Origin of the sequence: Shewanella insulae (genome assembly GCF_009831655.1) — a bacterium.
Lineage (GTDB): Bacteria > Pseudomonadota > Gammaproteobacteria > Enterobacterales > Shewanellaceae > Shewanella > Shewanella insulae.
The window spans coordinates 115,343-173,013 of the sequence record NZ_WRPA01000008.1; the positions used below are offsets into that span (position 1 = coordinate 115,343).

A 57,671-nucleotide genomic window follows, 5' to 3' on the forward strand; every position below is an offset into this window, starting at 1 on the left:
TCAGGTGTGCCTTGCCGGCCGAACGGGTGAGCAAGGTGAGTTGGTGTTTCTCTTCTAAGGCCTTCACCAAGGCCTTGCCGATAAATCCAGTACCGCCCGTGATCAGAATTCGCATGCTCACTCCAAATTTTTAGGGGATATCAAAAATATACACCATAGCCAGGGATTCGGATCACTTTTGACGAGCTAAGATCGCCTGAAGGTCATTTAGGCTTTTTGGTAGCAGAGCTGCATGGAAACCGAATCGGCAAATCTCAGGGCGTGGGGCTTGTCTATCTCGACCGATGCGAAATCGACCCATTCATGATCACTGGCGATGCTCAGTACCTGATCCGTGAGGTGCTCGAGTAGCGAAAAGCGATTGTTTTCAACTAAAGCAATGATTTTTTTCGTTATCGTGCGATAATTCAGGGCGTCTTGCATATTATCACTGTTGCGGGCCTTGGCGGCGCAGTAATGGATTTCTGCGTTGATGGTGACGTCCTGTTTGTTGTTGATCTCATCTTCCTTGATGCCGATGTAAGTGCGAAGACGGAGATTTTTAATTCGAATGATGGCAATTTCTGGTTTCATGGGCGTAATTTTTCTTGTGTCAGATTTAAGTTAAGCCTATCAATATTATGGGTAATTCAGAAGGACTTTATTTAGATGACTCGATTTGATAATCAGGGGGTCGCGTTCAAAGGCTTTGCCATCATGGCGTTTATCGTCGTGATTTTGGCAGGGATAAAAGCCGCCAGCCCTATCGTGGTTCCCTTTGTGTTGTCGGCCTTTATCGCGGTGATTTGTAACCCGGCGATCAATGGCATGACCCGCCTCAAACTGCCCCGCGCATTAGCTGTGGCCATCATGATGGTGTTTATCGTGCTGATGGGGCTCTGGCTGGCTTCCCTAGTGGGAAGCTCCATTAACGAATTCTCCCGTCAGTTGCCGCTTTATCGAGATCAGCTGGTGGAACAATTTGCCTGGGTGCTGACCAAGCTACAGGCGTTGAATATCGAAGTCTCCAAGGAACAGATCTTGGCCTATTTCGATCCGGGAATAGCCCTATCGATGACCACCAATATGTTGTCCAGTGTCGGCGGCGTGATGGCTAACCTGTTTCTTATCATACTGACAGTCGTGTTTATGTTGTTCGAGGCCCAGGATTTGCCCAAGAAGCTGCATTTCGCGCTTGACGATCCCGACATGCGTATCAAGCAGATAGACAAGTTTCTACAGTCGGTAAACCAGTACATGGTGATCAAGACGCTGGTGAGCGTGGGAACTGGCGTGGTGGTCGGGACAGGCTTGGCGCTGATGGGGGTCGATTACGCCTTGCTCTGGGCCGTCGTCGCCTTCCTGTTCAACTATATCCCTAACATAGGCTCTATCATCGCCGCGATTCCGCCTGTGTTACTGGCCTTTATTCAACTCGGCCCAGCGGGAGCGGGAGGCACGGCGCTGCTTTACCTGGCCACTAATACCGTGATGGGTAATATCGTCGAGCCTAAATATATGGGGCGTGGGCTGGGGCTTTCGACCCTGGTGGTGTTCCTCTCCTTGATCTTCTGGGGCTGGCTGCTGGGCTCTGTAGGTATGTTGCTTTCAGTGCCCCTAACCATGATCGTTAAAATTGCACTTGAGTCGAGCCAGAGCGGTGGTTGGCTGGCCATCTTACTGGCCGATCGCGTCGACGAGACCCTGGTTAAGGTCGAAGTGGAGGGGAGCGCCGAGTCCCAAGTTAACGCCGACGCAGAGAAGTAGTTCATTATTCATTAAAACAGACAGTATTAGTAATAGGTAAATAGCGTTAGATGGAGTCATTTAAGCAAGCATTACAACAGGTGCAATTCTCTGAAGAGGCCGAGCGGCTGTTTCATGGCCGTGGTGGTCGTTATGAGGGCGCCGAGCATCTGTGCCTCGACTGGTTTCCACCTGTACTGCTCCTCACCAGCTTCAAGGAGATAGATGAGGCGGCGCTCGAGGAGCTGACCCAGGCGATCCGGGCGCGCTGGAAGGCGGAGAAGGGAGAGCAGGACTTTAATCTGGTATTCCAGCACAGATGTGCGGGACAGACCCAGACCCATATGCTACATGGCGAGGTGCCCGAGCCACATCTGGTGAGTGAGAACGGCGCGCGCTTTCAGATCCATCTACTGCGCGGTCAAAACCATGGCTTGTTTCTCGATATGCGCGCCGGACGTGCCTGGGTGAAGGCCAATGCGGCCCAGGCCAACGTACTCAACCTGTTTGCCTATACCTGTGGCTTCTCCGTGATGGCGCTGCAGGGCGGCGCGGATCAGGTTGTTAATATCGACATGAGCAAGGGGGCGTTAGCCATAGGCAAGCAGAACCATCTGCTCAACGAGTTACCCCATGGTGCACGCTTCCTGGGGCACGATATCTTCAAGTCTTGGGGCAAGCTAACCAAGATGGGACCTTATGATCTCATCATCGCCGATCCGCCGAGCAATCAGCGGGGTAGCTTTGTGGCGACTAAGGATTATGCGAGGCTTCTACGCCGCCTGCCTCAGCTGTTGGCGCCACAGGGTGAAGTCTTGCTGTGTCTCAATGCCCCCGAACTGGGTATCGATTTTCTCAAGCAGCAGGTGGTAGAGCAGAGCCCGACGCTGGAGTTTGTCGAGCAGCTGGCTAATCCCGAGGTGTTCTTGGATAGTAACCCAGATAAGGCATTAAAGGTGTTGCGCTACCGCCAGCGGGAGCGGGCATAGCGCAACTGGGCTCATGGCATGGCCATGAGCCGCTTAAATCAGTAGCGATAGAGTTCTTGAATCAAGGACTGACCGTGTGACTCTATGACCTGGGCTATCTGTTGGTGGTCCAGGTTTTTTAATGCCGAAATTTCGTTAAACAATTTTTCTTGTACGTCGAAGGGCATGGACATGGAGTCCATGAACATGTGGATAGATAAGGTGTCTCCCTGCGTAAACAGGTCGGCTAACCTTTGAGCCTCAAATTCGATCAGCGTGTTCATTGCATTACCTCATTCCTGCCTGCGCAAACCATTCGCTATTAATTAATTGATAGCAGTTCTCATTTGAGTCATTAGATCGTTTTATTGTAAAGAAAATGTTTTTTAGTTTTAGTAGCAGTAAAAAAATGAAAGACTTTCACCTTGCCCATTGAATATTGACACTTTTAGGCTTTTTTTTGCTAAATGCGGCCACAATACTGAAAGTTTTCTGTAAGTCGTGGTTTTTTAGTGTTAGACTAGCGCCCATGAGTTAGCAGATAGTTGCAGCTTATACCCAAGGCAAAATGCACCAATAAAAAAGCATGCCTGTACCCTACACAAAAATCTGGAGTCTTTATGGAAGCCCGTGAATACGAGAACGCCTATTACCAAGTGCAAGATGAAGTAATTGAGTCATTACCCGTTGAGATGGATGACGAAGCGTTTTTGGATTAAGGAAATATCCACACTGAATTTTCACTGTTCCGTTGAGCCTGTCTTAGCGTGTTGAGTTGAAAGCCTTCAGACGAAAAGAGCAGCCCTCGGGCTGCTCTTTTTTGTATTGCTTAGCTGGTCTTCTTGCTGAGGGCTGAGCTCTTGCCAGGCTCAGTTTAGATTTCCCTTCTCTGGCAGTATCTCGACGATCACCCAACGATTATTCACCTTGTGCAGGCGTATGGTGCGATCGTCTATCCAAGGTTGTCCACCCTTGAGTCCCTTCATCTTGACGATAACAGTGACATCCTTGGTAAATTTTCGGAAGAAGTCGATATCTATCTCTTCGATCTCCAGGGTGACGTCGCGCATAGAGAGGTTTAATACGTGGCGCTGTACCGAGGCGGCGATATAGTAATGGGACAACACCTGCTTCATTGGTTCATCGACAAACTGCTTAGCCTTCTCGACATCTCTGTCGACATAGATGGCACGAAAGAATCCTAATGAGACCTGCTCAGGTGTCATGACGCCCGACATGGTTTCCGAGTCGGGACTACAGGCAGATAAGAGAAAAACGAAGATAAAGAGTAATTTTTTCATAGGGTTTAATCGATAGGCTTTGGCCTAGTATCGCGATTCTCGAAAGTATTGGCAAGGGGCGTGCGTCAGTCAAAAGTACTTGACTCTTAGGCGTTGGGCTGGCATATCTGAATGAACAAATTGTTACGGTTATCCACAGAATCTGTGGACAAGTATGTTGAAGAGTCGATGCATAACTCTTAAGTGACTGAACTTAATTGGTAAATTCGTGTGGTCATTTTTTGACGCATTGTGCATCTATGAATATTTTTTAATCTTTCTAAGCCGTTCAAGTATAAAAAAAGCCTGTCTCGTGACAGGCTTTTTCGATCTTATGGCGAGTACAGATTAGTTCTGTGAGGCTTGAATCGCCGTCAGGGCGATGGTGTAGACGATGTCGTCTACCAGGGCGCCACGAGACAGATCGTTAACCGGCTTGCGCATACCTTGCAGCATAGGGCCGATGCTGATTAGATCTGCACTACGCTGAACCGCCTTGTAGGTGGTGTTACCCGTATTAAGGTCTGGGAAGACGAACACGGTTGCCTGGCCGGCCACTGGGCTGTTAGGCGCCTTAGACTGGGCCACGTTTGGCATCACGGCGGCGTCATATTGCAGCGGGCCGTCGATCACCAGCTCTGGACGTTTCTCCTTGGCGATGCGAGTGGCTTCACGCACCTTATCTACATCCGACCCTGTGCCTGAGCTACCGGTTGAATAGCTGATCATGGCAACCTTAGGCTCAATACCGAAGGCGGCGGCACTATCGGCCGACTGGATGGCGATATCTGCAAGCTGCTCGGCGTTTGGATCTGGGTTGATGGCACAGTCACCATAAACCAATACCTGATCCGGCATCAGCATGAAGAAGATAGAGGAGACCAGGCTAGAACCCGGCGCCGTCTTGATCAGCTGTAGTGGTGGACGTATGGTGTTGGCCGTGGTGTTTACCGCACCCGAGACGATACCGTCGACCTCACCCTGGGCCAGCATCATGGTGCCCAGCACCATGTTGTCTTCCAGTTGCTCGCGGGCAACCACTTCTGTCATGCCTTTGTGGCGACGCAGTTCAACCATAGGGTCGACATAGCGCTCACGTGCGGCTTCAGGCTCGATGATTTCAACCCCTTCGCCTAAGGTGACACCCTGTTGGCCAGCGATACGCAGGATCTCTTCACGGTTACCGATAAGCACACAGCGCGCGATACCGCGATCGGCGCAGATGGCTGCGGCTTCGATAGTTCTTGGCTCGTCGCCCTCTGGCAGTACCACTGTCTTGCCTGCGGCGCGGGCCAGCTCGGTAAGCTTGTAGCGGAAGGCCGGTGGTGACAGTCTGTGCTCACGTGGTGAGTTCATGGTGATGCTTTCTACCCAGCTCTGATCGATATGGCTGGCGACATACTCCTGCACCTCTTCGATACGCACGGCATCATCCACAGGCACTTCATGGTCGAAGCGCTGGATGTTGAGCGAGGTCTGCCAGGTGTTGGTGTCGATCAAGAATACAGGTAAACCTGTCTCGAAGGCTTGTTCACACAGGGCCATGATCTCAGGCTCTGGCTCATAGCTACCAGTTAGCAGCAGTGCACCCACCTTGACGCCGTTCATCGCCGCCAGACAGGCTGAGACGATCACATCGGAGCGGTCGCCCGAGGTGACCAGCAGGGAGTCTGTCTTGATGTGGGTGACCATGTTAGGAATACTGCGGGCGCAGAAGGTGACCTTGCGCAGACGACGGGTATTCATCTCGCCGGCATTGATGATGCGGGCACGCAAGTGCTTGGCCAGGTCCGAGGCGCGTGGCGCGACCAGATCCAGGTTATATGGCACGCTACCTAAGATGCGCAGCTTGCTCTTACCGGGCAGCTGGAACATGCTGGCGGCATCGGGACGCTGCACGTCCTGGTGATCAAATACCTCAGATAGATCCGGGCGGGCACGACCTTCGTCGTCCACCGGTGCACCAATCTTGTTGATGATGGCGCCGATAAGGCGTTTGTTTTTGCTACCGCCCCAGGCGTTGTGGGCGATCTCGAGACGGTTCATCAAGGCGGTCGGGGTTTCGTTACCCGGCGCGGCGACGAAGATGATATCGGCATCGAGCGCCTTGGCGATCTCGTAGTTGATGTCATCCGAGAAGGGGTGGTTGCGGGTCTGCACCAGACCTTCGACGATCAGGGTTTCGCTAGGATCGGCACATTCGGTGGCGCGGGCGATGATCTGCTCCATCAAGACATCGGTCTGATCTGTGCGGATCAAGTGCTCGGCGTGAACCATGTCGAAGGGCTCGAGCGGGTTAACCGTCGGCGACTTGCTTAGGATGGTGGTCGAACGCTCAGGGCCCTTATCGGTTGGGCGCTGCTGGGCGATAGGCTTGAAGAATCTCACCTTTACCCCGTGGCGTTCCAGCGCACGTACCATACCTAGACTGATAGATGTCAGGCCGACGCCGGTGCCATTGGGGATGAGCATAATATTGCGAGACATAGTTACCTCTTATGCCCCGGCCTGTCTATCGGCCGGGTCTTGACAAAATTCGTTGCGGCGCATGGCGCCGCGATAGCATTTACTGCTTCGATAACATTACTTTAGCAGTGAAACCGCGTCTTCGGCGATCACCCACTCTTCGTTGGTTGGGATCACCATGGCAACTGGGCCATTGTCTGTGGTGATCTGACCCTGGTTACCAAAGCGCGCCGCCTGGTTGCGTGCAGGGTCCACTTCGAAGTTGAAGATCGCAAGCAGGTTAAGTACCTTCTCACGGATAAGATCTGAGTTCTCACCGATACCACCTGTGAAGACCAAGGCGTCCAGGCGGCCCAGTGGCACTGTGTAAGAGGCGATATACTTGGCCAGACGGTAGCAGAAGATCTCAAGTGCTAGCGTCGCGCCCTTGTGGCCTTCGGCATAACCTTCTTCGATGCCGCGGCAATCGTTAGTCAGCTCGGAGATCCCCAGCAGACCGCTCTGCTTGTTCATCAGGTTGTTCACTTCATCTAAGGTGTAACCCAGACGATCCACCAGGTGGTAGATGATAGAAGGGTCGATGTCACCACAGCGGGTACCCATGACCAGGCCTTCCAGCGGTGTCAGACCCATAGAGGTATCGACACTCTTACCGCCTTTCACGGCTGTGACTGACGCGCCATTACCCAAGTGGGCACAGATGACGTTGGTGTCGGCTAATTCTTTACCCAGTGCCTTGGCGGCTTCGCGGCTCACAAACAGGTGGCTGGTGCCGTGCATGCCGTAGCGACGGATGCCGTGCTCGCGATAGAGCTTGTAGGGCAGGGCATAGACGAAGGCATGTTCTGGCATGCTTTGGTGGAAAGCGGTGTCAAACACGGCGATCTGTGGCAGGCCAGGGAAAGAGGCCTGGGCGGCACGGATACCGATAAGGTGCGCAGGGTTGTGCAGTGGCGCCAGGGCGGCACAATCTTCGATACCCGCGATCACGCTGTCGTCGATCACCACAGAATGGGTGAACTTCTCACCGCCATGTACCACACGGTGACCGATAGCCTGGATCTGGGCGGCGACTTCAGGATACTGGCCCAGAATGTCTTTAACGATAAACTCGATCGCCTCGCGGTGAGCCGTAAAGGCACCCAGCTTAGACTCGAATTTATTGCCATCGACTTTCCACTTGATGCGTGAATCTTCCAGACCAAAGCACTCTGCTAGACCTGAGATCTGGTCGTCACCCGTAAGTGCGTCGATAATGGCGAACTTCAGTGATGAGCTGCCGCAGTTTAGTACCAAAACCAGTTTGTTTGACATGTTTAAAACCTTTTGCAAAGTGGGTGAATGACTGGCATCCACTTAAATTAAATGACGTCGACGTCTGGGGTCGATGTCGCTTTAAATTCTCGTTCCTGAGATTAAGAGTGGGTCTTCGCCGAAGCGATGCCCCTTGGGGCTGACGCTTGCCTTGTGCTATGGTAAAGACAGTCTCTTAAGTGTTAGGTGTCATCATTGACTGTTCAAGTCTTAAAAACCTTAGGGGTCGGTCGACGCTATATGAAGACTTGGCCTATGGTTCGACAACTTAGTTTTTATTTTCCAGAGTATCGCGTGATCCGCGCGACGGCTCTGGCGATTCGCTTGATGCCGCTGCTGGCCCTGTTGGCCGGTGGCAGTCAACTCTATCTGTATGGCTGGGCCTGGTTACCTCAGGCCATCACCATCGCCTTGTTCTTTATCAGCTTGCCTATTCAAGGCTTGCTCTGGCTCGGTTGGCGAGCCAAACATCCGCTGCCACTTTCTCTGCTGGATTGGGGCAATAATCTGTCCGCCAAGCTCCAGGGGATGGGGGTGGCTTGTCCCCCTTTAGGTGCCAGTGCCTGTTATCTGGACATGGCTGTCATCTTGAAGATGGCCTTCGAGCGTCTCGATAAGCAATACTGGGAAGCACTCTAAAGCGAGTTAGTACATGGCGTTGATGCCAGCTTCCACAAACACCTGTTTAATTTGCTCCATGGTTTCGCGCGACGGGGGAGAGATTTCCTTGAGGGGATACTCTTCGCCCATGGCTTCCCATTTGTGTTTGCCTAGCTCGTGGTAGGGAAGGAGTTCTACCTTCTCTACGTTGGTCATAGGTTTAATAAATTCTGCCAACCCTTTTGCCGAGGCAATATCATCGGTATAACCGCCCACGACCACATAGCGTATCCACACTTTTTGTTGGCGTTTTTGGAGATACTGGGCGAATTGCAGCGTGCGATGATTGCTGACATGGGTTAAGGCGATGTGTTGGTCGTCGTCGATATGCTTGATATCGAGCAGAACCAAGTCTGTGTTATCGAGGAGTTCATCGATAACCGGTGTGTATTTACGTACGAAGCCGTTGGTGTCCAGGCAGGTGTGTATGCCTTGCTGTTTGCAGGCCTTGAACAGGGCTGCGACAAATTCGGCTTGAAGTATGGCCTCGCCGCCACTGGCGGTGACGCCTCCGCCGCTGGACTCGAGAAAAGGCCGATAACTGATGATCTGCTCCATCAGCTCGTCGACCTCGATTTCACGTCCACCGTGAAGATCCCAGGTATCACGATTGTGGCAGTATTGGCAGCGCATCAAGCAGCCTTGCATAAAGGTGATAAACCGAATGCCGGGACCGTCGACTGTGCCAAAGGATTCCAGTGAGTGAATCCGCCCTTTTACTGTCATTGTGACTCCGAAAACTTCAATTAAAGTAGGCTGTGCTAAATTAGTGCACAGCCTAGCTTATATTCACCAAAAATCTAGCGTTTGACCGCTCGATTGACGGAATTTACATCCCTTTGGTGAAAGTACGTGTAATGACGTCCTGTTGCTGCTCTGGTGTCAGTGCGTTGAAGCGCACGGCGTAACCAGAAACACGGATTGTCAGCTGTGGATACTTGTCTGGGTTAACCACGGCATCTTCCAGCATTTCGCGGTTCATCACGTTCACGTTAAGGTGCTGACCACCTTCACGAGTCTCGTTATGAGCGAAGTAACCGTCCATCAGTGCAGCCAGGTTAGCGCGGCGACCGTCTTCATCTTTACCCAGTGCGTTTGGCACGATAGAGAAGGTATAAGAGATACCATCTTGTGCGTGAGCAAACGGCAGCTTGGCAACCGAGGTCAGTGACGCGATAGCGCCTTTCTCGTCGCGGCCATGCATTGGGTTCGCACCCGGCGCAAATGGTGCGCCGGCAGGGCGACCGTCTGGCGTAGTACCCGTCTTCTTACCATAAACCACGTTTGAGGTGATGGTGAGGATTGACTGAGTCGGGATCGCGTTACGGTACATCTTCTTGTGACGGATCTTAGCCATGAAGCGCTCAACCAGCTCGGTGGCTAAATCGTCGACGCGTGCATCGTTGTTACCAAACTTAGGATATTCACCCTCGATGTCGAAATCGACGGCGATGCCGTTTTCGTCACGAATTGGCTTAACCTTGGCAAACTTGATGGCAGACAGGGAGTCGGCAGCGATAGACAAACCGGCGATACCACAAGCCATTGTGCGACGTACGTCTCTGTCGTGCAGCGCCATCAGGGCCGCTTCGTAAGAGTACTTGTCGTGCATGTAGTGGATAGCGTTCAGCGCAGACACATATTGGGTGGCTAGCCACTCCATCATGTTGTCTAGGCGGCCCATCACATCGTCAAAGTCCAGTACTTCATCTGTGATTGGCTCAAACTTAGGACCGATCTGAGTCTTAAGCTTCTCATCCACGCCGCCGTTGATGGCGTAAAGCATGGTCTTGGCCAGGTTGGCGCGCGCTCCGAAGAACTGCATGTGCTTACCAACAACCATAGGGCTCACACAACAGGCGATGGCGTAGTCGTCAGAGTCGAAATCTGGACGCATCAGGTCATCGTTTTCGTACTGAATAGAGCTGGTGTCGATAGACACCTTAGCGCAGTACTTCTTGAAGTTCAGCGGTAGCTTCTCAGACCAAAGCACTGTGATATTTGGCTCTGGGCTTGGACCCATGTTGTATAGGGTGTGCAGGAAGCGGAAGCTAGATTTAGTTACCAGAGTGCGGCCGTCAAGACCCATACCCGCGATAGACTCGGTCGCCCAGATTGGGTCGCCAGAGAATAGCTCGTCGTACTCAGGGGTACGTAGGAAACGCACCATACGTAGCTTCATCACGAAATGGTCGACCATCTCCTGGGCTTGCTGCTCGGTCAGGACACCATTCTTGATGTCGCGCTCGATGTAGATATCCAGGAAGCTAGAGGTACGGCCAAGTGACATGGCGGCGCCGTTTTGGCTCTTCACTGCGGCCAGATAGCCGAAGTAGGTCCACTGAATCGCTTCTTTAGCGTTGGTTGCAGGACCTGAGATGTCACAGCCGTAGCTGGCAGCCATCTGCTTCATCTGACCCAGGGCTTTGTGCTGCTCGGCGATCTCTTCGCGTAGCTGCATGGTGGCAGAAAGATCTTCGCCTGCTTCAAACTGCGCTTGCAGTGAGCTGAACTGGGCAAATTTTTCCTGCATCAGGTAGTCGATACCGTACAGGGCGATACGACGGTAGTCACCAATGATACGACCACGGCCGTACGCATCTGGCAGACCAGTCAATACGCCAGACTTACGGCAGCGCATGATCTCTGGGGTGTAGATATCGAACACGCCCTGGTTGTGTGTCTTGCGCAGCTCAGAGTAGACATACTTGATGTTTGGATCCAGTTCACGACCATAGGCAGCGCATGAACCTTCGACCATACGGATACCGCCATTGGGTAACATGGCACGCTTAAGTGGCGCGTCTGTTTGTAGACCGACAATGGTTTCAAGATTTTGGTCGATGTAACCTGCTTCATGAGAGGTAATGGTAGAGACTTTGTCGGTATCGAAATCAACCGGCGCGTGAGTGCGGTTTTCTTGCTTGATACCTTCCATCACTTTGTCCCAAAGCGCGCTGGTCGCTTCGGTGGCGCCGGCTAGGAAAGATTCGTCTCCTTCATAGGGCGTGTAGTTCTTTTGAATAAAGTCGCGTACATTTACTTCAGACTTCCAATCACCAGGAGTAAAACCTTCCCACGCTTTGGTGAACAGCTCAGTTTTTTCGGTCATCGTACTAATACCTTCTGTTTGAGATAAAGGTTATTGGTTATCGAGTGGCTGTCACTTAAGACGTTGCGATACACCAATAGCTATTCTTCGCAGCTCCCTTCAATGTATTACCCGGATGATGGGAACTGATTATCGAAACGGTAAACCGTGTCGATTTAAATCTGTTTTACGCGATATCCGAAGCCGTTCGATACTCATTGTTTAGAAGGATTCGGTTATCGTTAAATTGGTAAGACCAATTAACCATATGAATAGTACCATATCTCCCTAGGTGCTGCATCAGAATCGGTCTGCTTTAGCCCGAGTTAATGCCAAAATTGCTATCGGGTTATCATTTTTGGGGCAAAATTTCGTTTGCATCTCACCTAAGAGTCGGTTATTTGCGCGAGGTAACTCTCACTTTCACCGGGAGGTTCATGGCAATTAGGAGAACGTGGATTCCTTGGTGTTATGCGGGCCATGCCTATAGGGCATATTGATGCCTGTTATCAGCAAGTTTGATGTAAGTATAGGGGAGAAAAAAACGAAGAGGGCCTAAGCCCTCTTCGTTATCGGTTTTGAGACTAAAGGAGCGCCGGGATCCCTTGAATCATCCCCACTGCCAGCATGGCGGCCAGACAGATAATAAAGGCCATGCCAGGAATGATCAGCCTGTCGGCCAGACTCAGGCTGGCGGCACGTTCTTTGTCGCCGATCAGGCCATTGTTATCTAACAACATGGTCAGTGCCCAGGCCAGTACAGGGTTGGCAACGAATGAGGCGAAGATACAGATACCTGCCGCCTGGCTGCTTTGGGTATCTTTCACCATCTGCATGCCAGCTTCCAGTAGTGGCAGGAATACGCCAACCAGCAACGCAATTGACATCACGGGACGCCATACGGTGACATCCATAGGGTAACCCAGTACAGCGACTATGATACACAGGCTACCCAGCAAGATGGCGCCGGCAGGAATAGGACGCTTAGCGATTGCCGCCGGGATCATATAGGTACCCCAAGAAGAGGTGATGTTACCGCCACCCACGGCCGTACCGACGATTTGACGCAGCGAACAGGTGGTCATGGTGTCATCCACGTCCATCAGTACTTTCTCTGTGCCCTTAGGGTAGTTCAGTTCCTGGAAGATACGGTGTCCGAGGAAATCTGGTGACCACATGGCCACCGCTAGGATGGCAAAAGGCAGCGAAGCGATGAAGTGCTCGAAGTTAGGTAAGCCTAGCTGCCAGCCGTGTTCGGTAGAGCCCCACCAGTAAACCGGATTCAGGTTAGGGATACCAGGCGCGGTTACAAACTGCAGATCTAACCCGGCGCCTAAGGCGAAGGCCAGGGCAATTGCGGCAATAGAACAAAGCGGGATCGCCAGCCAGCGTTTACCTACCTTGGCCAGATAGGCGTAGAGCACGACATTCACCAAGAGGATGAAGAAGGCCACATAGCCCAGGCTATAGTCCAGCGCGTGTTTGGCCTGTAGGCCGCCGGCCCAGTCAAACAGCGAGGTGATCTGGCTCTTGGCGCCCATGAATCCCAGGAACACCAACAGGCCCCCGGCGACGCCGCTGGAGGTGAGGTTCACCAACCTGGAGCCCCCCTTAAAGTAACTGAGCAGCAGACCAAAGATACCCAAGAGGATCGCAAGCGCTAATGGGTGAGCGCCTGCGAGGGCGATGGCACCAATAAGCGGGATCATGGGACCGTGGTTGCCGCCTAGGTTGGCGCGGGGGTTGATAAATCCAGAACTGATGATACAGAAGAGCAGGGCGGGGATGAGCATTTCGACGCGAACCACCTGAATGGCGAATTCGGCGCCCAGGTTGATGTGATCCCAGCGCTCACTCAGGCCCGATGCCCAGGCGGCCATTACGGCGGAATACATCACCGTGATGCCGATAGTACCTGCGATGGCGGGCACTAGGTCTTCCCACTCGAAGCGGAAATCGCGTCCCGGCAGGTTGAGGCCCCAACGTCTGGGCTTCATGATCTGTAATTCGTGATCTAAATATTCTTCACGAGTGGCAAACTCGCTGGCAGGACGGTGAAGCGCCTTGTAAGTCAGCTCAGAGGCTTCCATCTCTTCTTTTTTGACTGTTTCTGACATAATTTCTCATTCTCCGAAAAGAACTTATTGACTCATCAATTCGATGAAGACTTAGAGGTAATCCTTGCAAGTCAGCGAGTGTCGTTTGTCGAAAGACCCCCAGGTGCCACTCGAGTAACTTGTCCGCCCCCAAGAATGGATTAAACACCCTAAATCCGGTGAGCAGTTGCATCCCTAACGCTGTTTAAAATTGGTCTGACCAATTTACCTCGTAAATCTTAACATAGTGAAAATCACCTGACATTAACTATCAATAAACTTGAAACTGGCGATTAGATGATTTGGGAGCTAGTTAACATCTTGTATCGCTATTTCCGCTCCCTTTTTACATTAGGCATATATATTGCGTTTGGATAGAGATCGCGCCTTCTGTCACTTTTGGGAGCCACTCCCCCCATTCTGAGTAAATTGGAGGTGTCTCTCATGGCTCACATTTTTAGGTGGGTTAGACTTCACAAAAAGCGCGCGCATTGTGCACGCTGTCTCGCAAATGCTTGTCTTCGCCTCTCGCTTCGTCTCCAGCTTGCCCAGACAAAGTACCCGCTAAGTATGTTAATCAAGTTGCCTTATAGCTTAGGCAATAGGTGGTTAGTTGCCAGTGTGCCATGTAAGCCCCTTTGACTGTGGGAGTTGTTCACTCTCTCCGTTATCTTGAGCTGAGCAACATTTAGAGTGCTATAAGGCATTGAATTATATTTTAATTATTGCAAAATGTTGTCGGTTTAACATGCTGTTTACTTGGGTGTCCGGCTATCAAATTTACTGATTGTCTCATTCATTAATATCAAATTTTATTTCTACTTATTAGTGGCTAATCTCGGCATCAGAGAGTGAGGCAATGAGCTAACTCTTTGTAAAAACATTTATTAATCAATAGCCGTCTTTCGGGACTTGGCACATGGGAGACGATGTAAATGAAATTTCACCCCTGTTATACGCTTGGCTGGAGATGGATACACAATGTCTATAGCTAACCTAGTACCACTTCTCAGCGAGCCACGCCATTCGATACCAGTTGCAGAGATGAGTCTATGTCAGCGCGCTGCGGTATATGGCCAGGAGAAGGTGACTAAGGCGGCGATGCAGTCTATCGGTCAGGCGATGTTTGCCGGTGCCTTTATCGCGCTCGCCTTCGTGTTTTATCTCACAGTCACCACAGGCGCATCGGGCGATTGGGGCATGGTGCGCCTCGTTGGGGGCTTAGCCTTTAGCTTGGGGTTGATGCTGGTAGTGATCTGTGGCGGTGAGCTTTTTACCAGTAGCGTGCTGAGCAGTGTCGCCTGGGCGCAAAAGCGTGTCAGTACACGGGCCTTGCTGGCCTGTTGGGGACGTGTCTATCTGGGTAACTTTTGCGGCGCCATGATCATGTTGGTATTGATCCTCAGTGCCAAGATGTACCTGTTAGACGCTGGCTTGTGGGGCCTCAATGCCTTGAAGGTTGCCCAACATAAGCTGCATCACTCCTGGGGTCAGGCGTTCGCCCTGGGCATCCTATGTAACATGCTGGTTTGTTTAGGGGTTTGGATGACTTTCGCCAGTAAGGAGGCGCTGACTAAGGCCATCCTGTTGATGCTGCCTGTGGCGATGTTTGTCAGCAGCGGCTTCGAGCACAGCATCGCCAACCTCTTTATGGTGCCGCTGGGGATTGCCATCAAGCAGCTGGCCATCTGGGACTGGTATCAGATCCCTGGGTTTACCGCTCAGCAATTTAGCGATCTGACGCTGCTCCATTTTCTGACCAATAACCTCATTCCCGTGACCGCGGGCAACATCGTGGGTGGCGGCATAGTGGTGGGCCTGGGTTACTGGTGGATCGATTCAAGTAAGGCTCGCAGCGCCCCATTAGCCCAGGTGACATCGATGGCGGTGCACCTCGAATCGGCAATAGGCCGTGACGAACGGCTAGATCATCAGGTTAGTCCCATAGGCTCGCCGACAGACTCAAATTCAACCTTATCTACGAAAGCTAGCAGCGGAGATTCCCAAATGCCTAAATCAATTCAAAAACTAAACATTAGCTCACTGATGGAGCAGACCCCCTTTACCTTATCACCTGAGCTATCCGTATATGAGGGGCTCAAGCGGCTCAATGGGGCCCAACTTCGTGGCGCGCCCGTGGTAGACAGCCAGCACCGCCTGCTGGGATTTGTCTCCCAGCAAGATCTGCTACGAAGCCTATGGTCAGAAGAGTTTGTGCGTGGCATCGCCTATAAGGTGGCCGATCTGATGCAGACTCGGGTGCTGACGGTGGGCCCAGACGATGCGGTGGCCGATCTGATAGAGGTGATGGTGGTGGATCGTGACAAGCTGTTCCCCGTGAGCGACATGGGAGTCTTAACCGGGCATACCTATGCCAGCTACGAGGAGCGACTACGCCATGCCAGCGCCAGTAAGCCGAGTAGTTTTCCCGTGGTTAGTGAAGGCAAACTCGTGGGAGTGATCACCCGAGAGGCGATCGTGGCCAAGGTATGTGCTATCTATGGGTAGGAGGAGCCCTGAACCTTGGTGATGTGTTGGCGATTATTATTCGACTAGGGCTTAGTTGACTTAGCGAGGTAGAGATAAAAAGGGGCTAAAGCCCCTTTTTGTTGTCTGCAACTTATCTATAGCTGGCTATAGACGCATTTATCTACTGGCCTTGGTGTGCTGGCGATGTTTGCTCAGGCGTCTGGCTTCGGTGATCACACAGTCGCGCAGCGGGTTTTCACCTGAATCACAACGCCAGACGAAGGAGAGGTGTCGCTGCATATTGAGCTGCGGGGTCGGTAAGATAACCAGTTCACCGGCGGCCACCTCTTTCTCCACATCCAGGAAAGGCAGGCTACTGAGGTAGGGACCGTTCTTCACCAGGGCCTTGAGCAGGGAGACATGTTCATACTCCTTCCAGACGTTGAGTTTTTCGATGACACCGTGGATGGCCCCCTCGAAGATGCGGCGAGTCCCCGCGCCTTGCTCGCGCAGCACCCATCTTGCCTGCTCAAGCTGTGCCAGGCTGATGTTGGTCTGCTTGGCGTAGGGATGATGCGGCGAAGCCACCACCACCAAGTGGTCGTCTAGCCACTGCTCCTGATACAGACGGCTGTCGTCGTTGCGGCCTTCTATGATGCCAAAGTCATATTCGTAGTTAAGCAGGCCCTCGACCACGTTCTCGGTATTTTCCACTGTGAGCTCGATCCTAAGTTCGGGAAAATCGGTATCGATTTTACTGATGAGCTCGGGCAGCAGATGCTCGGCGGCCGTTTGACTTGAGCATAAACGAAAACGACCGCTTATAAGATGTTGTTCGTGAAGGCCTAATTCGATCTGTTGTGCATCTTGCAACAGGCGTCTCGCCCTTGGGCGCAACCAGTTTCCCCAGTGGCTGAGGGTGAGGCGGTTGCCTTGTCTGATGAAGAGGGGGCGCCCGAGCAGATTTTCCAGCTGGCCAAGAGACATGCTAACTGCAGACTGAGTCATCGACAGTTTTCGCGCCGCCGCACTCACACTTTCCAGGCTGGCTACGGCGTCGAACACCATGATTTGTTTTAGTGAGTACTTCATTGACCTTGTGGCGTCCTAACTGATTTAAACAATAAAGAAAACTATCAATAAAATTGATGCTTGTGTGATATTGATTGTATGAGCGCCCGAGTGCTTTCACAAGTAAAGCGTTGATTTTATCTAAGTTACTCGACACGTCTCACTTTTTGGCGGCGTCTTGTGCGCCCGCTGTCATTTCTTGTCAATACGTGAATCCTATCGGGAGGTGACTGAGCCATTATGACCGTGAGGTCTGGGTGATATCTATGCTACGCGGGTGATTCTTGTGCAGTGAAGGAGGAATTGGTTTATATTGGCGGGCAATAACTTAGATTCCAAGAATAACCATGGAAAAACAATGGCAAATCAAGCGCCTTCCCCGGCGGCGAACCCGCAAAATAAAGTTCCCTTACCCGATACCTTAGTGATCATCTTCTTCGTGGCCCTGGCTGCCATGCTACTGACCTATCTGGTGCCTGTGGGGTCTTTCGAGACCCAGGAGATCCATTATCTTGCCGACGGCGTCGAGAAACAGCGCAGTGTGGTCGATCCTAGTTCATTTCGTTATAGCCTGGATGAGGCCGGTGAGCATCTTAAGCAACCGGTCGCCCTGTTTGAGGGAGGCGGGGGCATAGGTTTCTTTAACTTTGCCTTCGAGGGATTAACCTCGGGTTCCAAGTGGGGCACGGCCATCGGAGTGATCATGTTTATGCTGGTGATAGGCGGTGCCTTTGGCATAGTGATGGAAACCGGCACCATAGATAACGGCATCATGAGACTTATTGATAAGACCCAGGGAAACGAGCGACTCTTCATTCCCGTACTCTTTATCCTGTTCTCCCTCGGTGGCGCCGTGTTTGGGATGGGGGAGGAGGCGATCGCCTTTGCCATCATCATCTGCCCACTCATGATACGTTTAGGGTTCGATGGCATCACCACTGTGATGGTGACCTATGTGGCGACTCAGGTGGGCTTTGCCAGCTCCTGGATGAACCCCTTCAGTGTGGCGATTGCCCAGGGCATCGCAGGCATTCCCGTGCTTTCGGGAGCCGGTGTGCGTGGCCTCATGTGGGCGGGCTTCACCCTGATGGGGGTGATCTTTACCATGCGCTACGGCGCCAGGATCCAGGCCAATCCTCAAAGCTCGCTCTGCTACGAGTCTGACCGGTATTTTCGTGAGCATCATGAGACAAACAAGTTACAGAGCCGTTTTAACCTCGGCGATATCCTGGTGCTGCTCGCCATCTTGCTAACGGTTATCTGGGTGATCTGGGGCGTTGTTGCTAATGCCTGGTTTATTCCTGAGATCGCCAGCCAGTTCTTTGCCATGGGGATAGTTGTAGGGATGATAGCGGTGATCTTCAGGCTCAATGGTATGACGCTTAATCGTATGGCGACCAGCTTCAAACAAGGTGCCGGCACCATGCTCGAGCCCGCCTTGTTGGTTGGTTGCGCCTCGGGGATCTTGCTGCTTCTTGGCGGCGGTAAGCCGGATGAGCCCAGCGTTCTCAACACCTTACTCAATAGCGCCGGTAGCCTGATAGGTCAGTTGCCAGCGGTCGCTTCGGCCTGGTTTATGTTGTTGTTTCAGTCGGTATTCAACTTCTTTGTCACCTCGGGGTCGGGCCAAGCGGCATTGACTATGCCCTTGATGGCGCCTCTTGCCGATATCGTCGGCGTGTCACGTCAGGTGGCTGTGTTGGCCTTTCAGTTGGGGGATGGTTTTACTAATGTGCTGGTGCCGACGTCGGCGTCATTGATGGCGACCTTAGGCGTTTGCCGCGTAGACTGGGGCGTGTGGCTCAAGTTTATCTGGCGTTTCATATTGGTGCTGTTTCTGGTATCGAGCCTTGTGGTGGTTGGCGCTCACTATCTTGGTTTTGCCTAGGCGGTTCTGTAGAGTAGACAATAAAAAACGGCATCCTAGGATGCCGTTTTTTCGTTGAAGCTCGGTAAGATTAGAACTTCACTTCACCTTCTAGGAACCACTCACGACCACGTGCGTTGTATACTGAACGCTGGTAGTGAGGCCATGAAGTTGCTGTTGGGTCGAAGTTTGGACCTGCATCGAACAGGTTAACTACGCCCGCTTTCACCTTGATTGCATCTGTGATGTTGTAGCCAGCAGTCAGGTTCCACTTAGTCTGTGATGCTACTTCGTGTGCACTTTCGTCGAAGTCTTCGCCACCAGATGCTTTGAATGACTTGTACTGCATACCGTGCATACGCGCAGTATGGTAAGCACCTAAGGTCGCTTCGAAGTCATCGATGTACCAACCCAATACTAGGTTAGCGCGGTACTGTGGCAGACCACCGTTATCGATATCATCTTCAACTGGATCCGTTGGAGCTAGTTGATATTCAGACAACAGGATGTAAGTACCGTTGAAGTTAAGCTTCAGGTCACCCATGTTGTCCATATCCCAAGTGTAACCAGCAGTGATATCTAAACCACGTACTTTCTGGAATGCCAGGTTCTGCGCAACGGCGTTCACGTGAGTGATGGTGCCTTCTGCATCACGAGTCAGCATGTTTTCATACTGTTCGTACTCACGAGCGGCCTTGCTAGCGCTGATGTCGCTAACCATGTCATCCAGTTTCCACTCCCAAAGGTCGAACGACGCGTTGAGTGAATCACCGCCCCATACTGCACCAATGTTAGCCGTGTAACCGGTTTCGGCTTCCAGATCTTTGTTGGCACCGGTAGTGCTGTCGATGTGAAGCTCGTTACAGATCTCGTTGATACGTGGATCAGCATTTGGCTCACTTGGTGTGCCACCCAGCGCTTGACACTGTTTGAAGTCGATAACAGTTGCGAAGCCCTTAGTCGCATCGCCATATACGCGGTGCATGTCTGGCGCACGGAATACTGAGCTGATAGAACCACGAACCAATAGCTCGTTCAGTGGACGGTATTCTACAGTCAGCTGTGGAGACAGGTTGCCACCGAAATCTTCGTAGCGGTCATAACGAAGTGCCGCATCAACGGTCAATACATCAAGTACTGGTAGGCTGATTTCGGCATAGGTTGCCCAGTAAGAACGCTCACCGGCACCCGAAGAACCACCTGTGGTCAGGATGGCACCTTTCTTAGATTCCGAGTCAGTGTTTGTTTCATAGTCTTGCTCTGTGTACTCGGCACCAAATGCAAACTGTGCATCGCCAGCTGGCATCTCGAACGCCATACCAGAGATGTTAGCCTGAACGTTTTTCTGTGTTGATTGCGCACGCTCAAATGGAGAGTAGGCTACAGATTCAACGTCTTCTGCAGTCATGTTCTTCAGCAGAGAGTTACCGTTTTCACCCGCTGTGATGTAGTCGAACATGCCACCAACGGTTGCGTAACCGCTGCGGAATACGTCTACATTGGTACGGCCGTAGTTAACTGAAGCATCCCAGCTGTACTCATCAGCCAGTGTGCCTTCAAGACCTGCGGTGAAGAAGTAGTTACGTGTCTTGGTCTCGCCAGCGCGGTTACCAAACTCGTGTAGACGACGTACATAGTAGTACTCACCATCGGTCGCATTGGCGAAGTCGCCACCTAGGGCTGTAGCCTTGTTGGTGAAGGTCTTGCTGAGGTCACCAGCAGATACAGTGACATTGCTACCATCGACTGTAACATCGTAGTCATTGATTGCCATTGGCTCGATGTTAGTGGTTGATTTTGCTTCGGCAAAGTCAAGACGACCAACCAGGCTAATGTTATCAGACAGCTCATAGTTGAAGTTAGTCGAGCTGATGAAGCGAGAGTTAGCAGGCTGTAGATCGCGCCACTCTGAACGGTCGAAACCACAGATGCTACGAGCAGCGTCCCAGAAGAAGCCGCCAGCGGTACACTCTTCAGCTGTTAAAACGCGAGCGCCTGAGCCATTACCTGCGATGCGAGCACCGTATGAACTGTACTGTGAATAAGGGCTGTAAGGCACTTTGTCAGTGTGCAGACCGAAGTTTTCACGATCCGTTGCCTTAAGCTGTTGGTTGTCGGTAAATTCGATGAAAGTCGAGACGTTACCGCGATCAGATGAGGCACCTAAAGAAAGCGCGATACGGTCGCTTCCGCCGCCACCGTTAGTGGTATCACCGTGACGGTACTTAAGTGCAACACCTTCGAAGTCTTTCTTCAGGATAATGTTGATCACACCACCTACGGCATCGGCACCATAGATTGCTGAACCACCAGACTGCAGTACTTCGATACGTTGTACTGCTTCCATTGGTAGGTTTGCGGTATCAACGAAGTTATCGGTGCCACCAGACGGCTTAGGGTACTGGTTTAGACGCTTGCCATTGATCAGTGTCAGTGTACGGTTTGCCCCCGCACCACGTAGGCTGATAGAAGAGGCGGCAGGTGTGAAACCATGAACCGATTGAGTTGTCATCGCACTCGTGGTTGAAGTAAGACTTTCTAACGCGTCTTGAATGTTAGTGAAGCCCTGCTTAGCCATGTCTTCTGCGCTCATGACGGTAACAGGTGTAGCCGTTTCCATATCGGTACGTTTAATACGTGAACCTGTTACTTGAATACGTTCTACGCTGTCTTCGTCTGCTGCATAAACGGCTGGTGCGCTTAATGCTGCCGTAGCGGCACCACTAATTAATGCGAAACGGACAGCTTTAGCCAATATAGAATTAGGCTGCATTGTGTTTCTCCCTGAGACTTATTTTAATTTTTGATTTACACACTTATAGGTTGATCGCTTTATATTCGATCTAAGTGTCGATCTTTATTTAGTAAAAACTTTTCAAATATTTACTTATATTGATAAATCTTTACCTCGTGCTCGATATAATCATAGAGAGATAACAACTGCAACATGGCAGCTACAGCCGATACGCTTGCTTAAGTATTTGGTGTTTTATCCTTTTATTAACAATTAATGCACAACTAATGGTGTTGCTTGGTGGTATTTTGAGCTGTTTATTTCAAATCGCTTTCAGTTGTTATACATTTGGGTTGATTGTGTTTATTTTGTTGTTTTATATGGGTACCTTTGTTTTCGCGCTATTTCTAAAAATGATTTGAATTGTTTTTTAGTTGTGTTGTTTGTTATTTGAAAAAAATACAAAAAATATGAAAAATATTGTGGAAATGATTTGTTTGTGACCAAAATCACTTTTGATTTAACCTGGCTCTATGTTGTCTAATTGTTAATTTGCCTGGCGTTTACACCAAATATCTAATACAAAGGTGTGGTGTTTTATAAATTCATGCTCTGTTATTGGCCAGTTTTAACTCTTACATATTAAGTTAGAGTATCTCGTTTGTTATATCTGTGTTGCATCAACTTGATGTGAAGCGTTTAAAATCGCAATGTCGAAGGTGAACTGGAAATGCTTGGCGGCTTGGTTGATCTGTGACTATTGGTTGGCAAGCTGCCTATCTCCTTAAGCAGAGACTTATTCCTTTCCCCTTAGCGTGCTTAAGGCATCTGTACATGAGCAGTGGCATTCAATTGAGGGAAAAGCGCAGGCTACATAGCTGAGTAGCCTGCAGAGAGACAGGTATTCGCAGGTTTAAGGGGCGTTATATGTAGCGGTTTGGTTTAGGGCTTGCGACGACAGCGCAGCAGGGTATGTCCTAAGCCTATGTCATCAATATCCTCATCCACATAGAGTCCTGCCGATGAGATGAGTTTAAGCAGGTCTTTGGAGTGATACATACGGCTATTACCGTTGGCCATGGCGGTGAAGTAGAGCGAGGTGGCATTGACGCAATAGGCGCCTGCTTCACAAGGTTGCCTGTCCCAGAAGGTCTCTAAGATACAGAGTTCGCTATGAGGTGCCATGTTGGCGGCGGCCAGTTTTAGAATGGTCAGTATCTGATCCTGGGAGAAACAATCTAAGAACTGACTCATCCAGTAAAGGTCACCCCCCTCATAGAAAGGCGTATCAGTCTTTAATAGGTCGCATTCGAAGCCATGGATACGTTCACTCAAACCATTGGCTCTGGCATTTTCCATGGCTACCTCGAGTTGACCGGGTAGATCCATAATGGTGACCTGTACATCGGCATCGTAGCGGGTACAGGCGAGCGCCCATTTTCCCGTGTTGCCGCCGATATCCACCAGCGTTTTCGGCTCGGCCTTAAAGATCAGTGGCAGCACAGTGCCAAAGGCGTGATCCGAATAGAAGTGATCGAACTCGAACCAGCTCTGCTTGGCAGCCGGTGGCAGCTGGCTTAAACCGGGATAGATGGTTTGCCAATCGCCAAACACCTTAAGTCCACTGGCTTCGCCACTCTCCAACGCCTTGTCGAGTTCGAACATCCCTTGATAACAAACGTCATGATTGAAGTTCAGGTTGACTCTGGACATCTCATCGTGAAGCAAGAAGTGACCTATCTTGTCCAGATGATAGCCTTGGCTATCTTGCCAGACGAGCCCCATACTGAGCGCCATATCTAGCAGGACGCCGACGCCATAGTCTGAAATCTGTCCTTGGTTGGTTAGCTGCGCTCGGCTCACCCCTGGTTCAGCTTCAATTTGAGCCAGTAGATCGAACTTCAGCAGACAACGGGCAACTTGAAAGGTTATAGGGGCAAAAGCGATTTTTTGTGCTTCAAATTTGGCATCAAATGCCGAGATCTGTTTCGGCGATTGGTAAAAGTCCATCCGAGTCCTGGAGCTGGTGTGATTGAAATGCCTGTCACTTTAGCCCGATCCCACACTGAGAACATCAAGTCTGTGTCGAATTATCGACTTGGCTCGCGAAAACAACCAAAGGCTAGCTGAAAATATCTAGGATACAAGGCGTTAATAACTGTCTTGGGGCTTGCGTCGATAAGACTCCACATTAGGTCGCGAGCGAGTCAGGTGTTAACATGGCCTGAGTGCAGTAGCCGATGGCCTGGATCGAAAAGGATAGATAAATGCAGCAACCTCTTAGTTACGTTGGACGTATCACCCACAGGGCCGATGGCGAGGCGCGACGTGTGGCTATCTTAGAGGCAACCCTAAGGCTGATAGTTAAAGAGGGGGTGCGTGGGGTTCGTCATCGCGCCGTAGCCACAGAGGCGCAGGTACCGCTTGCCTCGACAACCTATTACTTTAAAGATATCAAAGATCTGATCAGCGATGCCTTAACTTATTTTGCCGAGAAGACCCTGTGGATGAACAATACGCTCGAGCAGAAGAGTTTCCAGCTGCTCGAGATGCTAGAGGCTGACAGCGAGTTAATCGTCCCGGACAAGGTGGCGGCTCACCTGACAGATTTTCTCTGCGAGCATATTCAGACCCAGGTGAATCACAGAGACGATCGCATTCTAGAGGTGGCGTTTCATGAAGAGGCGCTGCGTAACCCAGCGCTCGCCGAGGCGATTCAGCTACTGGACAATGGTTTTATTCAGACTATCGAGCAGTTTTTCGTGGCCTTAGGCTCAAATACGGCCAATGCCGACGCCCATCAACTCTTAGGGCTCATTCGTTGGGTGGAGTATCAGAGTGTAATAAGCGGTGAGCTGGACAGCGACTTTTTGCAACAGACGGTTGGTGCCTGTATCGACAAGATCCTACGCGTCATAAAATAAGCCCCGATAGCTAGCAAAAACTATCGGGGGCTTGAGTCAGTTAACGCGCCGGATGAGGGCGAGTCTTACTGTACGTTTTCCGCGTCGCCAAATTGCCCTTGGAAGAGCACAGAAGATAGGTAACGCTCTGCTGCTGATGGCAGTATCACTACAATATTCTTGCCTTCAAACTCTGGCAGCTCGGCGATACGATTTGCCGCAACAACTGCCGCACCCGAAGAGATCCCCACCAGGATACCTTCCTCTTTCATCAGGCGCTGGGCCATCTCGATCGATTCTTCGTTGGTCACGGCTTCTACGCGGTCGACCACTTCGAGATCCAGGTTACCCGGGATAAAGCCTGCGCCGATACCTTGGATCTTATGTGGACCTGGCTGTACGGGTTGACCGGCAAGGGTCTGGCCAATGACAGGAGAGTCTGCAGGTTCAACGGCTACCGAGGTGATCGCCTTGCCCTGGGTCTGCTTGATGTAACGGCTCACACCTGTAATGGTGCCGCCTGTGCCCACACCGGCAACAACCACATCGACTTCACCGTCTGTGTCGTTCCAGATCTCAGGACCTGTGGTCTTCTCGTGGATCTCTGGGTTTGCTGGATTATCGAATTGACCCAAGATCAGGTATTTTTCTGGCGCAGATTGACGCAGCTCTTCTGCCTTATCGATGGCGCCCTTCATGCCCTTGGCACCCTCGGTCAGCACAAGATTTGCTCCCAAAGCCTTAAGTAGCTTGCGACGCTCGAGGCTCATGGTATTCGGCATGGTCAGGGTTAACTTATAACCACGGGCCGCCGCGACATAGGCCAGTGCGATACCTGTGTTGCCGGAAGTCGGTTCGATGAGTTCTTTGTCTTTAGTGAGCAAGCCCTTCTTTTCGGCGTCCCAAATCATATTCGCGCCGATACGACACTTTACACTAAAGCTAGGGTTACGAGCCTCAACCTTGGCGAGCACATTTCCCTTGCTGACGCGATTTAGACGAACAAGAGGTGTATTACCTATGGTATATGAATTGTCTTCGAAAATTTTACTCATGGATTACTTGCTCCTTTATGTATACAGCTAAATCATAGTGTGGTTTGGACGCATTAGAAATGATAGTTTCATCTTCGTTATTCTTTTCTGTTATAAAAGCTGTCACTTATATCATAATTACATCGCTAAGGGGGCTGGTCTAATGGGGATCCTATTGATAACTTAGCAAAATGTATCAAACCCGCTAGCAAAAATAATCAGAATAATTCGCAGGGAGCAGATGTGTGAGCAGCATTAACGATAGGATAGGGGACTCGGTGAATGTGCCGAGCACAGAGCATCAATCTGCGAACCCTAAATCATCTGAAAAAACGCAGGAATCTAAGAGCCAATCGGCTAATACCAAAGGCTCAAAGATCAAAGAGCCTAAAACGAAAGGCTCTAAGACTAAAGATCCCAAAACAATGGTCACTCCCTTTGCCTTTCATGTGGCGCCAGAGCTGCTCTATACCCCGCTGGCTTCACCGCTTAAGCGTGGCCTGGCTATGTTGATCGATGGTTTACTGATTAGCGTGCTGGCGGAGCAGGCCGGCGCACTGTTCATTCTTCTCGTCGGTTTAACCCTGGTGATTGAGCGTCGTAGCCATCAATTGGGCAAGGCGCTGAAATGGGGGCTCTATCTCGCCATGCTCTTGATGACTATCTGGGTCACCAGCGACAACATCATCTCTTACGGCGAAGCGGATAAAGACAGGGAGGGGGATAAATTGGCGCAGACCACAAATCAGCAAGCTGAGTCCCTGAATGCACTGAAGGTCATGCCGCAGATCTTAGCCCTTAGCCTGTGTGAGGAGGCAAGCTGCGCCGAAGAGAAGTTAACTAAGCTGCTTGGTGCGCTGGACAGCTTAAAGGTAAGCGATAAGGAGAAGGTGACGCTGGCATCTCAGTTGATCGACGAGCTGTCTCTGCCGAGCCAGGAAAAACAAGTACTGATGCAGCGCTTAAACCAGGCCTATCCCAATGTCTACGCTGTGAAGCAAGGCAGGGTAAAGCAAGACGCACTGAAGCCAGACGCACTGAAGCAAGAAACGGTGGAGCAAGAGGTGGGCGAGACAAGCCCGGCGCTTAAGGCGTCGCTCAATGAGGGTGAAGCCGCGCTGGATCAGCAAGTGAGCAAGGTTGCCGAGCCAGGTCAGCAAGGCACAAGCGATGAGCCCGCAGCATTAGTCATTGACCCGGATGATTTAGATGAGGAGGAAGATGAGCCTTCGCCCTACAGCCTACTCGAGTGGGCCAAAGGCATACTGAACGATCTGGGGCTGGGCTTTGGCTGGGCCGCCTTCTACTTTACCATCTTTACCGCCTGGTTCGATGGCCAGACGCTGGGTAAGAAACTGCTCAACATTCGTGTGGTGCCGCTGGACGCATCATCTATCTCGCTGTGGGATGCCTTTGGACGATATGGCGGCTATGGCGCCGGTTTCGCCACAGGTCTACTCGGGTTCCTGCAGATATATTGGGATGCCAATCGTCAGGCGATTCAAGATAAGATCTCCGAGACAGTGGTGATCGACCTCTCTAAACCCAGAGAACTGCCCAAAGAGATGCCCAAAGAACTGCCTAGTGAGGAACCCGCCAAGGGCATTGTATAGCTAGCGGTTTAGATAACGCCTTAAGCGAGGCCTTACTCAAAAATCCTAATTGAGGCCGGTGATGGTTGGTGTCGCTCTATGGAGAGTTCTGGCACTTGAGTCGAGCTAAGCCATTAAAAAGGCCTGCAGATGCAGGCCTTTGTTATTTTGGTTATTCCTATTTAGTCATTCCGATTTAGGCATTCCCTTTAAAGCATTGTCGCTCAATACTATTCCGGCGCAATCTGCCCGTTGCGATAGGCACCACGGTATTTGTCGACCCACATGGAGGTGGCGCCACAGATGGCGACCGGCATCACGATGAAGTTGATGATGGGGATCATCGAAAACAGGGTGACGGCGGCGCCGAAGCTAAAGCTGCTGCCCTTGGTCTGATTAAGGGCAAATTTCATGTCATTAAAGGGCACCTTGTGGTTATCGAAGGGATAGTCACAGTACTGAATTGCCATCATCCAGGCACTAAACAAAAACCAGAGCACAGGTGCGGCGGTCTGGCCGATAAAAGGCACCCAGAAGAGGATGAGAAACAGTATGGCTCTGGGCAGATAATATTTAAGTTTTATCCACTCGCGCCCCAGGATACGCGGCAGATCTTTAATCGAATCTATGGTGCCACCGGTATTAAGGTCTTTGCCTGTGAGGTACTGCTCAACCTTTTCTGCCAGCAGACCGTTGAAGGGGGCGGCGATCCAGTTCATTACCGAGCTGAAGATAAAGGAGAGCACCACCAACAGGGTCAGCACCGCCAGCGGCCAGAGCAGGAAGTTCAGCCAGCTCAGGTACTCGGGTAGTTGACCATTGATCCATTGAAACACCTGCTCCAGCTGGCCGATGGCGATATAGATCACCGCCGCAAACAGCACCAGGTTGACGCTCAGGGGGATGAAGACGAAGCGTCTCAGGCCCGGCTGTTTGATCAGCCGAAAGCCGTCGAGAAAATAGTTCACGCCACTCTTAGCGGGTTTGCTTGCTTTTTGATTCATAGTCTTATCTGAATATCCTTATGTCTTGCTTAACGCCGATTGTGTGTCAGCCCTGTTGTAAAAACAAGGGTGAAATCACGCCGCTTAACAGAAAAAACGTTACAAAATGCGGCACGCTTTGATAAAGTGGCTAGCAATAATAACAGCGAAACCAAGCGCGCCTCCAATAGACGACCAAACTGGCACAATGAGACTCACACAGATAAAACTTGCTGGATTTAAGTCGTTTGTCGATGTTACTAAAATCCCTTTTAACCAACCGCTTACGGCCATCATCGGCCCCAATGGCTGTGGCAAGTCCAATGTTATCGATGCGGTGCGCTGGGTGTTGGGCGAAAGCTCAGCCAAACATCTGCGCGGCGACTCCATGGCCGACGTGATCTTTAACGGCTCTTCGGCAAGGCGTCCGGTTTCTGTGGCCAGTGTCGAGCTTAGTTTCGACAATCAGCAGGGGCGTCTGGGTGGTCAGTATGCCAGCTATCAGTCGATCGCAGTCAAACGCCAGGTAAGCCGGGACGGTGAATCCAGTTACTTCCTTAATGGACAGAAGTGTCGTCGTAAGGACATTACCGATCTCTTTATGGGTACGGGCCTAGGTCCGCGCAGCTACGCCATCATCGAACAGGGCACCATCTCCCGCCTCATCGAGTCCAAGCCTCAGGAGCTAAGAGTCTTCATCGAAGAGGCGGCCGGGATCTCACGTTACAAGGAGCGGCGCCGTGAGACGGAAAACCGTATCCGCCATACCCGCGAGAACCTCGAACGCTTAGGGGATATCCGTCAGGAGTTAGGTCGCCAGATCGACAAGCTGGCCGAACAGGCCGAGGCTGCGCGTCAATATCGGGCGCTGAAACAGACAGAGCGGGATCAACAGGCCCAGCTCGAGGTGGCCAAATACCTGGAGCTGAGCGCACAGTCAGACAAGTTATCCCAGGAGATAGAGACCAAGACGCTGACTCAGAGTGAGGGCGACGCGGGGCGCGAAGCCCTTTCGCGCACCCTGACCGAGCTCAAACTCAAACTCGATGAGCTGGAGCGCCAGGAGCAGCAACAGGTCGAGGCCTTCTATCTTAATGGCAATCAGATCGCCAAGCTCGAACAGGAGGTCAAGCATCGTCAGCAGCAAGATGCGCACCTCAAGCAGCGTATCAAGCAGGATGAAGAGAAGCTGGCACTGCTACAGGCTCAGGAGCAGGCGCTCATAGTCGCGCGCGGCGATCTCGATGAACGTCAGGACGATGCCCGGGAGGCGCATCAGGCCTTGCAATTGCAGATTGAGCTACTCGATGAGCAGCTCGGTGAGGTCGAGCTATCCCTGGAGCAGGCTCAGGAAACCGAGAGTCAGGCCAAGCAGGCGGTTAACCAGTGTCAGCTGCGCCTCGAACTCACCAAGGGGGAGCTCAAGCATAAGCAGAGCGCCCTGACTCAGCTTAAGTCGCAACACCAGAGCGCGTCGCGTCAGCTTGAGCAATTATCCCATCAGGATGAAACCGCCAATCTTGCGCTGCAAAACGCCCAGTGTGAACGGCTCGTTCAGCGAGGCGATGAGCTTACTCGTGAGCTCGAACAGGGTGCAGGCAATCAGTCTCAGCTACAGGAGCAGGCACGCCAGACTCAGGCGCAGGTCGATGCCTTGTCGCAGTCTCTGGCCGAGGAGCGGGGACGCCTGACGGTGGTCAAGCGTATCTTGCCCCAGGAAGATGGGCTTGAGGGGCGCGCCCTCTGGCAGGCCATTCAGGTCACACCTGGGTGGGAAGCGGCGGTCGATCTGCTGCTCGACGGTTTGCTCACCCAGAACGTGAATGACAAGCACAGCGAAGACGAAGTAGATAACGAGAGCGGCTTTGAGTTAAGCCAGTCTCAGCAATGGACCGGGCTCAGTAGCGAGGTCAACCTGTCGCCCTGGCTGTCCAGGCTTACTTGGGTCGATAGTCTGACTCAGGCTAAAACCATGCTGGATTCTCTGGAAGATGACGAGCGCATAGTTACCGCCGATGGTTACATAGTCGGAAATGGCTTTGTGCTGAAAAAGGCCGAACAGGGGAGTCAGCTGGTGCAGCTCAAGGCCGAACAGCAGGCGCTGGAGCTTAGCATAGGGGCCAGCGTCGAGGCGATCGATGAGCGCAAGGCAGTACTTGCCGAGGTGAATCAGGCCCTAGATGAGCAGCGTCAGGCGATGACAAAGCTGAATACCAGTTTGCAGGGGGCTCAGCTTGAGCGTGAACGCCTGATGGCCCAGGCCCAGGCGACTCAGGAGCGTATCGCCCAGCAAGGTGAGCAGCAAACCAGACTCAGGGCCTTGCTCGATGAGCAAACTGGCGAGCTAGAAGCCGTAGAGCAGAGCATTGCCGAGCTGACAAGTCGCCGCGAGCAGGATGAGGGGCAGTTGGTTGACCTTAAGCGCGTCGCCGATAGCCAGGTGGCTAGCCTTGCCGATCGCCGTGCTCAGCATAAGGCCCTTGGCCGAGATCGTCAGGCACTGACGCAACAGTCCCAGCAGCTGCTGCAGTCGCTGCAGGCGATAAATACAGAGCAGGCGCTTAGTCGCCAGCAGGGGGAGCAGCTCGAGCGGCAGATGAGTGAGCTGCGCCAAGAGCTGAGTCAGTTGCAGCAGCAACTCGAGGGGCAGGATAAGCTAGATGGTAAGCTGCAAGCCGATGCCATGGCGGCCCAGCTCAATGATGCCCTTACGCGTCAGGGGGAGGCGCAGGCGGCCCTAGATGCCCTGCGTCTGCAGCAGGCCGAGCTGCAAAATCGAGCAGACGAGATTGGCACCAAGCAAAAACAACAGCTTGGCAAGTTAGAGCACTTGACTCAAGCCATCAGCGCGTTAAAGTTACGTCGCGAAGGGATAAAAGGTCAAATTGACAGTCAGTTAGCACAGCTCAAGAGCCATGAGGTGGATGTTACTGAGGTGCAGGCATCGCTGGATCTGAGTGTAAGTCTGAGTCAGCGGCAGAAGGCGCTGGAGCGCACCCGGGCGCAGATTGAACACCTCGGTGCGATTAACCTCGCCGCCATCGAAGAGTTCGAGCAGCAGAGTCAACGTAAGGCTTATCTCGACAGTCAGGATGCGGATCTAGCCAAGGCGCTAGGCAGCCTGGAAGAGGCGATCCGCAAGATCGACCGGGAAACCAAGACCCGATTTAAGGAGACCTTCGATAAGGTCAACCAAGATCTTGGGGTGCTGTTTCCTAAGGTGTTCGGCGGCGGCAGTGCCTATCTGGCGCTTACCGACGATGATTTGCTGGAGACCGGCGTGACCATCATGGCCAGACCGCCGGGGAAAAAGAATAGTACGATTCACCTGCTTTCGGGTGGAGAAAAAGCATTAACCGCTTTATCATTGGTATTTGCGATTTTCAGGCTGAATCCGGCGCCGTTTTGCATGCTGGATGAGGTCGATGCACCACTCGATGATGCCAATGTCGACAGATTCTGCCGACTGGTGAAAGAGATGTCTCAGAGCGTGCAATTTGTTTATATTAGTCACAATAAGATCACCATGGAATTGGCCGATCAACTAATAGGTGTCACTATGCATGAGCCAGGGGTTTCACGCATAGTTGCCGTCGATATCGATGAGGCGGTGGCTTTAGCCGACGCAGTATAATTTTGGGAAAAACAGGGTAATCAATGGAAAATTTGCAACTGGTATTGTTCGTGTTAGGCGCGGTAGCCATTATCGCGGTACTTGTGCATGGTTTTTGGTCCATTAGGCGGCAGCAACCTAAATCATTAAAAGAATCGCCCATGACAGGGCTATATACAGACAAAACACGTGACAGTGACGGTTTCGATGCCGACGGCGTTGGCCCTGTGAGAGTGATTAAAAATAGCGGCGAAGAGCGCAGCATTCCTAAGGCGACCTCGAGTAGTCGTGCCACGCCAGCCGGCGCGCGCGCACAAGCGCAAGAGCAAGAGAGTGAGCCTGCGCCAGCAGAGGTCTCGCCCAGTTTCTCCTTGTCAGACGAGCCTAAGCAGAAGGCGCCGCGCTCGCGTCAAGAGCCCGTATTGTCGGCTAGCCCTGATGAAGAAGTTAGCGATGCCCATCTCGAGCAGATGGAGTTGGGTCTCGGTCAGGGGCCGGCACAGCCTTCGCTATTTGAAGACCCTGTAACCGAACGCAAGCAGGAGCCAGTGCGCCCCGCACCTCAGGTGGACGCGGCACAGCCAGCCCAAGCTACCCAAGCACAGCCTGTTGAACCGCAGCAAGTTGAGGCTAAGCCAGAGTCACAAGTGGCCGAAGAGGCGCCTCTGGGCGAGCCACAAGATGTACTTGTGCTGCATGTGGTGGCCAAAGAGGGTGAGGCCCTCAATGGTGCCGAGCTGCTGCCAAGCCTGCTGACCCTCAACTTCAAGTTTGGTGACATGGATATTTTCCATCGTCATGAGGACAATGCAGGTACAGGCAAGGTACTGTTCTCACTGGCTAATATGGTTAAACCTGGGGTATTCAACCCAGATGAGATGGAGCAGTTTACCACCCTGGGCATAGTGCTGTTTATGACGCTGCCTTGTTATGGCGATCCTCTGATGAACTTCTCCATCATGCTGAATTCGGCCCATCAGCTTGCCGATGATCTCGGTGGCGAGGTGCTAGACGGTGGTCGCGGCGCCTGGAGCGAGCAGACTAAACAGTCTTACCTGCAGCGTATTCGCGCGCAGATGTGATACCTAATCGGATATTCAAGATAGAGGCCGCATCAGCGGCCTCTGTTGCTTAAACTGGATAACAAACATGCAAGCCATACAAGACGAGATTAAACAGTTAACCGACCAGCTCAATCAGCACAACTATCGTTACTATGTAGATGATGCGCCCTCTATCCCCGACGTCGAATATGACCGCCTCATGCGTCGCCTGCAGGCCCTGGAGGCCGAGTACCCCGAGCTGGCGCTGGGCGATTCACCAACCCAGAGAGTAGGCGGCGAGGCCCTGAGCAAATTTAATCAGGTGACTCATCTCAAGCCCATGCTGAGCCTGGATAACGTCTTCAGTGAAGAGGAGTTTAATGCCTTCTACAAGCGTGTCGACGACAAGCTAGCAGAGGCGCCGGCATTTTGCTGCGAGCCAAAGCTGGACGGTTTGGCGGTGAGTATCCTTTATCGTGATGGCGTATTTGAGCGCGCAGCCACTCGTGGCGATGGCACTGTCGGTGAAGACATTACCGAGAATGTGCGTACCATCAAGTCTGTGCCCTTGAGACTCAGGGGGAGCGGTTTCCCGCCACTGCTCGAGGTGCGCGGCGAAGTCTTTATGCCTAAGGCGGCTTTCGAGGCGGTTAACGACAAGGCTCGCGCCAAGGGGGAGAAGCTCTTCGTCAACCCACGTAACGCCGCAGCAGGCAGTTTGCGTCAGCTCGACAGTAAGATCACCGCCAGCCGATCATTGGCATTCTATGCCTATGCCCTGGGCGTGGTAGAGCCGGAAACCTGGCCACTGGCAGCCAGTCATTTCGAACAGCTGATGCAGCTCAAAGAATGGGGTTGCCCGGTGAGTAGTGAAGTGAAGGTGTGCGCGGATATCCCGAGTGTGCTGGCCTATTACCAGGATATCCTGACCCGCCGCAGCGAGTTGGCCTATGAGATTGATGGCGTAGTGCTTAAGGTGAACGATATCGCCCAGCAGCAGACTCTTGGCTTTGTGGCTAAGGCGCCTCGCTGGGCCACCGCCTATAAGTTTCCGGCCCAAGAGGAGATCACCCTGCTCGAAGGGGTCGACTTCCAGGTGGGCCGAACCGGCGCCGTAACTCCGGTTGCGCGCCTGCAGCCCGTCTTTGTCGGCGGGGTTACCGTCTCCAATGCCACCTTGCATAACGCCGATGAGATAGCCCGTCTCGGGGTCATGATAGGGGATAGCGTGATCATTCGCCGCGCCGGCGATGTGATCCCCCAAATAGTTGCCGTGGTGGCCGAGAAGCGTCCGAGTGATGCCCAGGCGATCCAGTTCCCTCCGCAATGCCCTGTGTGTGGCAGTGACGTGGAGCGGGTTGAAGGGGAAGCGGTTGCCCGTTGTACCGGCGGCCTCGTTTGTGAGGCCCAGCGTAAGGAGGCAATCAAGCACTTCGCCTCTCGCAAGGCACTAGATATCGATGGTATGGGCGACAAGGTGGTCGAGCAGCTAATTGACAAGGAGCTGGTGGCGAGCCCTGCGGATCTGTTCAAGCTCACCGCCTCGGCGATCACCATGCTGGATCGCATGGGGATGAAGTCGGCCACCAATCTGGTCAATGCCCTGGAAGCGGCCAAGCAAACCACCTTTGCCCGTTTTCTCTATTCGCTTGGGATAAGGGAGGTGGGCGAAGCCACCGCCGCGAACCTGGCTAACTATTTCAAGACCCTTGAGAAACTCAAGCAGGCTGATGCCGAGACCTTTATGAAGGTGGATGATGTCGGGGTGATCGTCGCCCAGCATCTGGTGCACTTCTTCGAGCAATCCCATAACCTGGAGGTGATCGATGGTCTGCTCGAGGCAGGGGTAAATTGGCCCGATATCGAAGAGGTGGCCGAGGAGAGTCTGTCGCTGAAGGGGCAGACCTGGGTACTGACAGGCACCCTGACGCAACTCAATCGCAACGACGCCAAGGCTAAGCTGCAGGCCCTTGGCGCCAAGGTCGCGGGTAGCGTCTCGAAGAACACCGATTGCTTAGTTGCCGGAGAGGCCGCAGGCTCTAAGTTGACCAAGGCTCAAGAGCTGGGGGTCAAGGTGATCGATGAGGCCGAGCTCTTGGCTATTCTCGGCGACTAATATGATCAGATGAGTAAGTTAGATGAAAGAGTTAGATAAGAAATTTAGCCGAGTAAATAAAGGCTAAAGCTGATGAGAGCGCCATCGAGAGATGGCGCTTTTTTTATCACTCATCGCCACCATTTGTTATCAGATGTTGAAATTCTTTGGATCATCACCATATAGAGAGAAACAGGAGAGGGGAACGCCGTTGAATTTTGGACATATTAATTGGTTAGACGATAAGGGACACTTTAAGCCGCCGCTCATGCTGTACCTGATGCTGGCCTTTATCGCCCGGGGATGGTGTGTGTTTATCGCCTCCCTGACTCAGGCCAGCGATCGCGCGGGCTTGGTGGCCCTCATCTATCCACAAAAGTCTGATTTCTTAATGGCCTTGGCGGCCGGTGTCGGCGGCTTAGTCCTTTATGGATTCGTGATCGCCGAGCGTAAACGCTCACCCCTCTGGTTAAGACCCGCCTTTAATCAACTCAAATTCCTGCTGATCGCATTCTTGATGTTAGATGCCGGTCTCTTGTTGCAGCGCCTTATTCATAGTCATTTTCTCTATAGCTGGAGCTTTGGCCTGGACGCGTTGTTTCTTTTCTGGAGTCTGCTCTACATTGCTAAGTCCAAACACCTTAAATATTACCTGCAGGATTGGCGTAATCAGCTAGATTGACGGTTAGCAGGCAAAAAAAAGCGCTGCAAGATGCAGCGCTAAACATACCTTTTTGATTGAAAATTCAGTCTCAAGATACTGGAATGTTACAAAATACCTTATAAATCAATGTGAAAAACAACAAATTCACAAGACCTATATTAAGGACAATTGACAGCAACACTCTTTAAAGAAACATAATCCGGGGTTGCTATGTATCTTCAAAGAACAGGCTCATATTATCATTATTTGGATATTGTATACAGTAATTGGTTTTGGCTTTGCCTGTTTTTTTTGGCTATATCTTATAACCATAAGTTTGGCGTCCGGGATCACTCGAGTGTCAAATTGTGCGTAAGTGGCCAATTTCATGACAGATTGTACAAATTGAGTTGCTATTGACTATAGTTATGTTATTAAAGTTAGGCTGCTTTTCATATTCTTAGGGGATTATCCGGCGCTCGCACTTGGCGACGACCTCCCAATGGATATGGGTAAAATCAATGGAGTTGCTTCGAGTGGCTAGAGCTGAGCCGATACAATTACCCCTGTCAAAGTTACAAACAGGCATTACTGTTAAGTTGCCCTTGTCTTGGAAAAACCATCCTTTCCTGTTTAACCGCATCAAGATAGAAGAAGAGGCGCAGATAGAACTGATCAAGAGCCTGGGTGTGCCTTATGTCCTCTTGGTCTCTGGTGAGGAGTTGATCGAGGAGGAAGCCGACGAGTTAGACGAGCAGACTAATGTCGTCGTGGAGGAGGTGGCTCCCATCGTCGAAGCGAAACGCAACGTGCGTAAGTCGTTGCGTCTGAGTCAGAAGCGTTTTATCGATTGTGTCAACGAGTGCCGTTCCACCTTCAGCAAGATCGCCAGCGACCCGGAAGGTGCCTATCGAGATGCAGCGGCTTTGGTCGAGTCACTCATAGAGCATATGTTTGAGTATGAACAGACGCATCTGGCCTTAGTGACCGCAGGTGAGAGCGATAACAGCGTGACTCAGCACGGTATCTCGGTGGCCGTGTTAGCACTGATGATTGCCAGGGCCATGGAGCTGCCTAAATCGGATATGCGTGATATTGCATTGGGTTGTCTGTTTCATGATATAGGTAAATTAAGGGTGCCTGAGTCGATTAGGCGTAAGAAGACCCCATTGACCGCATCCGAGGCGAATTTTCTCAAGATGCATCCCAACTTTGGCTATGAGATGCTCAACAAGACAGGCCTGTTTAATAAGGCTGTGCTTAGCATCGTCTTGCATCATCATGAATTTATCGATGGTTCGGGCTTTCCCGACGGCCTGACGGAAAAGAAGATCCCCATTCCGACACAGCTGGTGAGCCTGGCCAACGACTATGACGGTCAGCTATGGGCCGAAGAGGGGCGCTCGCCTCAGATAGCCTTGGGTTATCTGTTTAAGAACCATGCCGGTAAACATTCCGAGACGCTGATCTCCGTATTGGTGAAGTTACTGGGGATCTACCCACCGGGTACCCTGGTGCGTCTCAGCGATGGCGATGTCGGTAAGGTGATGGTGACCACTCAGTCGGTGAAACAGCCTCAGGTTTGGGCCTGCCATCCCGATGGCGGTGAACCTGGCCTGCGTTTTCTCAGTCAGGAGGAAGTGTTCGTCGATAGCGTGCTTAAGCTTGAGGAATTAACCGAAGGTGCAATGCGCGTGTTACAGGCCGATAGCGGAATTAGTTTTTATTTTGCTGGCACCCCCTAGTCCCGTTGCGTTATTTTAGAGTCCTGGTTTCAATTTAAAGTATTTTAATTTAGAGCATTCAAGATGATAACTTCTGTTGCCGTCGTCGGCTGCGGCTGGTTTGGTCTGCCTTTAGCCAAGGCGCTGGTGAGCCAAGGATTAAAGGTCACGGGCTCCAAGCGCTCGCCACAGGAGGCCGAGGCCTTATCTGCCGATGGAATTGATGGCTTTGGCCTGGATCTCGAGCAGTTAAGTGATAGTGACCCCCTTTGCAATAAGGACTGTGAAGCGATAACCCGTGGGCTAGCCTGTGATGCCATAGTGATCAACATTCCTCCCGGGCTGCGCCGCGGTGACAACGGCTATCTCGATCGCCTCAAGCGCCTCAAGGCCTTAATGGGGAGCCATAGCTACCAGCGCATCATCTTCATCAGCACTTCTGGTGTCTATCCTGCCGGTGGCGACAGCTCAGGCAGTGGTTGCGTCGAGAGCGATGCCAAGGCCCATAGCCCGGCGAGTGAGACTCTACTGGCGGCCGAGGCACTCTTTTCCAATAAGAACAGCATCGTCGTGCGTTTTGCCGGGCTCATAGGACCCAAACGACATCCGGGCCGTTTCCTGGCGGGAAGAGAGGATGTTCCTGGTGGTAACCTGGCGGTGAATCTGGTGCATCTCGATGACTGCGTAGCTGCCGTGATCTCGCTGTTGAAAGCCGAGGGGCCTTTATCGCCCGTCTATAATCTCTGCGCGCCGCGACATCCCACCAAGGCGGAATTTTATCAAAGGGCGGCCACTCAGTTGGGGCTCACGCCGCCGAGCTTTATTGAGGGCCCTCTGGAGCAGGATAAGCGCGTCGATGGAGGCCTTATCTCCCGGGAGCTAAACTATCGGTACAAGTTTACGGATCCCTTGGCCATGTTGTCGCATTGCTAGGCAATGTTCGTGAAGACTAGCGTTCTAGGCTATGGTTGATGGAGGCCAGAGTTGATGAAAGTCGGTAGTGCTCTCGAATAAATAAAGGCCTAGCCTTATGAGGCAAAAGGATCTTAGTACAAACAGCCCAGGGTAAGCCTGGGAAGAAACATTTTTCAATAATAAGAAGAGTTGTTTATGAAAAGAGTCGTGAATCTATGTCGTTTTATCAGTCTGCTGTTTATTGCCCTGGTCACCTTTCAGGTAAGCGCCCAGGCTAAATATGTGGAAGGGGTCGATTATATGAAGGTGGCGGGGATCCCAGAGGTGAACCAGCCCGTGGTGCGTGAGTTCTTCTCCTACAACTGTCCTCACTGTTATCGTCAGGATGCTTTGATCACCTCGGCCGTGGCCAAGTTAAAGGCCGAGCTGGGTGATAAGTTGGCATTTGAGCGAACTCCTGTGGCGGGCGGTCGTCCAGCCTGGCAGCTGAGCCAGGAGGCCTACTATCTGGCGAAGAAGTTTCATGTCACCGAACAGGCCCATGGTAATCTGTTTAAGCGGATCCATGAGGGAGACGGTGCCTTTAAACGCCAGGAGGAGCTGAGTCAGTTCTTCGTCGAGCAGGGCCTGTCGAAGGCGGAGATAGATAAGGCGCTGGCATCTGTGGATAACAAGTTGGCCATCGCCGATTATGATACCCAGGCGCAATTATCTGGGATCCGTGGAGTGCCATCTTTACTGGTCAACGGTAAATACCTGGTGAGTAACAAACAGCGCAGTCCTGAAGAACTGGCCGACCTGCTTGCCTATTTGTCGACCCTGAAATAAGGTGTTTCTTCCCCTTAGCGGGGAAGTCTCTTTACTCGCTCAAGCCGCCTATTGGCGGCTTTTTTTGTACATTCGATTAACATCTCTGTTCGACCTTAGTCTAGTTTGCAAGCCTATGAAAATCATAGGTTTACGCTGGCGTCAACTTTGATCTCCTTGTTTTGTAAAGAAAATGTTCAAAATCATCTAAAGGTTGACGCTGGCGTTAGACCAAAGTCGCGATTGTCCTAAAGACTGCGCTTGCTAGATTAATTCATGACTTAATAATAATCAGCACAGGGGAGTCGCAATGGCTTTTGAAAATAACGAAAAGGCAGAAGGTTACTGGCGTGAAAATTTACGCCTAGTGCTCGGACTGCTAGCAATTTGGGCTGCAGTGTCATTTGGCTGCGGTATTTTACTGGTCGATGTACTCAATGAGATCCATTTCATGGGCTTTAAGCTGGGCTTCTGGTTTGCTCAGCAGGGGGCCATGTATGTATTCGTTGCACTGATTTTTGTCTATGTGGCGAAAGCCAATGCGCTGGACAAAAAATACAATGTTCATGAAGACTAAGGAGCAATGAGATGGATGTTCAAACGTTAACTTATTTGATAGTGGGCCTGACCTTTGCCCTCTATATTGGCATTGCGATCTGGTCTCGCGCCGGTTCAACCAAAGAGTTCTATGTTGCCGGTGGTGGTGTACACCCTGTGATGAACGGTATGGCCACGGCGGCTGACTGGATGTCGGCGGCGTCTTTCATTTCACTGGCGGGTATCGTTTCTTTCGTCGGTTATGATGGCTCTGTCTACCTGATGGGCTGGACTGGGGGCTATGTATTGTTGGCGCTCTGTATGGCACCTTACCTACGTAAGTTTGGTAAGTTTACCGTGCCCGATTTTATCGGTGATCGTTACTACTCTCAGGCGGCCCGTACCGTGGCGGTTGTCTGTGCCATCTTCATCTGTTTCACCTACATAGCAGGTCAGATGCGTGGTGTGGGCGTGGTGTTCTCTCGCTTCTTGGAAGTGGACGTCGATACTGGTGTTTACATAGGTATGGCCGTGGTCTTCTTCTACGCCGTACTCGGCGGCATGAAGGGCATCACCTACACCCAGGTTGCTCAGTACTGTGTATTGATCTTTGCCTTCATGGTACCGGCTATCTTCATCTCTGTGATGATGACGGGACATATTCTGCCTCAGATAGGCTTTGGCGCCGAGTTGGTGGATGCCGCGGGTAATGGCACGGGGACCTATCTGCTTGAGAAGCTCGACGGCCTGTCGGCGCAGCTTGGTTTCTCTCAGTATACCGAGGGTTCTAAGGGGATGATCGACGTCTTCTTCATCACGGGTGCACTGATGTTCGGTACTGCGGGTCTACCACACGTTATCGTTCGTTTCTTTACCGTGCCTAAGGTGAAAGATGCACGTGTGTCTGCCGGTTGGGCACTGGTATTTATCGCCATCATGTACACCACTATTCCGGCGCTGTCTGCATTCTCTCGCGTAAATATGATCGAGACCATCAATGGCCCTGAGTCAACGGGCGTGGCTTATGAAACGGCGCCAGACTGGATCAAGAACTGGGAGAAGACAGGCCTGATCAAGTGGGATGATAAGAATAGCGATGGCAAGATCTACTATGCCAAGGGCGAAACCAACGAGATGAACATTGACCGCGATATCATGGTACTGGCTACCCCTGAGATCGCAAATCTTCCTGCCTGGGTGATCGCGCTGGTTGCGGCGGGTGGTCTGGCGGCGGCGCTGTCAACTTCTGCGGGTCTGTTGCTGGTGATCTCAACCTCGGTATCACACGATCTGTTGAAGAAGAACTTCATGCCGGATATCTCGGATAAGCAGGAGCTGCTCTATGCCCGTATCGCCGCGGCACTGGGTATCGTCATGGCGGGTTACTTCGGTATCAACCCACCAGGATTCGTAGCAGCCGTGGTGGCAATCGCCTTCGGCCTGGCGGCCTCATCGCTCTTCCCGGCCATTATCATGGGGATCTTCTCTCGCACCATGAATAAAGAGGGGGCCATTGCCGGTATGGTGACGGGTCTGCTGTTCTCGGCAAGCTACATCATCTACTTCAAGTTTGTGAACCCAGGTGATAACAACGCGGCGAACTGGTTGTTTGGTATCTCGCCAGAAGGTATAGGTATGCTGGGGATGATCATCAACTTCGCGGTAGCCTTTATCGTCAGCAAGGTAACGGCTGCGGTACCACAGAATGTGGTTGATATGGTGGAATCAATCCGCTTCCCTAAGGGAGCCGGTGAGGCCCACGACCACTAAGTTGATAAACTTATCGACCTAGGGAGCGCAATGCGCTCCCTTTTTTTATTTCATATCTTATTGATTTACCTTTTGCTTATCTGGCAGTCTCAAGATTGGTGTTTGGGATTTATGTTTGGGGTTCATGTTTGGCGTTTTCGGGGGCGTAGGGGTGAGTAACTATCAATTATCCGTGGGAACCTTTAATAAGCTGGCGCGCCAGTATCAGGATAAATATATGCAGATGCCGCTCTACGAGCCCACCTATGCTCGCCTGAGTGAGTTACTCGGCGAGCGGGACAGGGTGCTAGAGCTTGCCTGCGGCCCGGGTAATATCGCCCGCTATCTCTTGACGCGCCATCCCAAGCTCAAATACTTGGGGACCGACCTGGCGCCGCAGATGGTCAGCCTAGCGCGGGAGAATAATCCGACCGCTCAGTTTGAGGTGATGGACAGCCTGGCCGTCGACAGTTTATCCGAGATGTTTGATGCCATAGTGTGTGGATTTTGCCTGCCTTATCTCAATCGGGAGGAAGCAAAGGCCTTGATCCAGGCGATGGCAACAAGGGTTAATTCTGGTGGTCTGCTTTATCTGAGCACCATGGAGGGCGATTATGAAGCCTCTAAGCTGCAGACCTCCAGCAGCGGCGATCAGGCCTTCATCTATTATCACTGCGGCGAATGGCTCAGCGCTCAGCTGAGCACGGCAGGTTTCGAGCTGCTAAGCTGTCATCGTCTGGACTATCCCGAGCGAGGCGATGTGGATCTCTTCATCATCGCCAGGCGGCGTTAGGGATTAGCTGGCCTTTAGTCGTATAGCAAGAGTTTGTTTGTTAAGTCTATAGTGAATAAAACAGCCGATGCCCAGTGACGTTTTAATGCAATATTTGAGGGCAATATGCCGACCATAGCATAAGAGGGAGATCATGGACGCGAGCGAACTGCAACCTATTACCCAATTTCTTGGCCAGCTGACGCCCTTTGACAGCCTATCTGAGCAGAACCTGGAGCGCTGCTGCCGCGCACTCAGTGTCGGTTATTACAGTCGCTCCTCCGTCTATGTGCCGCTGGATGAGGAGCATCCACAGCTCTATATCGTCCGCAGTGGCGCCTTTGAGGTGCGCGGGGAAGATGGCGACCTGATAGACAGGCTAGGTGATGGCGACTTCTTCGGTTTTCCCTCGCTACTCTCCGGTGAGAAGGTAAGTAACCGCGTACAGATCCTCGAAGATGGTCTGGTGTATCACTTAGATCCCGAGACCTTTAATCGCCTGAGGAGCGAGAGCCGCGAGTTCGATCGCTTCTTTAACCGTGCCTTCGCCAAGCGCCTGCGTCATCAGGGGCGCTTCAAGGCCAAGGAACTGGGCTCCACCAATAGGGTTAGCAGCCTGATGTCCAAGCAGCCCCTGTGCCTGGATATCAATGCCAGTGTCAGCGACGCCGCCCGTCTGATGCGGGATAATCGGGTCTCTTCTGTGCTCATTATCGATAATCAAAAGCTCGCGGGGATCCTCACCGACAGGGATCTGCGCAATCGGGTGTTGGCCGAGTCACTCGATGGTAGCCTGCCTGTACATCAGGCGATGACTGTGACGCCGACCACACTGAGTGCCAATGCCCTGGTGTTCGAGGCCATGCTACTGATGAGCCAGCACAACATTCATCATCTGCCCATCATGGATGAGAACAGGCCTATAGGGGTGATCACCAGTACAGATATCCTGCGTGGCCAGAGCTCCCAGCCCTTGCTGCTGATCGGTGAGATAGAGCGTCAGCAAGATCTCGAGAGCTTAATCAATGTCTCGAAACAGATCCCTCTACTTTTGCAAAATCTCATCAGCGCAGATGCCAGAGCCGAAGAGATAGGCCGGGTGCTGACCTCGGTGACCGATGCCTTGACCCGCCGTCTTATCGTGCTTAATCAGCAGATCCTCGGCCAGGCGCCAATGCCATTTTGCTGGCTGGCGTTTGGCTCTCAGGGCCGCCAGGATCAGGCGGCCTGTTCTGATCAGGATAACGGCCTCTTGCTGGCACATGAGATGGATGAATACGCCCAGGGCTATTTCGAGGCCCTGACTAAGGCGGTCTGCGCCGGACTGGACCGCTGCGGTTATGTCTACTGCCCAGGGGATATCATGGCGCAGAATCCCAAATGGCGAATGACGCTGGAACAGTGGCAACAGAAGTTTGCCAACTGGGTCGAGCACCCCGAGCCCAAGGCCCTGATGCACGCCAGCATCTTCTTCGATATGCGCTGCGTCTATGGGCCTTCGAGCCTGTTCGAGGGCTTGCAGTCTCAGGTGCTGGAATCCACCAAGGATAACGATATCTTCCTCGCTGGCATGGCGGGCAATGCCCTGCAGGTCTCGCCACCCCTGGGTTTCTTCAAGAAGTTTGTCTTAGAGCGTGACGGACAGGAGGTGAAGGGAATCGATCTCAAGCACAAGGGCAGTGCGCTCATCAACGATATTGCCAGGATCTATGCGCTGTCGGCAGGCATTAGCGAGGTGAATACTGCCAAGCGAATTCGCCTCCTGATGGAGCAGAGTATCATCAATCGCAAAGATGCTTTGAACCTCGCCGACGCCCATGAATTTATCGCTCATATGCGACTCTCTAATCAGGGCTATCAATTTACCCACAATCAGCCCCTCACTAATTATCTGATGCCTCAGCAACTCTCCTCGCTGGTGCGCCATCAACTGCGCGATGCCTTTAAGGTGGTACATGATGCGCAGGCGGGCCTAAAGCTTAAATTTACCCGGAGCTTCTAGGTGCTAGCAGGGGTGAAGGTCAGGTCGCAGCTGTGCTGGCGAGCCCTTATGGCAAAAGATGCCGGGCTCAAGGGCTATCAGCATGCGCTGATGCCGGTTATCAATAAGCCATTAGTGGAGGTGGAGCTGCTTGCAATAGATCTCGAGATGACGGGACTCAATGCCAGCTTCGATCAGATCTTGAGTATCGGCGTGGTGCCTATCCGCCAGGGGCAGCTTATTCTCAGTGAGGCGCAGCATAAGCTGGTGCAGATTGAGGGCAGTGTCGGCCAGAGCGCCACTATACACGGCATCTTAGATACCCATCTGGATGCGGCCTTGACCCCTGAACAGGCGATGGCCTGGTTTTTATCCGTGAGTGAGGGCAAGGTGTTGGTAGCCCACCATGCGCCGCTGGATCTCGCCTTCTTACAATCTGGGCTGCAGGCCTGTTTGGGAGAGAAGCCGCGCCTGCTCGCCATAGATACCCTGTTGCTCGAGAAGCAGCGCCTTCTGAGACAACAGGAACATCTGCAAGAGGGCAGCCTGCGCCTTGGTCGTAGCCGCGCCCGTTACGGCCTGCCCGTGTATGCGGCTCATAACGCGCTCATCGACGCGCTGGCCTGCGGCGAGTTGCTGCTGGCGCAGGTGGCGGCCATGGGCGGCGCAACTAAGGTAAAAATCGCCGAGCTGCTGCCTTAATACCTGGTTATACTTGGTTACATTTTGCGCCTTTATCTTTGGCGACTTTCCGCCATTATCTCAATAGAGACAGGAGCTTGGACGGATCCATTTAAATGGTATTGTCCGGCTATGACCTGAGTTATGGCATAAGTAATAAGCAAAGAGGTTAATCATGGCGCTTCCTTTACTCTGGCTCGGTGGGGCCGCCCTGGGGGCCGCCTTTATCGCCGACGCCAAGCAGAAACAACGACAGTTGACCTTAGACAGACGGTTAGGCCGTGCGCCCAAGGCGCCAGAGGGTAAGCGGGTGAGCCCACTCGCCCCCAGTGTGTTGCACCTCGGCGAGGTCAAGGTCACGCCGCCCCCCGGTGCCCTGGTGTGTTGCTTCGTCTTCGGGGTGATTGAACATACAGGTATCTGGCTTGGCGACGATACCTTAGTAGAGCTGCATGGCAGCGGTCTGATCCGGCCTGTGTCATCTAAGCGTTTCTTGGCAGGGCGCACCGGTAGCCGTATCTTCGTCGCCTGTGACCATCAACATAGACCCTTAATTGGTGAATCTGTGCTGGCGCGGGCGCAGCAGGCCATCTATCGGTATCGCGACTATGATCTCTTCGATAACAACTGCCATCGCTTCGTCTGGTATTGTCTTACTGGCGAGGAGCTGAGTATCTCGAGTTTCGATAAGTTTAATCGTCTGCTGGCCAGCCATTTCGCCCAGGCCATCTATTGGGATGAGGCCGATATTGCTAAGGGGTATTAAGACCGAAAAAATTGCCCTATGCCTGATAGAGTTAGCCCTAAATGAGCAACTTGAGAACTTTTCAGATATAAAAATGCCGACATCATGTCGGCATTTTCTGTTTTCAATCTGGCGATTATTCGCCGCAGAAGTAGTCCACGGCGCGCTTAACCAGCTCGATACCCGTCTGATCGCATGGCGGTAGCTCGGCATCCGATTCGCTTATCGGTGTAACGCGCTCGCCCCACTTGAACAGCACCGCCGCCGAGGTCAGGCCGGCACCGAAGGCGCAAGACAAGATGGTTTGATTCGGCTTGATCAGTCCCTTCTCCAGCGCATCGCAGATGGCGATAGGGATAGTGGCCGCAGAGGTGTTGCCGTAGTTGGCGATGTTGACCACAGCCTTCTCTTTCGGGATCTTCATGCGGTTGATCAGGGTATCGATAATGCGCTCGTTCGCCTGATGCGGGATCACTAGATCCACTTCATCTTTGTCGACACCGCATTTTTCCAGCACTGTGTTGCTGAGCTTGCCCATACCCGCGATGGCGCGCTTGAAGATCTCCTGACCATTGAACTCGATGTAGAAATCCAATGATGCGGCGTTGAATCTGTCCATGGCGGTACCAAAGCCCGCCTTGAGAATATCGCGACCGGCTGGGTCGTTGTTGAGCTCATAGCCCAATACGCCGCCAGGCTGATCTGTCGCTTCGACTACTACGGCGCCAGCGCCGTCACCGAAGAGTACCGCGGTCTCGCGGCGAGACCAGTCGAGATAGAAGGAGAGACGCTCGGCGCCGATCACCAACACCTTCTTCGACTGACCGCTCTTGATCTGCGAGCTGGCCAGACCCAGACCGTAGAGGAAACCACTACAGGCGGCATTGATATCGAACGCACCGCAGCTAGCGCCAATGTTGGCCTGTACGGTTGATGCTATGTTTGGAATAAGCGTATCAGGGCTGGCAGTGGCCAGAATGATAAGATCTATCTCTTCGCCCTTAATACCAGCAGCGGCCAGGGCGCGCTGGGCGGCGACGGTGGCCAGCTCTGAGGTGTTAACATGGCTGATGTGTCGCTGACTGATCCCAGTACGCGGCTTAATCCATTCATCTGACGTGTCGATAAAAGTGGCAAGATCATGGTTGGTGAGCGTTGCGGGGGGAACACATTTTCCCCAGCCTGTAATGGTGGCGTACTGCATCTGTATATTCTCTCAAAAAATAAAAAGGCAGAGTACATCAGCTCTGCCTTATCAAACTAATCTAATAAGCCTAGCAATAAGTCAAGCAAGCAACAGTGATTTAGCTCACCTGCTGGGCAACCAACTCACGTATGGCATTGGCTGCATGTAAAATATGGTCTCTCAGAAGCGTCACTGCCTTGTCAATCTCTTGGTTGCGACAGTAGGTAAGCAAGTCTCTATGATCTTGCGCCGCTCGCGGGATCCCGCCTGCCAGCAACAGCTGTAGACGAATGTAGCGATCACAGTTGGTATTTAGACCGTGTACCACTTCCATGGTATGAGGACGGTCGGCCGCCTGATACAGGCAGGAATGGAACTTGGTATTGAGTTCGCTCCAGCTGCTAACAGCGTCTTCCTGTTGGAAAGCGGCCTCCAGTTCATCCAGATAACCCTGGGCCTGAGCCAGCATCTCATCATCGAGATTTGGGATAGCCTTGGCAAGCAGATCGGTTTCGATAAGGGCTCTTAGTTCAAACAGCTCGGTAACCTGGTCGACCGACAATTCGGTGGCGGTAGCGCCCTTATGGGCTTCAAACTTTACGAGTCCTTCGGCTTCGAGTTGCAGCAGGGCTTCTCTGACCGGGATACGACTGACGTTCAGCGCCTCGGCTAAGGCACTCTGGCGTAAAGGTTCGCCGGCGGCAATTTCGCCTGAAAGGATTTTCTCTCTTAAGACTTCCACCACGACCTGGGTGCGCGTTTTATGAACGATTGGAGTTGTTCGGCTCATAGTTCCCGTAATGTCTTTTCGTTATTATATGTGATCCGCATAAGATTACCGCTTATAGCACTATAAATAAAGGGAAACCGTGGTTTCCCTTTATTTTATATGCCTGTTAGAAGCGCTTTAGGAGACTTTGTCCATCTCGCAATGCCTCGGGCTGCAAAGCGGATGGCATGTTTTGATAGCAGATGGGTCGCGTCCAGCGGTGAATAGCCATGCTGCCCACTGAGGTGCTGCGACTATCGGTACTGGCGGGGTAGGGACCGCCATGGTTCATCGAGTGACACACCTCGACGCCCGTTGGCATCTGATTAAAGATAAGCCGGCCAACCCGCTGGCCGATGGCATCGACCAGGCTGTGGGCATTAGCCCAATCGCTCTCGTTGCCATGAAGTGTGGCGGTGAGCTGTCCCTCGAGTTGCTCGGCAAGGGCCTGCATCTGCGCGGCGTCCTGACATTCGACCACTATCGCGAAGGGACCAAAGACTTCCTGCTGCAGTGCGCTGTCGGCCAGGTAAACTGCGGCATCCACCTTGACCGCCGCAGGGCGGGTTTGATGGCTTGCCTCGGCCGCCTTGCCTTGGGCTAAAAACGTCAGCTGTGGATGTGCAAGCAGCGCCTCTGTTTGCTGTTGATAGGTGGCGGCGATGCCGGGGGTGAGCATGGCGCTGGCAGCTTGCTCGGCCAGGGTCTGGCTGAGTCTGTCGCAGTAGCGGGTGAGCGCCTCGCCCTTGATGGCGACTATAACCCCAGGGCTGGTGCAGAACTGACCATGACCCATCATCATAGACTGCACCTGAGTCTCGGCCAGCGTCTCTGCCTGCTCGGCGAGTAGCCCTGGTAGTAGAAACTGAGGGTTGGTAGAGCCGAGTTCGCCATAGAAGGGGATAGGCTCGGGGCGCGCGGCGCAGCGATCGGCCAGGATGCGGCCTACCTTTAGCGAACCGGTAAAGCCAACCGCCTTGATCTCGGCCGCCTCGACCAAGCCTGTGGAGAGCGCCGGGTTATGGCCCTGCAGCAGACTAAACACGCCAGCTGGCATGTCACAAGCCTTGATCGCCTTGTCGATGGCCTGGGTGACGAGCTCGCTGGTGGCCGGATGCGCCGGGTGGCCCTTGACGATAACGGGACAACCTGCGGCCAGGGCCGAGGCGGTGTCGCCACCCGCGGTGGAAAACGCCAGCGGGAAGTTCGAGGCGCCGAAGACGGCCACAGGCCCCAAGGCAACCTTACCAAGACGGGTATCGGGTTTGGGCAGCGGCTGACGCTCTGGCTGGGCCATGTCGGCGATCGACTGCTCTATTGGGTTTACAAGGTTTTGCGCAAACAGGCGAAGCTGACCACAGGTACGTCCGGTTTCCCCCTGTAATCTTGCCTGAGGCAGTCCGGTTTCAAGGTGAGCGGCTTCTATGATCGCCTCACGGTCGGCCTCGATATGTTCGGCAATCGAATTTAGAAAGGCGGCGCGCTCACTATCACTTTTGCTGCGATAGCTATTAAACGCCTGCTCAGCCGCCTTGGTGGCCAGGGTGAGCTGCTCATCGCCGGCGCAGGCAAAATGCCAGGCTATCGGGCTATTGGCGACGGGGTCAAAGCTCTGAAAGGCGGAGGCTTCGCCTTGCCACTCGCCATTAATGAAATGCTGACCGGTTAATCTGTTGGTGATGCTTAGTGTCATTGCTTTTGTCCTTATTTGGGGCCGGTTAGACCACCTGAAAACCGAAGGCATAGGGATCGTCATCGTCAACCGTGATGGCGTTGTGCCCCGTGATCCGCGCCCAACCCTTGATGCTTGGCATGATGGCGTCAAACTCGCCCACTTTGGTGGCGGCTTCTATGCGACCGACAAACTGGCTGCCTATGATGCTCTCGTGGGTGTACTCGTCACCCACCTTGAGTTCTCCGCGGCCATAGAGCTGCGCCAGACGTGCGCTGGTGCCTGTGCCGCAGGGCGAGCGGTCGATCGCCTTGTCGCCATAAAACACCGCATTGGCCCCGCTGGAGCCCTGGCTTATGGTGTCACCGGTCCAGAGAACATGGGAGACGCCGTTAACCGTGGGGTCGTCCGGGTGCACGCAGCTAAGGGTTTTGTGAGCGATTTCTCTTACGATCGGGCTCCAGCGCAGAATATCGCCAGCGCTCCAGTGGCGCAGGCCGGGGAAGTTGGCCTGCGGGTCGACGATGGCATAATAGTTACCACCGTAGGAGACATCTATCTTGAGTGGCCCGAGGTCAGGGATATCCAGCACCACATCCCGGTGCGCCAGATAGGCGGGTACGTTGAAGATCTTGACCCAATCTACCTTAGGGCCGGTTTGCTGGTACTCCACCTTTATCTGTCCGGCGGGCACGTCTATGGTGAGTTGCCCTGGCGTCTTAGGGGTTAACAGGCCGGATTCGAGCGCCGCCGTGATGGTGCCTATGGTGCCGTGGCCGCACATGGGCAGGCAGCCGCTGGTCTCGATGAACAGGATGGCGGCGTCGGCATTGTCGCTGCAAGGAGGGTAGAGGAAGGCGCCGGACATCATGTCATGGCCCCTGGGCTCAAACATCAGCGCCTTGCGGATCCAGTCATATTGCGCCAGGAAATCCTGGCGCTTCTCGCTCATAGTGCGACCCTTGAGATCCGGATGGCCACTGGTGACCAAACGGACCGGGTTGCCGCAGGTATGAGCATCGACGCAAAAGAAGGTACCTTTTAACATCTATGCCATACTCCCCTGAAATTAGTTGAGGTTGTACTTGTCGAGATCCAGGCGGGTAGCCAAGGCTTCAGCCATCACCTTTTCCACATAGGCACGCTCTTCGCCGACTAAAGTCATGCGTGGCAGGCGCACATTCTCGCTGCCGCGGCCGACGATCTGCTCGGCAAACTTGATGCACTGGACCAAGGTCGGAATGGTATCCAGGCGCAGCAGCGGCATGAACCAGCGATAGATCTCACGGGCCTCGTCGATACGACCGGCACGGGCTAGTTTAAACAGGGTAACAGATTCTCTTGGGAAGACATTGGTCAAACCCGAGATCCAACCTGTAGCGCCCAGCAAAATACTCTCCAGTGCGATATCGTCGACACCGCAGAGGATGTTGAAACGATCGCCGAAGCGGCTCTGTAGCTCGGTGAGGCGGCGGGTATCTGTGGTCGATTCCTTGATGGCTACTATGTTTGGTTCTTCAGCCAGCACGGCGGTCATCTCAAGGTTGATGTCGACGCCATAACCCACAGGGTTGTTATAGATCATGATAGGCAGCTTGGTTGAGCGTGCAACATGCTGGTAGTGGGCGATCACCTCGCGATCTGTGCCCCGGTAGACCATGGCGGGCAGTAACATCAGGCCATCGACACCTAGGGCCTCGACATCTTGAGCATATTTCGCCGCTTGCTGGGCCGTGTTTTCGGTACAGCCAGACAGCACCAGGATGCGGCCATTGACCGTCTCGACCGTGTGCTTGATGAATTCACGTTTTTCTTCCGGAGAAAGGGAGGCGTTCTCGCCTATGGTACCCAGGGCGATCACCCCATCGATACCGTCACGAATGAGGTCTTCCAGCATTCTTGCGTTCGACTCATAGTTGATCGAACCATCGTCATTAAATTGGGTAGAAATTGCTGGGAATACACCTTGCCAGTTTACTTTCATGTTCAGACCTCTATAGATATTGCCGTGCAACGTGCGCGGCGAAAAAAGTGATATCAAGTTTTGGCGTTTACCAAAAGCTATAGTATATTGTATACAATTTTAAGGGGAAGAAAAGCCCCTTGATGAGATTGCCGCTATTTATGTTTTTATCTCTCACCGATAAATACTATATATTGCATACAAACAATAACAAAGGAAGTCCCGATGCGCCTATTAGATTTAAGTCCTAACTTTCTGGAGTCTTGTACCCGATTTAAGACCCTCGACGCTCACACCGAAGGCGAGCCTTTACGGATCCTGCTCTCGGGGTATCCCGAGATCCCGGGAGATACCATCTTAGCTAAGCGTCGCTATCTCACGGCGCATCTGGACCATTATCGTAAGCTCTTGATGCATGAGCCCAGGGGCCATGCCGACATGTACGGCGCCATCATCACAGCGCCTGTCACCCCCGGCGCCGATTTTGGCGTGCTGTTTCTCCATAACGAGGGATACAGCAGCATGTGTGGTCACGGCATCTTGGCAATAGTCACGGTCGCGCTGGAGACGGGCACCTTAGTGCTGGGCGATACACCAAGAGAGATAAAGATAGATGCGCCGGCTGGGCTTATCCATGCCAAGGCCTATCGCGATGAGATGGGTGAGCTCAAGGTGAGTTTTCGTAACGTGCCCTCATGGGCGGAGGCGCTCGATTGTCGCGTAACCGTAGCGGGGATAGGCGAGGTGGCTTACGACATAGGTTTCGGTGGTGCTTACTATGCCTATGTCGATGCCGATGCGCTGAATTTAAGCTGCGCGCCGGAAAATGTCGCCCAGCTGATCGATTGGGGGCGGCGCATCAAGCACGCCGTGATGGCTCAGCATCCGCTAGCCCATCCATTAGAAGCGGATTTAGGCTTCCTCTATGGCACCATATTTACCTCGAATAAGACCAGCTCCAATGATGCCCACTCGCGACACGTGTGCGTCTTTGCCGATGGCGAAGTGGATCGCTCGCCAACGGGCACTGGGGTCGCGGGGCGGATCGCACTTTTACACGCAAGAGGTGAGGTTAAACTTGGCGAGCGCCTGAAGATTGAGAGTATCGTCGATGGTGCCATGCAGGTCAGCGCGCTGGACAACGCCGACTTTTATGGCAAGGCGGCGGTGATCCCCGAGGTGAGCGGCCGCGCCTTTATTACCGGGCGTCATGAGTTTATCTTAGATCCTAAGGATCAGTTTCAGCAGGGATTTATGCTCAGATGATGACCACTAATCATATGACAGACCATGGGTTAACGGAGCGAGAGCAAGTTGAGCAGGCCAGCGTTCCCTCTACCCCAAACGCGGACATCACGGTTATCGGCGCGGGTATCATAGGTCTCGCCAATGCCATCGCCCTGCAAAAGGCAGGCTTTAGGGTGCGCGTCATCGACAAGCAAGGGGTAGCCGCCGGCGCCTCCTTCGGCAACGCGGGTCATTTCGCCACCGAGCAGGTGTTTCCCCTAGCCGACCCGGCGATGCTACCTAAGTTGCCCGGCATGTTGCTCGACCCGCTAGGGCCGTTTCGCATTCAGCCGCGCTATTTTCTTAAGGCGCTACCTTGGTTTATGCGCTTCTTAGTCAATATGTTGCCCGCCAGACGCGCCCATAACTCGGCGGCGATCAAGGCCTTAAATCAAAAGAGTATCTCTGCCTGGCAGCAGTTGGTGAGCGACTGTGCTTGTCCTGAGCTGCTTAAGCTAGAGGGCAGTCTCTTGGTGTTTGAGCAGACGCCATCTATCGAGGTCGAGCGGGTATATCAGAGTTACCGCGCTGCCGGGGTGGCGGTCAAGCTACTCAGCGGCGATGAGGTGAGGGGGCTAGAGCCGGATCTCAGCCCAAATATCAAGCACGGGTTATGGTTTACCGATGTCGGCCATACACAGGATCCCACCGAGCTGTGTCAGCGTTTGGCGACGCAGTTTAGCAAGCAGGGCGGCGAGCTGGTGATCGGCGAGGTGACAGGTTTAAGGTATGTTGATAAGGCGATAGAGGGCGGCAAATACGAGAAAGACGAGCAAGGCGAGCAAGCCGTCAGCGTTTGTGTGGCAGACGGGGCAAATTATCAAAGCGATAAGTTGCTGCTTAGCGCCGGCGCCTGGTCTAAACCCCTGGCGCGGCAGCTTGGTTTCAAGGTGCCGCTGGAAACCGAGCGGGGCTATCATCTTATGATGCCACAGCAAAGTCGTTTACAGCGGCCGGTGGCCTCTTTTGAGCGTAAGTTCATCATCACCCCCATGAGCCGGGGCACCTGTTTAGCGGGCACGGTCGAATTTGGTGGCCTCAAGGCGCCGCTGGTGGAGGCTAGGGCCGACTGTCTGCTACCCCATGCCAAGGCGCTGCTACCAGGCGTATTGGCCGGCGCGAAAACTTCCCAGGGGGAACGTTGGATGGGCTTTCGGCCGTCTCTGCCCGATTCCCTGCCTGTACTGGGCGCCTCACCCAAGAGCGATAAGATTTTCTTCGCCTTTGGTCATCAACACCTGGGGCTCACCTGGGCCGCCTTTGGAGCAGAGCTTATGGCAAAGACCATCAAGGGGGAGAAGCCTTTGGTGGACATGAGCCCCTACCGCATCGACAGGTTTTAAACGCTGGTAGGAGTGGCACTCTTAGGGGCAAAGAAAAAGGTGCCAAAGGATAATAGATAAAAGGTACGTGAAGGCTTGTCTGAAAGGTTGAATATATAAAGGCTTACTTGTGCGCTAGGTTCGGCAATGCTTTAGCATTATAGTGTCCAATAAATTTTTTCCGGAGCCCCGATGGAAACCTTAGATCAACTACTCGAACGTATTGGCCGCTGTCAGATCTGCCAGCCGCATCTTAGCCATAAGGTGCGGCCCGTACTGCAGGCAGCATCGAGTGCCAAGGTATTGATTGTTGGTCAGGCGCCGGGCACTAAGGCAGCAGCCAGCGGGCTTCCCTTCGACGATGCCAGTGGGGACAGGTTAAGAGACTGGCTTGGTGTCGACCGCGAGCAATTTTACGACCCAAGCCTGTTTGCCATCATCCCCATGGGATTTTGCTATCCGGGAAAGGGACGCTCAGGGGATCTGCCGCCAAGGGCCGAATGTGCACCTGCCTGGCGAGAATCTTTGCTGGCGCACCTTAAGCAGGTTCAACTTACCCTGGTGATTGGCCAATATGCCCAGGCCTACCATTTCGGCAAGCAGTGCGGAGGCGTGACCGAGTGTGTGCGAGACTGGCGGCGCCATGGCAGCCAGATCATGCCGCTACCGCATCCCAGCCCGCGCAATAATCTCTGGCTCAGGCGTAACCCCTGGTTCGAAACCGAATTATTGCCTGTGCTCAAGGCGAGGGTGGCGAGCGCCATTTCATTAGGCGTTAAATGAAGAAACTCATCGGCTGGCTGTTACCGGCCGATGAGATTGGCGTGATTGGCTACAGCTTGTTGGCTATAGCGGAATTAGTTGAGTACGTTGCGCCAACGCTGGTTTGAGCCGCCGTGATAGTCCCATATACTGATCTCACTCCTATCTCCACTGCCATTGGCATCGATCACCTTGTTAGGGTTGAGGTGTGATCTGAAATAGCCACCGTCGTTATTCCATTGCTGGCTGGCAGAGTTGTTACAGTCGGCGATGACTATGGGGGTGTCGTTGGCGGTGTTGCCGTTGAGTAGGGTGACACACTTGTTCCAGTTTAGTTTACTGTGAAGCGTTCCCTGTTTGGGCTCATAGTACCATTGTTGGTTGTTGCCGCCGTGACAGCGGTCGAGCAGCAGGGTGTTGCCATTGGTCAGATTGCCATAGGGGATATCCAGACAGCGTCCACTCTGATGGGTACGCAGTGTGCTCCAGGTATACAAGGTTTTCTCTGTGCGCAGTTCCCAGGCCTGGCTGTTCGAGCCATCAAACTGCCAACTACCGATAAAGTCGTTGTTGCTGTTGCCCCAGACATCGATAACATAGCTGCGGTCTTTCTCTGCTCTGAGCCAGTAGCCATCGTAGAACCAACGCTGGCTCAGGCTGCCATCACAGAAACTGATGCCTATGTTGCCGTTGTTGTAGGCTTGATTCCGGTTGTCCAGGCACATGTTGGGATCGACGCGGCTGCGCAGGGTTTGTGCGGCTTTATCATAGATCCACTGTTGGTCATCCGAGTGGTATTGGCAGCTGTATTGCAGCACCTTTTGTCCGTTAAACAGGTTATCATCGTTGCCGGGAATATCCAGGCACTTGCCGCTGCTCCAGTTGACGATACGAACATAGGTAGGCAGGGGATCATAGTAGTCGCTGCTCCGGTTGGCTTTGGCCCGCTCCCACATCTGCAGGTAGGCCTCAGCCGAATGCATCACGGCTTCATAGATACGCGCTGGAGCCTGCTGACGAATATCTTCCAGGTGATCGGCGACCATGCCATAGTGGGCCATGCCGTCGAGATTGTAATTATAGGTTCGGTTACCCGATTGCTGCTTATCTATGACAAGGCCAAACTCTGTGGTGAAGGGGTATCTCAGTGGGTGGATGTCGGCGTCGTCACGGGGGCCGGGTTGATTACCCAGGCCACTCATGTCGGTGGCAAAACTCACACCATGCACATAAGGCGTCTGCTCCACCTCATCCAAATATTGACCTATGGTCTTGGCAACCTCGGTTGCAGTCCAGTTGTAGGGGGTGACGAAGCCGCCAAGCTGCACCGCACGCTTCAGGTTATTGTGCAACTCGCCGTTTTTACCCTGGGTCATCCAGCTATGGGAAGAGATCACGCCGCTGTATTGGCGCGCTTCGGCGATCGCTAACACTGACGAAGCCGTTTTCTCGCTCATATGATCGAGTTCGATCAACATCTTCTTATCTATCATGCGATTAACCAGATAGACACCGAGATCGGATAGGCCTTGTTGGTTGCAGTGCTCTATGTCAGCTTGATATTGGGGATTGACTATGCTGTTGGCGATGTCACCAATCACAGGAATCGAGCCCAATAGCGGGAAGCCGGAGGTCATGGCGGGGCCGTGGGTGTCTGCATCACATTCCTGGGTATCGAAAGCATAGCCAGTGCTAAGCACCTGACCGACATTGATCAAGCCGTCTTCGACTCGAGAGCCGCCGAATCGATTGTCGAACTTGTGGGTCGGGTAGAGGACGCGTACCCCGAGATCATAGATCTCCTGCAGTTGACGTTCGACATCGGCGCGGTCGCAGTTGTCTTTTATGCCACAGTTAAAGGTTTCCGAGGCTTCGATACCCATGAGTACGGCTAGCTTTCCATCAGCAATCACGGCTCTGGCCTGCTCGGGTGAGGTCACTATTCTGAAGAAGCCTCTGCCTATGCCGCCGGCCTGTGCATCGATATAGGTTTGCATCTCTTTGAGCCGCTGGATCTGCAGGCGTATGCTGTCCATGGTGTTACAGCTATTGTGTCCCACCCAGGCGGCTGGGTTGACTGAGGATTGAATGTTACACAGGACTTCGTTTTCGACGATATGGGTCACTATCATGCGTTGGCCGCCAAGATAGGCCCGTTCAAGCCACTTGTAGTAATAGCCCATGTGGCTCATCTGTTTGTAGTTGGGCCAATGGGGAAAATCGGGCCAGCCGCGGGTATCATATCGATAATTGACATCGTTATAGGCCATTAGATTACCAATGATATCTAATGCGCCCCAGCTGCCGTGTACACCGCTGCTGTCGTTGAGGGCGCTGGCGACGCCGAATCTGTGGAAAGGCTTGCCGTGCATGAAGCGCCCCCCCATGAACTCATAGGAGGTGATATGGGTATGAGGATCGATAAAGCCTCTTACCGGTTGGGATGCGTCACCCTTTAGTGCATCCAGGTTGCCAGTGACATTGGTTTGGATCTCGGGAAAGGGCGTGCAATCTGTTTGTGGCACCAGGATGAAGTCGGTTTCACTGGTGTAGTTGTAGGGATTGAGTTCATCGACAAAGTAGAGGCTGTCTGAACTGTAATTGTGTCTCAGGGTACGGTTGAGCCCCGTCACGGTAAAACGATAACGATAGCTTCCATCGACCTGGGGAATTGCATTGGTGCGCCACTCGGCAAACTTACCGGCGTAGGTGCCTGCGGTGATATGGTATGGCAGACGGGCGGCGAGATAGTAACCTTCGCTGTCTGTCATCATGTAGTGGTCTAAGCCTGTGGGTTTAAAATAGAAACGCCCCGCCTTTGCCAGACTTGCGTCGAACAGGCCGAAACTCTGACCGTCGTTGACCAAACCACCGCTGGTATAGCGATGAACAAATTTGCCTGTTTGTGGCGATTGGATGGCGTAACACCCCTGGGCGAGCGAATGCACAGGGTTGTCGTCACTCGCCCAACTGAGAGCGGGCGTGGCCATACTTAGGGTCAGTATGAATAGCGAGGCTATTGTGCTTACCTTCATTGTACATGTCCTTATATTTATATGAATTTTTGTATCCTGGAAAACGACTCAGGTGATCGCTGTGCCAAATTGTCTCAACTGTTAAGAGTTACCGACGAAATAACTCCAAGGCTCAAA

43 protein-coding genes (1 of these 43 cut by a window edge) are annotated in these 57,671 nt (G+C 52.8%); 23 read left to right on the top strand and 20 right to left on the bottom strand.

Annotated elements, in window-relative coordinates; translation table 11 throughout:
* Nucleotides 1–115, bottom strand: the start of a protein-coding gene (locus GNT65_RS10535; RefSeq protein ID WP_160795980.1) for a TIGR01777 family oxidoreductase. The gene continues 809 nt to the left of window position 1, outside the view; 115 of the gene's 924 nt are visible here — the first part of the coding sequence; its start codon is at nucleotides 113–115; the stop codon falls past the left edge of the window.
* 92 nt (nucleotides 116–207) lie between these two features.
* A complete protein-coding gene (gene folX, locus GNT65_RS10540) occupies nucleotides 208–573 on the bottom strand; it encodes a dihydroneopterin triphosphate 2'-epimerase (protein WP_160795982.1) in 366 nt (121 codons plus the stop codon).
* A gap of 75 nt (nucleotides 574–648) precedes the next feature.
* Between folX and GNT65_RS10545 the strand changes: the two genes are divergently transcribed.
* Together GNT65_RS10545 and GNT65_RS10550 are read left to right on the top strand one after the other, a co-directional pair.
* Entirely contained in the window at nucleotides 649–1,746 is a 1,098-nt protein-coding gene (locus GNT65_RS10545) for an AI-2E family transporter (RefSeq protein ID WP_160795984.1), read from the top strand.
* A 50-nt stretch (nucleotides 1,747–1,796) separates the two neighbouring features.
* Complete coding sequence (locus tag GNT65_RS10550) at nucleotides 1,797–2,714, top strand: class I SAM-dependent methyltransferase (RefSeq protein ID WP_160795986.1); 918 nt, start codon at nucleotides 1,797–1,799, stop codon at nucleotides 2,712–2,714.
* A gap of 38 nt (nucleotides 2,715–2,752) precedes the next feature.
* Here the strand turns inward: GNT65_RS10550 and GNT65_RS10555 are convergent, their stop codons facing one another.
* From GNT65_RS10555 to ackA, 4 genes are all read right to left on the bottom strand, one after another.
* Nucleotides 2,753–2,977, bottom strand: coding sequence for a hypothetical protein (locus tag GNT65_RS10555; protein WP_160795988.1), 225 nt, complete (start codon nucleotides 2,975–2,977; stop codon nucleotides 2,753–2,755).
* A 585-nt stretch (nucleotides 2,978–3,562) separates the two neighbouring features.
* Nucleotides 3,563–3,994 carry a hypothetical protein gene (locus tag GNT65_RS10560; RefSeq protein WP_160795990.1) on the bottom strand — a complete coding sequence of 144 codons (432 nt, stop codon included), beginning with the start codon at nucleotides 3,992–3,994 and terminating at the stop codon, nucleotides 3,563–3,565.
* A 327-nt stretch (nucleotides 3,995–4,321) separates the two neighbouring features.
* Nucleotides 4,322–6,460: a phosphate acetyltransferase gene (gene pta / locus GNT65_RS10565; protein ID WP_160795992.1), complete on the bottom strand. Its 2,139-nt coding sequence runs from the start codon at nucleotides 6,458–6,460 to the stop codon at nucleotides 4,322–4,324.
* A 96-nt stretch (nucleotides 6,461–6,556) separates the two neighbouring features.
* Nucleotides 6,557–7,753, bottom strand: a complete 1,197-nt coding sequence (gene ackA / locus GNT65_RS10570) for an acetate kinase (protein ID WP_160795994.1) — start codon at nucleotides 7,751–7,753, stop codon at nucleotides 6,557–6,559.
* A 195-nt stretch (nucleotides 7,754–7,948) separates the two neighbouring features.
* Here ackA and yfbV point away from each other — a divergent pair, with 195 nt between their 5' ends.
* Nucleotides 7,949–8,392: a terminus macrodomain insulation protein YfbV gene (gene yfbV, locus GNT65_RS10575; RefSeq protein WP_160795996.1), complete on the top strand. Its 444-nt coding sequence runs from the start codon at nucleotides 7,949–7,951 to the stop codon at nucleotides 8,390–8,392.
* A 6-nt stretch (nucleotides 8,393–8,398) separates the two neighbouring features.
* On the opposite strand, the gene pflA is transcribed toward yfbV, so the two are convergent.
* From pflA to GNT65_RS10590, 3 genes are all read right to left on the bottom strand, one after another.
* Nucleotides 8,399–9,139, bottom strand: a complete 741-nt coding sequence (gene pflA, locus GNT65_RS10580; protein WP_160795998.1) for a pyruvate formate lyase 1-activating protein — start codon at nucleotides 9,137–9,139, stop codon at nucleotides 8,399–8,401.
* Nucleotides 9,140–9,242: 103 nt separating this feature from the next.
* Nucleotides 9,243–11,525 (bottom strand): formate C-acetyltransferase, encoded by a 2,283-nt coding sequence (gene pflB, locus GNT65_RS10585; protein ID WP_160796000.1) that lies wholly within the window; start codon nucleotides 11,523–11,525, stop codon nucleotides 9,243–9,245.
* Between the two features lie 563 nt (nucleotides 11,526–12,088).
* The gene (locus GNT65_RS10590) at nucleotides 12,089–13,621 is read right to left on the bottom strand and encodes a DUF3360 family protein (protein WP_160796002.1); all 1,533 of its coding nucleotides are present in this window, start codon (nucleotides 13,619–13,621) and stop codon (nucleotides 12,089–12,091) included.
* A gap of 960 nt (nucleotides 13,622–14,581) precedes the next feature.
* Here GNT65_RS10590 and focA point away from each other — a divergent pair.
* Complete coding sequence (focA, locus tag GNT65_RS10595; RefSeq protein ID WP_160796004.1) at nucleotides 14,582–16,108, top strand: formate transporter FocA; 1,527 nt, start codon at nucleotides 14,582–14,584, stop codon at nucleotides 16,106–16,108.
* Nucleotides 16,109–16,246: 138 nt separating this feature from the next.
* On the opposite strand, the gene GNT65_RS10600 is transcribed toward focA, so the two are convergent.
* Nucleotides 16,247–17,161, bottom strand: coding sequence for a LysR substrate-binding domain-containing protein (locus tag GNT65_RS10600; protein WP_160796006.1), 915 nt, complete (start codon nucleotides 17,159–17,161; stop codon nucleotides 16,247–16,249).
* A gap of 337 nt (nucleotides 17,162–17,498) precedes the next feature.
* On the opposite strand from GNT65_RS10600, the gene yfcC reads away from it, so the two are divergent.
* A complete protein-coding gene (gene yfcC / locus GNT65_RS10605) occupies nucleotides 17,499–19,028 on the top strand; it encodes a putative basic amino acid antiporter YfcC (RefSeq protein ID WP_160796008.1) in 1,530 nt (509 codons plus the stop codon).
* Between the two features lie 70 nt (nucleotides 19,029–19,098).
* Here yfcC and GNT65_RS10610 read toward each other — a convergent pair whose 3' ends face one another.
* A complete protein-coding gene (locus GNT65_RS10610; RefSeq protein WP_160796010.1) occupies nucleotides 19,099–21,780 on the bottom strand; it encodes a TonB-dependent receptor in 2,682 nt (893 codons plus the stop codon).
* Between the two features lie 903 nt (nucleotides 21,781–22,683).
* Entirely contained in the window at nucleotides 22,684–23,751 is a 1,068-nt protein-coding gene (locus tag GNT65_RS10615) for a methyltransferase (protein ID WP_160796012.1), read from the bottom strand.
* A 257-nt stretch (nucleotides 23,752–24,008) separates the two neighbouring features.
* On the opposite strand from GNT65_RS10615, the gene GNT65_RS10620 reads away from it, so the two are divergent.
* The gene (locus GNT65_RS10620) at nucleotides 24,009–24,665 is read left to right on the top strand and encodes a TetR/AcrR family transcriptional regulator (protein WP_160796014.1); all 657 of its coding nucleotides are present in this window, start codon (nucleotides 24,009–24,011) and stop codon (nucleotides 24,663–24,665) included.
* 65 nt (nucleotides 24,666–24,730) lie between these two features.
* On the opposite strand, the gene cysK is transcribed toward GNT65_RS10620, so the two are convergent.
* Nucleotides 24,731–25,699: a cysteine synthase A gene (cysK, locus tag GNT65_RS10625; RefSeq protein WP_160796016.1), complete on the bottom strand. Its 969-nt coding sequence runs from the start codon at nucleotides 25,697–25,699 to the stop codon at nucleotides 24,731–24,733.
* A gap of 404 nt (nucleotides 25,700–26,103) precedes the next feature.
* Between cysK and GNT65_RS10630 the strand changes: the two genes are divergently transcribed.
* The gene (locus GNT65_RS10630; RefSeq protein ID WP_181006243.1) at nucleotides 26,104–27,291 is read left to right on the top strand and encodes an RDD family protein; all 1,188 of its coding nucleotides are present in this window, start codon (nucleotides 26,104–26,106) and stop codon (nucleotides 27,289–27,291) included.
* A gap of 209 nt (nucleotides 27,292–27,500) precedes the next feature.
* Here GNT65_RS10630 and cysZ read toward each other — a convergent pair whose 3' ends face one another.
* Nucleotides 27,501–28,274 carry a sulfate transporter CysZ gene (cysZ, locus tag GNT65_RS10635; protein ID WP_160796018.1) on the bottom strand — a complete coding sequence of 258 codons (774 nt, stop codon included), beginning with the start codon at nucleotides 28,272–28,274 and terminating at the stop codon, nucleotides 27,501–27,503.
* A gap of 187 nt (nucleotides 28,275–28,461) precedes the next feature.
* Between cysZ and smc the strand changes: the two genes are divergently transcribed.
* The 13 genes from smc (at nucleotide 28,462) to GNT65_RS10700 (ending at nucleotide 45,579) form a co-directional block, all read left to right on the top strand.
* Entirely contained in the window at nucleotides 28,462–31,887 is a 3,426-nt protein-coding gene (smc, locus tag GNT65_RS10640; RefSeq protein ID WP_160796020.1) for a chromosome segregation protein SMC, read from the top strand.
* 23 nt (nucleotides 31,888–31,910) lie between these two features.
* The gene (gene zipA, locus GNT65_RS10645) at nucleotides 31,911–32,948 is read left to right on the top strand and encodes a cell division protein ZipA (protein WP_160796022.1); all 1,038 of its coding nucleotides are present in this window, start codon (nucleotides 31,911–31,913) and stop codon (nucleotides 32,946–32,948) included.
* Nucleotides 32,949–33,015: 67 nt separating this feature from the next.
* Nucleotides 33,016–35,025, top strand: coding sequence for an NAD-dependent DNA ligase LigA (ligA, locus tag GNT65_RS10650; protein WP_160796024.1), 2,010 nt, complete (start codon nucleotides 33,016–33,018; stop codon nucleotides 35,023–35,025).
* A 190-nt stretch (nucleotides 35,026–35,215) separates the two neighbouring features.
* A complete protein-coding gene (locus GNT65_RS10655; RefSeq protein WP_181006238.1) occupies nucleotides 35,216–35,686 on the top strand; it encodes a DUF2919 domain-containing protein in 471 nt (156 codons plus the stop codon).
* A 497-nt stretch (nucleotides 35,687–36,183) separates the two neighbouring features.
* The gene (locus tag GNT65_RS10660) at nucleotides 36,184–37,392 is read left to right on the top strand and encodes a cyclic di-GMP phosphodiesterase (RefSeq protein WP_420853515.1); all 1,209 of its coding nucleotides are present in this window, start codon (nucleotides 36,184–36,186) and stop codon (nucleotides 37,390–37,392) included.
* A 63-nt stretch (nucleotides 37,393–37,455) separates the two neighbouring features.
* Nucleotides 37,456–38,304, top strand: coding sequence for an SDR family oxidoreductase (locus tag GNT65_RS10665; protein ID WP_160796030.1), 849 nt, complete (start codon nucleotides 37,456–37,458; stop codon nucleotides 38,302–38,304).
* 177 nt (nucleotides 38,305–38,481) lie between these two features.
* On the top strand, nucleotides 38,482–39,114 hold the full coding sequence (locus tag GNT65_RS10670; protein WP_160796032.1) for a thiol:disulfide interchange protein DsbA/DsbL: 633 nt from the start codon (nucleotides 38,482–38,484) through the stop codon (nucleotides 39,112–39,114).
* A 289-nt stretch (nucleotides 39,115–39,403) separates the two neighbouring features.
* Nucleotides 39,404–39,670, top strand: coding sequence for a DUF4212 domain-containing protein (locus tag GNT65_RS10675; protein ID WP_011866169.1), 267 nt, complete (start codon nucleotides 39,404–39,406; stop codon nucleotides 39,668–39,670).
* 11 nt (nucleotides 39,671–39,681) lie between these two features.
* The gene (locus GNT65_RS10680) at nucleotides 39,682–41,400 is read left to right on the top strand and encodes a sodium:solute symporter family protein (RefSeq protein WP_160796034.1); all 1,719 of its coding nucleotides are present in this window, start codon (nucleotides 39,682–39,684) and stop codon (nucleotides 41,398–41,400) included.
* Between the two features lie 151 nt (nucleotides 41,401–41,551).
* Nucleotides 41,552–42,172, top strand: a complete 621-nt coding sequence (locus GNT65_RS10685) for a methyltransferase domain-containing protein (protein ID WP_160796036.1) — start codon at nucleotides 41,552–41,554, stop codon at nucleotides 42,170–42,172.
* Nucleotides 42,173–42,305: 133 nt separating this feature from the next.
* The gene (locus GNT65_RS10690; protein WP_160796038.1) at nucleotides 42,306–44,153 is read left to right on the top strand and encodes a DUF294 nucleotidyltransferase-like domain-containing protein; all 1,848 of its coding nucleotides are present in this window, start codon (nucleotides 42,306–42,308) and stop codon (nucleotides 44,151–44,153) included.
* Between the two features lie 48 nt (nucleotides 44,154–44,201).
* The gene (locus GNT65_RS10695; RefSeq protein WP_160796040.1) at nucleotides 44,202–44,834 is read left to right on the top strand and encodes an exonuclease domain-containing protein; all 633 of its coding nucleotides are present in this window, start codon (nucleotides 44,202–44,204) and stop codon (nucleotides 44,832–44,834) included.
* 154 nt (nucleotides 44,835–44,988) lie between these two features.
* Nucleotides 44,989–45,579, top strand: coding sequence for a lecithin retinol acyltransferase family protein (locus GNT65_RS10700; protein WP_160796042.1), 591 nt, complete (start codon nucleotides 44,989–44,991; stop codon nucleotides 45,577–45,579).
* Between the two features lie 115 nt (nucleotides 45,580–45,694).
* Here the strand turns inward: GNT65_RS10700 and GNT65_RS10705 are convergent, their stop codons facing one another.
* The 5 genes from GNT65_RS10705 to dapA form a co-directional block, all read right to left on the bottom strand.
* Nucleotides 45,695–46,762 carry a ketoacyl-ACP synthase III gene (locus tag GNT65_RS10705; RefSeq protein ID WP_160796044.1) on the bottom strand — a complete coding sequence of 356 codons (1,068 nt, stop codon included), beginning with the start codon at nucleotides 46,760–46,762 and terminating at the stop codon, nucleotides 45,695–45,697.
* Between the two features lie 100 nt (nucleotides 46,763–46,862).
* Entirely contained in the window at nucleotides 46,863–47,534 is a 672-nt protein-coding gene (locus tag GNT65_RS10710) for a GntR family transcriptional regulator (protein ID WP_160796046.1), read from the bottom strand.
* A gap of 106 nt (nucleotides 47,535–47,640) precedes the next feature.
* Nucleotides 47,641–49,206, bottom strand: coding sequence for an aldehyde dehydrogenase (NADP(+)) (locus GNT65_RS10715; protein ID WP_160796048.1), 1,566 nt, complete (start codon nucleotides 49,204–49,206; stop codon nucleotides 47,641–47,643).
* Between the two features lie 25 nt (nucleotides 49,207–49,231).
* Nucleotides 49,232–50,233, bottom strand: a complete 1,002-nt coding sequence (locus GNT65_RS10720) for a 4-hydroxyproline epimerase (RefSeq protein ID WP_160796050.1) — start codon at nucleotides 50,231–50,233, stop codon at nucleotides 49,232–49,234.
* Between the two features lie 21 nt (nucleotides 50,234–50,254).
* Nucleotides 50,255–51,169 carry a 4-hydroxy-tetrahydrodipicolinate synthase gene (gene dapA / locus GNT65_RS10725; RefSeq protein WP_160796052.1) on the bottom strand — a complete coding sequence of 305 codons (915 nt, stop codon included), beginning with the start codon at nucleotides 51,167–51,169 and terminating at the stop codon, nucleotides 50,255–50,257.
* A gap of 204 nt (nucleotides 51,170–51,373) precedes the next feature.
* On the opposite strand from dapA, the gene GNT65_RS10730 reads away from it, so the two are divergent.
* The 3 genes from GNT65_RS10730 (at nucleotide 51,374) to GNT65_RS10740 (ending at nucleotide 54,540) form a co-directional block, all read left to right on the top strand.
* On the top strand, nucleotides 51,374–52,414 hold the full coding sequence (locus GNT65_RS10730; protein ID WP_160796054.1) for a proline racemase family protein: 1,041 nt from the start codon (nucleotides 51,374–51,376) through the stop codon (nucleotides 52,412–52,414).
* Nucleotides 52,411–53,778, top strand: coding sequence for an NAD(P)/FAD-dependent oxidoreductase (locus GNT65_RS10735; protein ID WP_160796056.1), 1,368 nt, complete (start codon nucleotides 52,411–52,413; stop codon nucleotides 53,776–53,778). The genes GNT65_RS10730 and GNT65_RS10735 overlap by 4 nt, the downstream gene beginning before the upstream one ends.
* 171 nt (nucleotides 53,779–53,949) lie before the next feature.
* Complete coding sequence (locus GNT65_RS10740) at nucleotides 53,950–54,540, top strand: uracil-DNA glycosylase family protein (protein WP_160796058.1); 591 nt, start codon at nucleotides 53,950–53,952, stop codon at nucleotides 54,538–54,540.
* Nucleotides 54,541–54,614: 74 nt separating this feature from the next.
* Here the strand turns inward: GNT65_RS10740 and GNT65_RS10745 are convergent, their stop codons facing one another.
* Nucleotides 54,615–57,554 (bottom strand): ricin-type beta-trefoil lectin domain protein, encoded by a 2,940-nt coding sequence (locus GNT65_RS10745; protein WP_160796060.1) that lies wholly within the window; start codon nucleotides 57,552–57,554, stop codon nucleotides 54,615–54,617.
* Nucleotides 57,555–57,671: the final 117 nt, after the last annotated feature.

Coding starts and splice junctions, on each gene's coding strand:
- GNT65_RS10710 (WP_160796046.1), bottom strand. CDS start 47,534: ATGAGCCGAACAACTCCAATCGTTCATAAAACGCGCACCCAGGTCGTG.
- GNT65_RS10620 (WP_160796014.1), top strand. CDS start 24,009: ATGCAGCAACCTCTTAGTTACGTTGGACGTATCACCCACAGGGCCGAT.
- pflB (WP_160796000.1), bottom strand. CDS start 11,525: ATGACCGAAAAAACTGAGCTGTTCACCAAAGCGTGGGAAGGTTTTACT.
- GNT65_RS10720 (WP_160796050.1), bottom strand. CDS start 50,233: ATGTTAAAAGGTACCTTCTTTTGCGTCGATGCTCATACCTGCGGCAAC.
- GNT65_RS10600 (WP_160796006.1), bottom strand. CDS start 17,161: ATGAAGTACTCACTAAAACAAATCATGGTGTTCGACGCCGTAGCCAGC.
- GNT65_RS10675 (WP_011866169.1), top strand. CDS start 39,404: ATGGCTTTTGAAAATAACGAAAAGGCAGAAGGTTACTGGCGTGAAAAT.
- GNT65_RS10670 (WP_160796032.1), top strand. CDS start 38,482: ATGAAAAGAGTCGTGAATCTATGTCGTTTTATCAGTCTGCTGTTTATT.
- GNT65_RS10705 (WP_160796044.1), bottom strand. CDS start 46,762: ATGCAGTACGCCACCATTACAGGCTGGGGAAAATGTGTTCCCCCCGCA.
- GNT65_RS10545 (WP_160795984.1), top strand. CDS start 649: ATGACTCGATTTGATAATCAGGGGGTCGCGTTCAAAGGCTTTGCCATC.
- GNT65_RS10690 (WP_160796038.1), top strand. CDS start 42,306: ATGGACGCGAGCGAACTGCAACCTATTACCCAATTTCTTGGCCAGCTG.
- smc (WP_160796020.1), top strand. CDS start 28,462: ATGAGACTCACACAGATAAAACTTGCTGGATTTAAGTCGTTTGTCGAT.
- GNT65_RS10730 (WP_160796054.1), top strand. CDS start 51,374: ATGCGCCTATTAGATTTAAGTCCTAACTTTCTGGAGTCTTGTACCCGA.
- zipA (WP_160796022.1), top strand. CDS start 31,911: ATGGAAAATTTGCAACTGGTATTGTTCGTGTTAGGCGCGGTAGCCATT.
- ligA (WP_160796024.1), top strand. CDS start 33,016: ATGCAAGCCATACAAGACGAGATTAAACAGTTAACCGACCAGCTCAAT.
- yfcC (WP_160796008.1), top strand. CDS start 17,499: ATGGCAAATCAAGCGCCTTCCCCGGCGGCGAACCCGCAAAATAAAGTT.
- cysZ (WP_160796018.1), bottom strand. CDS start 28,274: ATGAATCAAAAAGCAAGCAAACCCGCTAAGAGTGGCGTGAACTATTTT.
- folX (WP_160795982.1), bottom strand. CDS start 573: ATGAAACCAGAAATTGCCATCATTCGAATTAAAAATCTCCGTCTTCGC.
- GNT65_RS10745 (WP_160796060.1), bottom strand. CDS start 57,554: ATGAAGGTAAGCACAATAGCCTCGCTATTCATACTGACCCTAAGTATG.
- dapA (WP_160796052.1), bottom strand. CDS start 51,169: ATGAAAGTAAACTGGCAAGGTGTATTCCCAGCAATTTCTACCCAATTT.
- GNT65_RS10560 (WP_160795990.1), bottom strand. CDS start 3,994: ATGAAAAAATTACTCTTTATCTTCGTTTTTCTCTTATCTGCCTGTAGT.
- focA (WP_160796004.1), top strand. CDS start 14,582: ATGTCTATAGCTAACCTAGTACCACTTCTCAGCGAGCCACGCCATTCG.
- GNT65_RS10680 (WP_160796034.1), top strand. CDS start 39,682: ATGGATGTTCAAACGTTAACTTATTTGATAGTGGGCCTGACCTTTGCC.
- GNT65_RS10700 (WP_160796042.1), top strand. CDS start 44,989: ATGGCGCTTCCTTTACTCTGGCTCGGTGGGGCCGCCCTGGGGGCCGCC.
- GNT65_RS10695 (WP_160796040.1), top strand. CDS start 44,202: ATGGCAAAAGATGCCGGGCTCAAGGGCTATCAGCATGCGCTGATGCCG.
- GNT65_RS10735 (WP_160796056.1), top strand. CDS start 52,411: ATGATGACCACTAATCATATGACAGACCATGGGTTAACGGAGCGAGAG.
- ackA (WP_160795994.1), bottom strand. CDS start 7,753: ATGTCAAACAAACTGGTTTTGGTACTAAACTGCGGCAGCTCATCACTG.
- pta (WP_160795992.1), bottom strand. CDS start 6,460: ATGTCTCGCAATATTATGCTCATCCCCAATGGCACCGGCGTCGGCCTG.
- GNT65_RS10665 (WP_160796030.1), top strand. CDS start 37,456: ATGATAACTTCTGTTGCCGTCGTCGGCTGCGGCTGGTTTGGTCTGCCT.
- GNT65_RS10715 (WP_160796048.1), bottom strand. CDS start 49,206: ATGACACTAAGCATCACCAACAGATTAACCGGTCAGCATTTCATTAAT.
- GNT65_RS10615 (WP_160796012.1), bottom strand. CDS start 23,751: ATGGACTTTTACCAATCGCCGAAACAGATCTCGGCATTTGATGCCAAA.
- GNT65_RS10555 (WP_160795988.1), bottom strand. CDS start 2,977: ATGAACACGCTGATCGAATTTGAGGCTCAAAGGTTAGCCGACCTGTTT.
- GNT65_RS10590 (WP_160796002.1), bottom strand. CDS start 13,621: ATGTCAGAAACAGTCAAAAAAGAAGAGATGGAAGCCTCTGAGCTGACT.
- GNT65_RS10610 (WP_160796010.1), bottom strand. CDS start 21,780: ATGCAGCCTAATTCTATATTGGCTAAAGCTGTCCGTTTCGCATTAATT.
- pflA (WP_160795998.1), bottom strand. CDS start 9,139: ATGACAGTAAAAGGGCGGATTCACTCACTGGAATCCTTTGGCACAGTC.
- GNT65_RS10550 (WP_160795986.1), top strand. CDS start 1,797: ATGGAGTCATTTAAGCAAGCATTACAACAGGTGCAATTCTCTGAAGAG.
- cysK (WP_160796016.1), bottom strand. CDS start 25,699: ATGAGTAAAATTTTCGAAGACAATTCATATACCATAGGTAATACACCT.
- GNT65_RS10630 (WP_181006243.1), top strand. CDS start 26,104: ATGGTCACTCCCTTTGCCTTTCATGTGGCGCCAGAGCTGCTCTATACC.
- GNT65_RS10740 (WP_160796058.1), top strand. CDS start 53,950: ATGGAAACCTTAGATCAACTACTCGAACGTATTGGCCGCTGTCAGATC.